Source organism: Natronosalvus amylolyticus (assembly GCF_024298845.1).
GTDB lineage: Archaea > Halobacteriota > Halobacteria > Halobacteriales > Natrialbaceae > Natronosalvus > Natronosalvus amylolyticus.
The window spans coordinates 170327-227997 of sequence record NZ_CP101160.1 but is presented as its reverse complement, the minus strand read 5'-3'; the positions used below and the strand labels follow the sequence as shown (position 1 = coordinate 227997).

34 protein-coding genes and 1 pseudogene (1 of these 35 cut by a window edge) are annotated in these 57671 nt (G+C 60.3%); 13 read left to right on the top strand and 22 right to left on the bottom strand.

Annotated elements, in window-relative coordinates:
* The 8 genes and pseudogenes from NLK60_RS18770 to NLK60_RS18735 form a co-directional block, all read right to left on the bottom strand.
* Positions 1-1655 carry the 5' portion of a type B DNA-directed DNA polymerase gene (locus NLK60_RS18770; RefSeq protein WP_254810807.1) on the bottom strand. It extends 511 nt beyond the left edge of the window, so 1655 of the gene's 2166 nt are visible here — the first part of the coding sequence; it begins with the start codon at positions 1653-1655; the stop codon falls past the left edge of the window.
* A 223-nt stretch (positions 1656-1878) separates the two neighbouring features.
* Positions 1879-2148, bottom strand: a pseudogene (locus NLK60_RS18765) (DUF8156 family protein); the annotation flags it as partial.
* Between the two features lie 2 nt (positions 2149-2150).
* On the bottom strand, positions 2151-3176 hold the full coding sequence (locus NLK60_RS18760) for a hypothetical protein (RefSeq protein WP_254810806.1): 1026 nt from the start codon (positions 3174-3176) through the stop codon (positions 2151-2153).
* 275 nt (positions 3177-3451) lie between these two features.
* On the bottom strand, positions 3452-4183 hold the full coding sequence (locus NLK60_RS18755) for a hypothetical protein (RefSeq protein WP_254810805.1): 732 nt from the start codon (positions 4181-4183) through the stop codon (positions 3452-3454).
* Positions 4180-5730: an outer membrane protein assembly factor BamB family protein gene (locus NLK60_RS18750; RefSeq protein ID WP_254810804.1), complete on the bottom strand. Its 1551-nt coding sequence runs from the start codon at positions 5728-5730 to the stop codon at positions 4180-4182. The genes NLK60_RS18755 and NLK60_RS18750 overlap by 4 nt, the downstream gene beginning before the upstream one ends.
* A gap of 123 nt (positions 5731-5853) precedes the next feature.
* Positions 5854-7911 carry a DUF6517 family protein gene (locus NLK60_RS18745; protein WP_254810803.1) on the bottom strand — a complete coding sequence of 686 codons (2058 nt, stop codon included), beginning with the start codon at positions 7909-7911 and terminating at the stop codon, positions 5854-5856.
* Positions 7912-8174: 263 nt separating this feature from the next.
* On the bottom strand, positions 8175-12050 hold the full coding sequence (locus tag NLK60_RS18740) for a tetratricopeptide repeat protein (protein WP_254810802.1): 3876 nt from the start codon (positions 12048-12050) through the stop codon (positions 8175-8177).
* A gap of 118 nt (positions 12051-12168) precedes the next feature.
* Complete coding sequence (locus NLK60_RS18735; protein WP_254810801.1) at positions 12169-12420, bottom strand: hypothetical protein; 252 nt, start codon at positions 12418-12420, stop codon at positions 12169-12171.
* A 502-nt stretch (positions 12421-12922) separates the two neighbouring features.
* Between NLK60_RS18735 and NLK60_RS18730 the strand changes: the two genes are divergently transcribed.
* Positions 12923-13465, top strand: coding sequence for a hypothetical protein (locus NLK60_RS18730; protein WP_254810800.1), 543 nt, complete (start codon positions 12923-12925; stop codon positions 13463-13465).
* Between the two features lie 8 nt (positions 13466-13473).
* On the opposite strand, the gene NLK60_RS18725 is transcribed toward NLK60_RS18730, so the two are convergent.
* Together NLK60_RS18725 and NLK60_RS18720 are read right to left on the bottom strand one after the other, a co-directional pair.
* Positions 13474-13923: a hypothetical protein gene (locus NLK60_RS18725; protein ID WP_254810799.1), complete on the bottom strand. Its 450-nt coding sequence runs from the start codon at positions 13921-13923 to the stop codon at positions 13474-13476.
* Positions 13913-14557 carry a SatD family protein gene (locus tag NLK60_RS18720; protein WP_254810798.1) on the bottom strand — a complete coding sequence of 215 codons (645 nt, stop codon included), beginning with the start codon at positions 14555-14557 and terminating at the stop codon, positions 13913-13915. Before NLK60_RS18720 ends, NLK60_RS18725 begins: the two co-directional genes overlap by 11 nt.
* Positions 14558-14875: 318 nt before the next feature.
* Between NLK60_RS18720 and NLK60_RS18715 the strand changes: the two genes are divergently transcribed.
* From NLK60_RS18715 to NLK60_RS18705, 3 genes are read left to right on the top strand one after another with little or no spacing between them, the layout of a single operon-like run.
* Positions 14876-16264: an FAD-binding oxidoreductase gene (locus NLK60_RS18715; protein WP_254810797.1), complete on the top strand. Its 1389-nt coding sequence runs from the start codon at positions 14876-14878 to the stop codon at positions 16262-16264.
* The gene (gene ribB / locus NLK60_RS18710) at positions 16261-16962 is read left to right on the top strand and encodes a 3,4-dihydroxy-2-butanone-4-phosphate synthase (RefSeq protein ID WP_425499093.1); all 702 of its coding nucleotides are present in this window, start codon (positions 16261-16263) and stop codon (positions 16960-16962) included. The genes NLK60_RS18715 and ribB overlap by 4 nt, the downstream gene beginning before the upstream one ends.
* Positions 16963-16973: 11 nt before the next feature.
* Entirely contained in the window at positions 16974-18239 is a 1266-nt protein-coding gene (locus tag NLK60_RS18705; RefSeq protein WP_254810795.1) for a sulfite oxidase, read from the top strand.
* 133 nt (positions 18240-18372) lie between these two features.
* Here the strand turns inward: NLK60_RS18705 and NLK60_RS18700 are convergent, their stop codons facing one another.
* Positions 18373-19398, bottom strand: a complete 1026-nt coding sequence (locus tag NLK60_RS18700; protein ID WP_254811108.1) for a Cdc6/Cdc18 family protein — start codon at positions 19396-19398, stop codon at positions 18373-18375.
* A gap of 408 nt (positions 19399-19806) precedes the next feature.
* On the opposite strand from NLK60_RS18700, the gene NLK60_RS18695 reads away from it, so the two are divergent.
* From NLK60_RS18695 to NLK60_RS18685, 3 genes are read left to right on the top strand one after another with little or no spacing between them, the layout of a single operon-like run.
* On the top strand, positions 19807-21267 hold the full coding sequence (locus tag NLK60_RS18695; protein WP_256530405.1) for a sodium-dependent transporter: 1461 nt from the start codon (positions 19807-19809) through the stop codon (positions 21265-21267).
* Positions 21267-21584, top strand: coding sequence for a DUF8026 family protein (locus NLK60_RS18690; RefSeq protein ID WP_254811100.1), 318 nt, complete (start codon positions 21267-21269; stop codon positions 21582-21584). Before NLK60_RS18695 ends, NLK60_RS18690 begins: the two co-directional genes overlap by 1 nt.
* A 29-nt stretch (positions 21585-21613) precedes the next feature.
* Positions 21614-22633 (top strand): proline racemase family protein, encoded by a 1020-nt coding sequence (locus NLK60_RS18685; protein ID WP_254811099.1) that lies wholly within the window; start codon positions 21614-21616, stop codon positions 22631-22633.
* Positions 22634-22749: 116 nt separating this feature from the next.
* Here the strand turns inward: NLK60_RS18685 and NLK60_RS18680 are convergent, their stop codons facing one another.
* The 4 genes from NLK60_RS18680 to NLK60_RS18665 all read right to left on the bottom strand — a co-directional run bounded on the left by NLK60_RS18680 (position 22750) and on the right by NLK60_RS18665 (position 30721).
* The gene (locus NLK60_RS18680) at positions 22750-28950 is read right to left on the bottom strand and encodes an outer membrane protein assembly factor BamB family protein (protein ID WP_254811098.1); all 6201 of its coding nucleotides are present in this window, start codon (positions 28948-28950) and stop codon (positions 22750-22752) included.
* Between the two features lie 95 nt (positions 28951-29045).
* Positions 29046-29420 (bottom strand): hypothetical protein, encoded by a 375-nt coding sequence (locus NLK60_RS18675; protein WP_254811097.1) that lies wholly within the window; start codon positions 29418-29420, stop codon positions 29046-29048.
* Positions 29413-30261, bottom strand: coding sequence for a tail fiber domain-containing protein (locus NLK60_RS18670; RefSeq protein ID WP_254811096.1), 849 nt, complete (start codon positions 30259-30261; stop codon positions 29413-29415). The genes NLK60_RS18675 and NLK60_RS18670 overlap by 8 nt, the downstream gene beginning before the upstream one ends.
* Positions 30262-30274: 13 nt before the next feature.
* On the bottom strand, positions 30275-30721 hold the full coding sequence (locus NLK60_RS18665; RefSeq protein WP_254811095.1) for a phage tail protein: 447 nt from the start codon (positions 30719-30721) through the stop codon (positions 30275-30277).
* Positions 30722-31084: 363 nt separating this feature from the next.
* Between NLK60_RS18665 and NLK60_RS18660 the strand changes: the two genes are divergently transcribed.
* Entirely contained in the window at positions 31085-32422 is a 1338-nt protein-coding gene (locus NLK60_RS18660; protein ID WP_254811094.1) for a hypothetical protein, read from the top strand.
* Positions 32423-32643: 221 nt separating this feature from the next.
* Here the strand turns inward: NLK60_RS18660 and NLK60_RS18655 are convergent, their stop codons facing one another.
* Together NLK60_RS18655 and NLK60_RS18650 are read right to left on the bottom strand one after the other, a co-directional pair.
* Positions 32644-38769, bottom strand: a complete 6126-nt coding sequence (locus NLK60_RS18655; protein WP_254811093.1) for an outer membrane protein assembly factor BamB family protein — start codon at positions 38767-38769, stop codon at positions 32644-32646.
* Between the two features lie 212 nt (positions 38770-38981).
* Positions 38982-45524 (bottom strand): carboxypeptidase regulatory-like domain-containing protein, encoded by a 6543-nt coding sequence (locus NLK60_RS18650; protein WP_254811092.1) that lies wholly within the window; start codon positions 45522-45524, stop codon positions 38982-38984.
* 318 nt (positions 45525-45842) lie between these two features.
* Here NLK60_RS18650 and NLK60_RS18645 point away from each other — a divergent pair, with 318 nt between their 5' ends.
* Entirely contained in the window at positions 45843-47546 is a 1704-nt protein-coding gene (locus NLK60_RS18645; RefSeq protein WP_254811091.1) for a histidine kinase N-terminal 7TM domain-containing protein, read from the top strand.
* Positions 47547-47686: 140 nt separating this feature from the next.
* Positions 47687-49291: a helix-turn-helix domain-containing protein gene (locus NLK60_RS18640; protein WP_254811090.1), complete on the top strand. Its 1605-nt coding sequence runs from the start codon at positions 47687-47689 to the stop codon at positions 49289-49291.
* 286 nt (positions 49292-49577) lie between these two features.
* Here NLK60_RS18640 and NLK60_RS18635 read toward each other — a convergent pair whose 3' ends face one another.
* Together NLK60_RS18635 and NLK60_RS18630 are read right to left on the bottom strand one after the other, a co-directional pair.
* Entirely contained in the window at positions 49578-50777 is a 1200-nt protein-coding gene (locus NLK60_RS18635; RefSeq protein ID WP_254811089.1) for an NAD(P)/FAD-dependent oxidoreductase, read from the bottom strand.
* 67 nt (positions 50778-50844) lie between these two features.
* Positions 50845-52398, bottom strand: a complete 1554-nt coding sequence (locus NLK60_RS18630) for an aldehyde dehydrogenase family protein (RefSeq protein WP_254811088.1) — start codon at positions 52396-52398, stop codon at positions 50845-50847.
* An 88-nt stretch (positions 52399-52486) separates the two neighbouring features.
* Between NLK60_RS18630 and NLK60_RS18625 the strand changes: the two genes are divergently transcribed.
* Positions 52487-53230 (top strand): helix-turn-helix domain-containing protein, encoded by a 744-nt coding sequence (locus tag NLK60_RS18625; RefSeq protein ID WP_254811087.1) that lies wholly within the window; start codon positions 52487-52489, stop codon positions 53228-53230.
* Between the two features lie 90 nt (positions 53231-53320).
* A complete protein-coding gene (locus NLK60_RS18620) occupies positions 53321-54157 on the top strand; it encodes a proline dehydrogenase family protein (protein ID WP_254811086.1) in 837 nt (278 codons plus the stop codon).
* A 400-nt stretch (positions 54158-54557) separates the two neighbouring features.
* Here the strand turns inward: NLK60_RS18620 and arsM are convergent, their stop codons facing one another.
* Together arsM and NLK60_RS18610 are read right to left on the bottom strand one after the other, a co-directional pair.
* Positions 54558-55526: an arsenite methyltransferase gene (gene arsM, locus NLK60_RS18615; RefSeq protein WP_254811085.1), complete on the bottom strand. Its 969-nt coding sequence runs from the start codon at positions 55524-55526 to the stop codon at positions 54558-54560.
* The gene (locus NLK60_RS18610) at positions 55519-55893 is read right to left on the bottom strand and encodes an ArsR/SmtB family transcription factor (RefSeq protein WP_254811084.1); all 375 of its coding nucleotides are present in this window, start codon (positions 55891-55893) and stop codon (positions 55519-55521) included. Before NLK60_RS18610 ends, arsM begins: the two co-directional genes overlap by 8 nt.
* Before the next feature lie 113 nt (positions 55894-56006).
* On the opposite strand from NLK60_RS18610, the gene NLK60_RS18605 reads away from it, so the two are divergent.
* Positions 56007-56879 carry a DMT family transporter gene (locus NLK60_RS18605; protein WP_254811083.1) on the top strand — a complete coding sequence of 291 codons (873 nt, stop codon included), beginning with the start codon at positions 56007-56009 and terminating at the stop codon, positions 56877-56879.
* A gap of 57 nt (positions 56880-56936) precedes the next feature.
* Here the strand turns inward: NLK60_RS18605 and NLK60_RS18600 are convergent, their stop codons facing one another.
* Complete coding sequence (locus NLK60_RS18600) at positions 56937-57584, bottom strand: HalOD1 output domain-containing protein (protein WP_254811082.1); 648 nt, start codon at positions 57582-57584, stop codon at positions 56937-56939.
* Positions 57585-57671: the final 87 nt, after the last annotated feature.

Below are 57671 nucleotides of genomic sequence, written 5' to 3'. Positions count from 1 at the left end.
GCGACCGAGCCAAAATACTTCGTCAACGCCCCGGTTTCACGCCCACGCTGGGGGACGAACGCGACCCAGTCGTAATGTGCCTCGTACTCGAGTCGAATCCCGACGGATTCGGTAATTTCGCTCGCGAGCGTCTCGAGGTCCCGCCGCTCGGGTTCGTCGATATCCGGGTCCGGCGTGACCCAGATGGAGTCGACGATACCGTGGACGACCCGCCAGCCACCGGCCTCGAGGGTCGTCTTTGCCTCGAGTAGAATGTCGCGGGCGAACGCGTTGATTGCCTCGTGACACTCGATGCGACCGAACTTGGCGTTGTTGAACCCCTGATAGCCGAAGCAGGCGACGAGAATCCACTTCAACGCGCTCGAACGCCCCTCGAGTGCGTCGAGACGGTCCCCGTCGGGTTCCTCGCACTCGCGTTCCCGGCCGATTGCAGCCTTGATGTCGTCGCGGGCGTCGATCAGCGGCTGGAGGACGTCGACGAGGTAGCCTCGCTCGTCACAGATGGCATATTCGAGGCCGGGGACATCGCTTCGCTCGCGGTGACAGGTACACCGGATCACGTCGGGGGAGACGTTTCGCGTACAGATGATGTTCGGGTACAGGCTCGAGAAATCGAGTTCGTGGACGTTCTCGTGCAGACCGACCGCCGGAGCGAAGATGAAGCCGCCGCGGTCGGCCTCGTGGAGCGTCGCCATCGACTTCGGCAACTCGTGTCGCCAGGAGTGCCACGGTACCAGAACGTTCCGGTCGTGGGCCTCACGGATCTGAATCGCGGTGAGGACGTTTCCGATTGAGGCCCAGGCGAGTTCCTGTAGGGGCTTTCTCGAGCGCGAAACGAGGTCTAACACGCCCTCGAGGTTCGTCTCGTGGTAAAAGAACGTGTTCGACTCGTCGATTATCGCCCGCCCGGGAACGTTGTACCGCGCCGGTGAGTGCCCGACCTGCCCGTAACTCGCGTACGTCGAGTTGCCGGCGAGTTGTTGATACGCAATCTCTTCACCCCCTTCCGCCGGCCAGCGAGAAAGCGTAAAGGTCTCGAGACCAGCCGCATCGGCCATTCGATACAGCGTCGGGACGATTTCGGCCGTCGAACAGACGAGGACGTCCGGATCGGTCGCCTCGAGCGCGGACTGGACGGCACCCAGTACCCGTTCGGGCGACCCCGATACCGTCTCGTCGTCGACAGTCAGTTCACGATACGCATCGCCGGTCGTCTCCGGCAGCGGAACGGCCAACTCGAGCGTCGACAGCACGTCTCCAGGCGTCGGATCGGTGTCCGTCTCGAGACAGTAGTGAAACTCTCGTGACAAATCGACGTTGAAAAAGGCGAGGTCACCGACCGGCTCGGTGGCAACCTGCTGCGCCTGGCGAGCCACCGAAGTGACCCGGTCGACGTGGACAACGTCTATCGCGAGGACCGATTCCGGCTCCCGGCGAAAGCCGGGCCGACGAGAGACGCGTTCGGTTCCAGCAACGTCGGGATGGTCCGCAAACACGGCCTCGAGTACGTCGAAATCGGGGTTCTCGTCCGGCGTACGCGGGCCGATGTACAGTCGTGGAGTGTATCCCGTCCGCTCGTTCACGACGGGCCCGTCGCTCGTGGCTTCCCACTCGAGGACCCGGCCGTCGTCGAGAAAGTCGATGGTGAATACCATGGGGCTAGTTCCCGAACGCGTCACGGTCCGAGCCGGCCGTCGATTCCGCCCGGGACTCTGCGGTGGCCTCCACCGCTGCCAGCCCCTCGAGCGCCGCCTCGAGGTCGGCGACACGCTCGGCGTAGGCCTCGAGTTGGTCGTCACACCGGTCGAGTTTGTCCCCGCAGGTCTCGAGTCGGTCTTCGTGCGTCTCGAGGCGTTCCTCGTAGGTGTCGAACCGGCGTTCGTGGGCTGTGAGGTCGTGTTCGAACGCCTCGAGCTGGTCACCGAACGTTTCGATTCGGGACTCCTGCTCGAGGTCGATACTGAACAGGGCCGACAACAGCGGGTCGTGGTGATTGAGCAACCCGCCAGCGTCGGCGTGCTCGAAGGCGTAGCTGAACAGCTGATCGAACAGGGGTTGGTCCTGGCCACGGAGCGCCCGTCGAAAGTCCGCCCAGTTCGATTCGATTACCCGCAGTGCGTCGCGATAGGTCGGGTTGGTTCGCCCCATCGTTATCGACCTCCGGCGCCCGCCGCGCCAGTCCACGCATCGAGCATCGGGTTCGCCGTGAACGTCGCCGACCCGCCATCGCTCGTTCGCGCGACGCCGATACCGTCATCGGGCGTCCCAGCGGTCGGCGTCGGTGTCGACGTGCCCGTTCCCACGCCAACGCGGGCCTCGAGCACCTGTCGCCAATAGGCGATGGTCGTCTGGTAGGTCCTGCCGTCGGCGCTGGGGTAGACGAGCGTCTCGAAGTCTTCGCCCACGAATCGCGGCCCCATCCGAGTTTGCTCACAGCGGATCTGGTAGTCGGCCGCGGTCTCGAGTGGAGCCGAGAATTCGTCGTCCGCAGTGCGGGTGAACAAGACGGGCACGTCGTACCCGTTCGCGTAGGCGACCAACTGGGCGAGCGTCCGGGACTGCAAGGTGTGTGCGTCCTCGCCGCGAAGCGAGTCCTCGCTTCGATACCGGCCATCGAGCGCGGGGACGACGATCAGCGACGGCGTGAGTGGCGCCCCCTCGACAGTTTCGGATGGGGAGTCCCCTCGAGTCCCTTTCGAGTCGGTTTTCGTCGTCTTCGATATCGAAACCCCGGACGACCCACTTCGAGCACCCGGCCGCCCGCGTGCCGACGTTCGAATCGTGCGATTGATCGCCCGACGCAGATCACAGATCGCGCCGTAGTGCTGGTAGGCGGTGAATCCACGGGAAACGTGAATTCGCTCGAGGACTCGGGGACTTGGAGCCAGGCGAGCGAGCGACGTCGTCGTCGCGTGTCCGTCGGTGTCGACCCAGAACGCCGGCCCCTCGTTCGAGAGCAGATGATCGAGCGCGAGCGACTGCAGCGCCGGCACCCCGCGGCCGCCGTCGACGTCCAGGAGTGTGAGCCCTGGCTCGAGCGTCGGCAACAACGGGTCGCCCTCACTCGCGTTCGGACCGTCGACGAGGGTTCGGTTTCGGTCGGCACCTCGAGTCGGCCGGTCAGGCGTCAGTTCGCTTCGTGGTGCGTCTCCATTCGAAATGGGTTGTTTCGACATACACACTGATACGTCCAGTTACCTGATAAGCCGTGGCGTGTCGTTTCCGGATTTCATGGAACGGGTATTTCGTGAGTTCGACACGGCGCAGTCGGTTGGTTTCGCGTTCGAAAATAGCGTTTCCGGAAACGTTTCACGAAAGAGAATTCGATCGAGTTACTCAATAGATGAGAGGTTCCATCAAAGCGTGATAGCCAGGTCGTGTGAGCCAGTGGCGAAGCCTGGAAATTTCGGCCATCGTGATTGCTGCCACGCCAATAGTGGCATGCAGCAAGTTACACTTCCTGACAGTTCATATCCGGCGGCGAAATCGGGTCCGTCTCGCCCCACGAGTGGAACGTCGCGACGAACGACGTCGTCTCGAATTGGACGGGATAGCCCGTCTCCGTGCTGACGTGCCAGGTCCCAGCATCCGGCCCTGGAAGTTCGAAAACGTACACCGGCTTTCCCTCGCGCGTCGTAATTTCCGTCGCTTCGACCGAAGGTGCGTCTGCGCTCGGGTCAGCAACGTCGGGGGCCTGTTGTGTGGCCTCCGGTTCCGCTCGAATTACACACTGGCCGGCGGCGACCTCGTATTTCACCCCGTCGACCTCGTACGCTTCCGCCTCCACTCCCACGTTCATGACAATGTGTGAGTCGCCCTCGTGAACCGTCTGCGTCAGTCCACCGGCTTGGTCACCGGTGAATTCGACATCCATGACGTACGACCCTGTCCAGTTGAGTACCTCACGCATGACGGCGTCAGTCGGCTCGCCCTCGGTCGGGTACGTGTCTCCATTCTCCCCATCGGTTGCCGAATCATCCTCACCGTCTGATCCGTCTCCCCCGCCAGACGAGTCATCTCCGCCGGAAGCCGATTCGTCCTCGTCGGAACCCTGTTCGTCGTCATCGGTGCTCGTTTCGCCGCTATCGTCGCTGGACCCCTCGCTCGAGCACCCCGCGAGTCCGACAAGCACGCCCATACCGCCGAGTGCCAGATACTGGCGTCGTGTCGGTGTGACAGTCATTGATCGTCTTCTCCCTCATCAGTCCGTCTGGCGGCCCAGTACGCGACCCCACCGAGACTGGCAAGCGCTCCAACGACACCGGGGCCAGGAAGCCCATCATCGGCGCCACCATCGCTGGAGCCGGTTCCGGTGAGGCCGTCTGTGCTCGAGTCATCGCCACCCGCACCGTCGTCATCGCCTGTCGATCCCTCACCAGCGTCCGACGGCCTGCTTGCGACTGCCGCCGTTTCGGCCCAGGCCTCGTGATGGCCGTTCGTTCCGAGCATGACTCGAGAGTCGACACTCGAGCCGTCGACGCCTGCGTCGATCGCGTGCACATGGCCCTGCATGCCGTCGGACGTCGTCACGTAGAGCACGCCATCGACGACGATAGGGGCCGTCATATTGGGATACAGGTCGTCCTCGAGTTCCGATTCGGCGAAGTGCCACAATTCGTTTCCATCGGTATCCAGCGCGAACAGACCCGCACCCTGGGTACTGACGAAGACGCTTCCACCGGCGACCGTCGGAGACTGCGGCCATTCTTCGGTGTCGAAGCGCCACTCCTCGTCACCGCTCGCACCGTCGACAGCGTACAGCGTCTCGCTGGTGCTCCCGACGTAGACCACGCCGTCGGCGACCGTTGGAGTGGCTGTGACCGCTCCACCTGCATCGAATCGCCACTCCTCGTCGCCCGTCGATGCATCGACTGCATAGAGGTGACCGTCTTCACTCCCGGCGTACACGATTCCGTCGGCCACCGTCGGTGCTGACTCGCTCGTGTCACCGATGTCGAAGACCCACTCTTCGTCGCCCGACTTGGCGTCGAGTGCGACGAGCATACCCCCTCTTCCGGACGCGTACACCATCCCGTCGACGACGACCGGGGCTTCGCCGAGTTCGTACTCGTCGTAGCTCCACAGGACGTCCCCGGTAAAGAGGTCGACGGCGTGGCAGTAGGGCGGGCCGTCGTGATTGGTCGTGTAGACCGTGCCCTGATAGACCGTCGGGGCGCTGACTCGCGTGTTTGCTGTTCCGCCGACGTCGGTTTCCCAGATACGTTGTGAACGTATCTCTTCTTCCTGGTAATCGTAGGCTTTGAGTTCGTGATTGTTCGGCGCGAAGGTGACGATATCGTTGACGACGCTCGGGGCACGATTCGTCGTCGCGTTCGTGTAGATCGTCTGGGCCTGCTCGCCGCTGGCCGAATCGATGACGTGGATGTGTACACAGGTCGTCCCCGCGTACACCCGCCCGTTGACGACCGTCAGCGGTGCCCCGAAGGTCTCCGGCGGTGGGCTACACTCGAGTTCCGTCTCACCGTAGGTCCAGATGACGTCACCAGCGCTCGTTGCGGCGGCGGCGGTGGTTCCCACACTGGCGACCCCGGTCACTGCGATACCTGCCCCGGCGCTCGCTCGAAGCAGTCGGCGCCGACCCATCGTGTCTGTTCGAGTAGACGCTACTCCGTCTCTGCCGTCAGCCCCATCACGATGGAAGTTTTCGTTCGTCGATCGGTGGTTACGTGTCCGTTTCTGTTCGGGCACCGCGTCAGGTCGTCGTCCCATTACAGAACGCGATTGGTGACAGTCACCTCATGTTATGGGTCAGAACACTGTGTCACGTCGTGGGACAGGTGATCCTCGAGGGGGACTGATTCATCCCGCCAGGTCACGCCCCCTGCTCACACATCAGCCGTGCTCGAACGCCTCGAGTGCCGCGAGTGCGTCATCGACGCTATCCTCCAGATCGCTTTTACGCTGGTAGCCGTCGTCGCCGACGTACGAGCGGTCGGTGTCGCTGACTCCCCACCCCTCCACGGATGCCGCGAGGACGACGTCGTCTCCGTTCTCGACGGTGGCCACGTGAGCGTAGACGACGTTCGGATTGTCGCTCGAGCCGGTCACCCCGGCGAACGTTTCACACGAGGTGTCGCTCGAGCCGACGAACGAAAGGGACGCGGTGGAGACGCGCTCGGGTCCTCGAAGCCAGTTGTCGCCGAGTTCCGCGAAGCCGTACTGGCCGAGGAGCGACCGCGTCTCGGTATCGGTCAGCAGTTCCGAGGGTGACTTTCCGGCGACCGGGTTCAGCGACTGGCCCAGGACGCTCGCGGTCGGTGTCGACAGCCCGCCGATCGTTGGCCCGCCACCACCCTCGAGGTCGGCGGCTGACGCCCAGGTTGCGCTCGCGGCGTCGACGGTATCGGCCTCGAGTGAAGGTGTCGCCGGAAATTCCACGACGTGGCTGGGTTCGAACGAGTCGCCGAACAACTGGCGCATTTCGGAATCCGGTTCGGAGAGTTCGAAGGCGGCTGCCGGATGGGTTCCCAGGGTGAGGCTGGCGAACGGTTGTTTGGATGAATGACCGGTTCCCCAGGTCGATCCAGGGATCCAACTCGAGCCCGGAATCCAGCTTGAACCCGGGATCCAAGTAGAGCCCGGTATCCATGTCGAACCAGGTATCCAACTCGAGCCGGGTATCCATGTGGAACCTGGAATCCAGCTTGAACCCGGAATCCAAGTAGAGCCTGGTATCCAGGTCGATCCCGGAATATGCACTTCTCCCGGAAAGTAGAGGCGCGTATTCGCCACCGGAACCGACGAGCCCGCTTCGAACAGTTCGGCTCGAGGGAGTTCGCTCGAGACTTCCGCCGGGTTTTCGGGGAAAAAGATCGCATCTTCGCCCTCCCTCGAGGACGACGAAACCACGACGCCGGGACGGGTCGGCGTGAACGACTCACCCGGCACCCAGGTTCCGCCGGGAATGTACGGCATCGGCTCGACGCCTTCCTCGTCGTCGACGAACAGCGTCACACCGACCGGGGCTTCCTCGAGACGACCGACGTCTGCCTCCTCGATTGGGAGTTCGACATCAGGGTCGGTTATTTCGAGTCTGCGCTCGAAGACGGCGCTCGTCGGCGTCACGATGAGCGGGGCGTCAATCGTGTCTCCGGCAGTAAACCGTTCGCCAGAATCTAATTCGTCGAGGATGTCCTGGCCCCACGTCCCCCCTGGAATGAAGGCGACATCCAGCTCCGAGGGAGTCGACTCGGTCGCTCCGGTGGACCCGCCCCAGAACGCGTCACTGGAGAACACCGCGCCGTCCATACCGGCGACGAGTTGCGTGTCACCGTCCGAATCGCCGGGTATCTCGAGCGTCGATGCACGCCCCGGTAGCGGGATTTCCACCGTCGGTTCTGACGATCGACGCTCCTCGGCCTCGGCCCCCACAGCGAGATCGCCCTCGAGTGCGCTGCGGTGGAACAGCGCCATCGGGGCGGGCGATCTGGTATCGCCGGGCTGGACGAAGGTGCCACGGCCGACCGCTTCATCGGGAACCAACAGCGCCATCTTGCGGGTGTCGAGCGACTGGTCGCCCTGGATGATCGGCGGCGAGTTTCCGGTGACGATACTGGTTCGTACTCCCGGCGGGCCGAGGGCGAATCCGCCCCCGGTTCCAAAGAGTAACTGTGCAACGGATTCTCCCTGATTCCCACCAGCGCCGTAGAGGGACACGTGACTGGTGACGGTCGCACTCACGGTCTGCCCGGCGACGGACTGTTCCCACTCGTTGGTGACGTCGTCCCGGCTCCGTTCCTCCAGGGAAAGCGATGTGGCGGCTGCGGCGGGGATACGGATCGGCTCCGCCTCGAACTCGTGATCGGTCAGCCTCGAGCACCCCGCCAACCCCGTAAGGAGACCCGCGCCACACAATCCCAGTAGCTGCCGTCGCGTTGGACTCCCGGTCATCGCTCACGACCCCTCGTGAGCGACCGACTGACTCGAGTCGTTCGCTGACTCACCATAGACCCGAAACCGAACCCATCGGCGTTCTCACCGGCTTCCGTGTGCGTTCGAGGATTCCCATAACGCACACACGACCCTTGTTCCATGAACGTCATCGGGGCTGACACACACCTCATGTTACGGGTCGAAACACTGTGTCACCTCGTGGGACGACCCGGCGTATCGTCAGCGAAAAGCGTCGAAAGTACCGATTTTGGCGGTAGCGATCACTCGTCGGGAGCCAACGATTCGTACTGCGTCGCAACTGACTCGGGGGCCTCTGAAAGCACCGCTCGAGCACGCTCGAGGCACGCCTCGCGCCCGTCTTCGTCACTGTCGAACGTCTCCAGCAGTATCGCGACGGTTTCTGCGGCTTCGTGGGACGCACCGATTTCTTCGAACGTGTCCAGCGCCGCCTCGAGGCGCTCTCGAGCGCGGGGGAGGTCACCGGTATCGGCGGCGATTCGTCCCTGAATCTGTGCACATCGAGCGATCCAGTGTGGCGCTCCGAGCGCTTCGAATTCCTCGAGTGCCCCCTCGGCGTGCGAACGAGCCGCATCGAAGCGGCCGGCCGACCGGGCGACTCGAGCACGCCTCACTCGTATCTCGGGCTCCAGGGTACTCTCGATGCCCTCGATTGCGACCGCGGCGGCATCGAGACACTCGGTTGCTCGCTCGAATTCGCCCGCCCGACGCGCGAGTTCGGAACGTCCGATCTGCGCGATGGCAATCGTCGTCAGTTCGCCCTCGTCCGTCGCGAGCGAAAGCGCCCGGTCGAAATAGTCGGCTGCGGCCGACAGATCACCTTGTCGAGTAGCCAGCACGCCGAAATTGTTCAGCGTACCGGCCCGTCGTGCATCACCGTCGAACTGATCGTCGGCGACGAGAAAGTCCTCGAGCAACGCTTCCGCTTGCGAAAATCGCCCCTGCAGGATCGCGATTTCCGCGAGATTACAGACCGTTCTGGCCGCACCTCGTTCGTCACCGAATGACTCTTTGAGCGCCAAACTCCGTTCGTACTGTTCCCACGCACGGTCGTACGCTCCTTGGCGTTTGGCAACCATCCCCAGGTTGTTCAGCGCTCTGGCCTCGTCGTGTTTGTCACCGAGTTCCACACTGTGCTCGAGCCATTCTTCCAGTAGCTCTGTGGCGTGCTCGTACGCCCCTTGACGCATCACCGTCAGCCCGAGCGACCCCAGCGCCCTGACCTCAGTTTGGCGATCGCCGACCTCCCGTACGCGTTCGAGACAGCGTTCGATGAGTTCTCGAGCTGTCTCGTACTCGCCCTTTCGTCTGGCGATGATCCCTAGATTGTAGAGAACCTTCCCCTGTCCGTGTCGGTCACCGAGTACGGTAAACAGTTCGAGCGCGCGTTCGTACCGTTCGCGGGCCGCGTCGTTCTCCCCTTGTACCCAGGGAATCGCCCCGAGGGCGTTGACCGCCTCGGCTTCGACCCGCCTGTCACCGACCTCCTGTGCCAGTTCGAGCGCGGTGTCCAGTCGGTCCCGGGCCCGATCGTGCTGGCCCTGCTTCACGGCCATAAATCCGGAACGGTGGAGTGCTCGAGCCATCAGTTTGGGCGTCTCCGCACGGGAGAGCAGGTCGAGTGCAGCCTGGTATTGCTCCTCGGCGTCCGCGTACTGATTGTGTTTATTTAACGCGGCACCGTACTGGAGATGTGAACGTGCCCTGACCACCCGAGAGTCCGTGAGCGACTCGGCCTTCTCCTCGATCAGTGAGAGACAGTCCTCACAGTGGGCGATCGCTTCTTCGTACTCGCCGCGCTCGGTGTGGACCGTCGACAGGCCGAGCAGTTTCTCGACGGCCTGGTCGGGACGATCAGCACCAACCCGGCCGAATGCCCGTTCTGCCTGGTCGTAGTAGCCACCTGCGAGAAACCCCTCCCCGAGCCAGATTATGCGATCCGAAACGACGGCCGGGGAACAGGCCTCCGGAAGGTCGATGGTGTCGTTTTCCCCATCACCGAACAGCGGCACGAGATTGGACTGCTCCATCGGGAGTCGGAAGATTGCCTCGGCCGTCTCGTCGGCCCACTGCTCCGGACTCAATTCGCCAACGAAGTCCGTCTCCTCACCGATCGCGTTCCAGCGTTCGGCGTCATCAGCGACTGCCAGCAATTCCGTGACGACCCGTCCGAACCGTTTCCCCGCCGATTCGGTGCCTTCTGCCTCGAGAACGTGCGTCAGGAACGCGTTCGACCACTCCTCGTGGACCGTCCGGTACTGACCGTCTACATCCGGGAACAGGTATCGCCCCTCGAGTTGCTCGAGGACCGACGCTCTCGCTTCGGGGCTAGCATCAGGCACACCGGCGGCGAGTACCGTCCTGTCGACACCGAGTCCCGTTACGTTCAGCACGTGCGTGAGCACGCTCATCGAGAGCGCCAGTTCGTCGTCGGCAACGGCTTCGTACTCGGTTGCAACCGTCTCCTCGAGCGCCGTTGGACTATCGGCTAGCGGATCGGCGTAGGTTGCCAACCGGTGAATTAATCGTAACATCTCGTTCGGAGCGGCTCCCCCCGTTCCCGAAGGAGCCTCACGAACTGCAGACCAGAGTTGTGCAGCGGGGACGTCGATGGGTTTCCCGAGCGTTCGTTCGAAGTGGGCGACGAGTTGGTCACACGCGGATTCGTCCATAGGCGGAACGTACACGGTCTCGAGTCCCATCACGCCGGGCAACTGCTCCGTCAACGAGTTCCACTCGTGCTCGCGAGCGTCGAGCAGGACACAGACGTCATCACGGTCAGCAAGGCGCTCGAGAGCCTCGAACACGGTATTTGCATTCGGGCGGACGGCGTCTTCGACGACGACGAGTGACTTCCCATCGGCATCTGTCACTGCTGCAACGAGCGATTCTATCGAGGTAAACGGGCGACCGTGGTCACTTCGACGATACACGACGGGTCCACGGTCAGCTTTGTACCACGCACAGGCCACCTGTTTACAGAGCGTGCTCTTTCCCGAACCCGGCGGCCCGAGAACGATCGCATTCGACCCGTTGAGTAGCGTTTCCGTAATATCCGCTTGAAGGGTCCCATCGTCGGTCCCGGTGTCATCGGAGGGGGGCTGCAACTGCCGAGGGATCGCGTACCCCGTATGCACCTCGGCCAGAGAGAGTCCTGCACGCCAGGCCGTTGTCGGCTTTGCAACCGGTTGATTTTGGAAGTACGAAGCATCGAGTTTCCTAAACCCCTCGCGCTCGAGTGAGACCGGAAGCGACTGGCCGATCATCGGGAATCCCTCGCCACCGGCGACCTGAACCCCGCCGTCAGTGTCTGCGATCAGGTCATCCGTCCGCGCTGTCGCCTGTCGGCGAAACTGTTCGTACTGGTCGCTGGCCCAGGACACTGCACCGGCGGTCTCGTTCACCAGCAATCCGTGAACGCCGCCACTCTCGTTGTGCACGGCGAGGTGAACGGCTGTCTTCACCCCTTCGTCTCCACCGGATTCGTGCTCGAACAATCCGAGCGTGTACGACGGGACCGAACCGACGAAAAGAGTGAAGTGATCGGCCGCTGCGAGCAATGTCATTCGGCGGGGAAACTCGCTTTGCAGGGTTCGGAACACCGCCGGCGTGACCACTAACTCTGCCGGGTTCCCTCGAGTAACCACGTGTTCGTACAACACTCTCATCGTTCGTGACTCCTCGAGCGTCGGCAGGAGGAGGCGGATCGCCGATGCCGCCGTCAACGCCTCGTGCATTCGGTCGGCCGGGAGAAACGGTGTCGGTTCCGCGGTGAGTATGGCATTTGCACCGACAACGACGTCGTGGCTGATATCGGTCGTCGTCGCGATCGGTTCGAGAACGGCGTTGGCCTCGAGCACGTCATCGAGCCGCTCGAGATAGGTGCACAGTTGATCGCGAGCCATTCGACCGGTAACCGTGGCCTCGATTCCATCGTCGCCCCGTCGCACGAACCCGAGTTCAGTGAGTTCCGTAACCGCACGGTGGACCGTCGACCGGGATTGGCCGGTCTCGTCCATAATATCTCTGGTGTGGGCAGGTGATTGACAGAGTCGATCGATCAACTCGAGTCGGGTTAAAAGCGTTCTGACGGCTTCGTTCCGATCATCACCTGGCATTTAGTTAAGAGATGTTCGAACGGTGCGTTCTTATATCTGTTGCAGTGCTGAAATATATATTCCAGAATGTAGCGGTAGTGTGACCAGTCAGTACAGATGGTACTAGTTGACAGGCGAATTATGTGTCAAAGGAAGATGGTCCTCGGGCGACTATCCAACGATACACGGAGTAGGTAGTTGCTGTGACCAACGAGATGACGAGCCCGAGTAACCAGCCAAAGGCCGCGTATCCGAGATACACCGATTCGTAGGGTTCGATAACGTCTTGTGGTGGTTCCGTGGCCCACGGACCAAAGTGCGTGACAACGACTGCGAAGAGTATTCCACCGAGCACAATACTCCAGTAGCCCACTCCGACCCTTTCAGTCATTGTCAAGTACACTCCAGCCACAATAATTGGGTAAATCAGCAGCGTGTACGTGAATACGGTGACTTCTGGGATCAGTGGCCATCCAACGTGGTTTCCTCGAACGATATGATCGAGGTGATGACCGATTCCAAAAACCGTTGCTACTCCGATCAAAAAGTAAAGTCGCGTATCGACACCTATTCGAGAGCTACGTTGCTCGTTCGGAGCGGACATATCGATAGAAGTGGCGACCATATGATAAAATTGGCTATGTTGAATTACTAGAAGAAGCTCATTCCAACTGGCAGGGTTTTGTTTTTGTAGTCAGCAGGGTTTCTTCACCAGTGATAGTTGTTGTACTGTTTCGCACTGAAATCGCCGTCTGAGTCAACCACGTATTCTGACAAAGATATGGTAATTCTACCAATCTGTACTGAACCCACAGCGCGAATGTGTTACGGGTTGATGAGGGATCGGTGATAACTCTGCACATACTTTTATACATCCGACAAGAATTGTGTGTATGAATCGGCGGAAGTTCGTACACGTACTCGGCGGACTCACCGCGACGACCGCGCTTGCAGGCTGTTCGACGCTGGACTCGGCATCCACCGATGGCAACGGGAGTGACGATGCGGTGACTGCAACCGTCGACGGAAAGGAACTATGGATGAGCCATAGGCGAGAGGGCCGCGAACCCGGTTCGACTGCAGTAATCTACTTCGATCCGGATGTCGCGTGGATTGACGAACGATTCGAACGTCGCATCGACGCGAACAACGAGGACATCGAACTCGGGGATTCGCTGGCTGACCTCCCGATTCCAGAGATTGGCGCAGAACTGGACGGCATCAGCACATGGGTCGTGTTCATCCTCGACCTTCACACGCCAGATGAGATTAATGGCATCGAAGAAGTTGACGGCAACGGACATTATCGGTATGGCGCACCAACGGCCTTTTTCGACCGCGTGCCCGTGGGATCAGAACACACCTTCAGAGTCACAACACCCGACGATTACTACGTCGGGGCGGGTGACGGCCTACTCATTGACATCGTAGAATAATACCGCTCTCACAACGAGAAGACCAGCCCAATCGCGACCGAATACGTGAAATTGAGCAGCGTCCCGGCGAGATAGTACGTGGTATTGCCACTCGAGATATCCTCCTTCCGAACGAACGACTTGGCGGCGAAGATGATGCTCAGTGCGGTGTATGCTCCCTGCAGAACGAAGGTCAACACCAGGACGTTTTCCATTTTGCCGATGAGCCAGCCCGTATCCTGGTCGACATCGGTGTCGCTCGTCAGCTGCTCGCCAGTAAAAAGCGACAGGCCGCCGTTCACCACGATGGTACTGGTTCCCAGCAGTATTCCGTAGGCGGCGAGTTCCGCCGCTGGAACGGCCCCATCCGGGAACTGCGCAATCGGAACGACGTGGACGCCGAGAAAAATCAGGCCGAGGCCCAGAACCGCTAGATCCGTCTTGATGAACGACCCAGTCGTCGAAAACTCATTCCCCATAGATGACTGGGAGTACATCCAGGAGATGATCTCTTAATCGTTTCGTTTGGAAATAATCGATCTGATGGAGGGATTTCGAAACCGCTTGCTGGCGAACCCCGAGTTCTGACGCGGCCGCCGCTTGCGTTCCGTGGCGTTCGTAGGCACGAACGACGTCCGCCTGTCGTGGTGTCCAACCCGCCCGCTGTAACAACAACAGGTTCATGCTGACCGCGAGCAGGGTGTCGACCGGCCGTCCAGTGTCGACGTAACAGTAGAGGTCGTCGGCTTCGACGGCAGCGAGAAGCCTATCAGCGCGGTGAAACGCCTCCCCATCCAGTTGGTGGATTGCGTTCGACGGTTCGACGTCGATCTGCCCGGCGGCAACGGCGAACCGAACCATCGTCGGGTGACATGCCTCGATAATCGTCGCAATGAGTTCGTACACCCTCGAGAGGTCCGTGAGCACGCCCCCGAACTCGTCGATACCTTTGAGCAACTCGAAATCCGTGTGGATGTCCGCGCTGAACTCGTCGTTCACCCGCTCGAGAGACGCCGAGAGAGCCGTTCGGAACTCGGATCGCTCCTCGATCGCAGACGAGTCGATCACGTCCGCGAGGATGACGTACCGTTCCGTCCCGTTCGAAGTGGCCATACAGTCGTGGTACGTTCTACAACCATATATGGTTGTACTATTCGAATACAACCCTTTTTGGTTGTATTTTCGTGGGACTGCGTCGCGTTAGGTGTGTAAACTCGAGGCCCCAATCGAAAAAGAACCGATCCGTACGAGGGCCACCCGATACCCCCCGTGCAACCCATTGCAGCATCTGCACAGGTGTCACCGGTTGCCGAGAAGTCAGCAGATGGCTATTTCACCCGCAGAGTTGTCGATACGATAACGCTTGGTAACAGGAGGCATAGTTCCGAGCGGCCAGATCCGTTCTTGGAAACGAAAACTGCGAGAAAAACCATGGCAACAACACCAGCAGACACCGACGCGGAGATCGAACAGCTCGAGGGAACGCTCCGAGGCGAACTGATACACGCCGACGAACCGGCGTTTGACGACGCCCGAACGATATACAATGCGATGATCGACAAGCACCCGCAACTAATTGCTCGGTGTGCGAACGTCGCGGACGTCATCGAGGCAGTCACCTTTGGCCGTGAACACGGTCTCGAAACGGCAATCTGCAGTGGTGGCCACAACGGTGCCGGGTTGGGAATGGTCGATGACGGCCTGGTCATCGATCTGTCGGAGATGACCGGCATCCGCGTCGATCCCGACGCGAGGACCGCGACCGTCGAAGCCGGTAGTACCTGGGGCGACGTGGATCACGCGACACATCAGTTCGGGCTCGCGACGGTTAGCGGAGTCATCTCTACGACCGGTGTCGCCGGGCTGACCCTCGGCGGCGGCCACGGTTATCTGACTCGTAAGTACGGACTCTCGATTGACAACTTGTTGGGCGCAGACATCGTCCTGGCTGACGGCCGACTGGTACACGCGAGCGAAGACGAAAACCCCGACCTGTTCTGGGCGCTGCGCGGGGGTGGCGGCAACTTCGGTGTGGTCACTTCCTTCGATTTCCAGTTACATCCAGTGGAGACAGTGGTTGCCGGACCGTTGTTCTGGCCCCTTGACGAACTCGAAACCACGATGCGCTGGTACCGAGACTGGCTGACCGAGGCCCCCGAGGACGTCTACGCCTTCTATCTGATCGCCGAGGTTCCGGGCGACCCGTTCCCACCGGAAATTCACGGCGAAAAGGTCTGTGGACTCATGTGGTGCTATCTCGGCCCGGAAGAGGAGTTCGATAACGTGATCCAACCGGCGCGCGATATCGCCGACCCACTATTCGAACACGTCGACCCCATGCCGTACCCGGCACTGCAGAGTATGTTCGACGACCTCTACCCGTCGGGCGATCAGTGGTACTGGAAGGGCGACCTCGTGGAAACGCTGACCGACGAAGCCATCGCCGAACACGAGCGCTTCGCCGCGGTTCCGACACCAAAATCGACGATGCACCTGTATCCCGTCGACGGAGCCGTCGACCGCGTGGACGACGACGAGACCGCCTGGGCACACCGCGACGCCACCTGGTCGATGGTCATCGCCGGCGTCGACCCAGATCCGTACAAGCGCGACCGTATCACCAACTGGGCCCGTGACTACTGGGAAGCGGTCCACCCGCACACGGTCGGCGGTTCGTACATCAACTTCATGATGGAAGAAGGGGACGAACGGATCCAGGCTTCCTACGGCGACAACTACGAACGGCTACAGGAGGTCAAGGCGACGTACGACCCCGACAACTTCTTCCACGTGAATCAAAACATCGAGCCGGCACCATGAGCTATTTCGGAAACGATCACCCCATCCCCACCGGTGTCAGGAGCCGTCGGCCATCCGTGAACCTTGCTGCCGTGATCACGGCGTTTCGTTCGGGCGATCCCGTGTTGATTCACGACGACGCAGACCGAGAGGGCGAAACGGATCTCGTCTATCCGGCGCGGGAGGTCACCCCAGACAGCGTCAGGCGGCTTCGCAACGACGCCGGTGGTCTGATCTGCGTCGCCCTAGCCGACCGCGTGGCTCGAGCCTGGGACCTCCCCTTTCTCCAGGAGACACTGACCCATCCTGCGACGACGAACCACAGACTCGAGTACGACGAGCGCTCGTCGTTCTCGCTCACCGTGAATCACCGAGATACCTACACGGGGATTACCGACGAGGACCGAGCGCTCACCATCGCCACCATCGGAGCGGCCGCGGAGAGTCCCAAAGCGATCGACTTCTCGACGACGTTTCGCACGCCCGGCCACGTTCACCTGCTGCGTGCAGCGCCGGACTTACTGTCCGACCGGCAGGGACATACCGAACTTGGCATCACGTTGGCAGAGATTGCGGAGCTACCGCCGGCTGTGGTAGTCAGTGAGATGCTCGACGACGAAACGGGGCGAGCGCTTGCGCCGTCAGCCGCGAAGGCGTACGCCGCTCGAAACGATCTCCACTACGTGGACGGCGAGCACCTCATCGAGGGACTCGGCTAACAAGTAGATCCATGGTCACTGAACATCCACGAACGAACCGTCACGACGAGATCGAGACCATCGTGAAAGCGAAGGACGGCGGCGTAACGGAGACGCGAGACGAAGCGGATAAATACACCGTTGTCGGCGCTGCCCAGCGACGTACCTTTGCAAACTGGGTGACACCCATCGAGGAACACTTCGTCTGTCATCGAAACGATATTCCGGCTATCGAGTCCGATGAGTGGACCGTGACCCTCACCGGGCACGCCGAGGAGGACCTCACGATGGCCGACATCAAAACCAAGTATCCGACGGTGGCGGTCGCCCACACGATGGAGTGTGCGGGGAACGGTCGTGGCCAGCACCGACCCGAGACGGGGAGCGTGCAGTGGGGATTCGAAGCCGCGGCTACGGCCGTCTGGACCGGCGTGCCGATCAGTTCGATACTCCGCAAACACAGCATCGACTCGCCCGAGAACAGGTGGCTCACCACAATTGGAGGTGACCCGTCTGACGAAGAGGACGTGTTCGCACGCTCGATTCCGCTGACGAAAGCGCTGGACGACTGTATCCTGGCGTACGAAATGAACGGCGAACCGCTCCCGAGAGAACACGGCTATCCGGTGCGACTGATCGTTCCCGGCTGGTACGGCGTCAACAACGTAAAATGGGTCGAAGAGCTCATGATCACGGATTCGATGGTGACCGAGGGGTCCCTCGACCGCCCCGGCGAACACGCCTACTGGCAACAGGTCGCCTACCGGCTTCACCCCAAAGGGGTCAAACCGGAACCACTCGAGAACATCGACACGGTCGATACGTGGGAGCAACTCGAGGACGCAGTCGAGCATCCGTACACCTTCGACGCGAACGTGATGTCGATAATCGGCGTACCCGATGGGGCGTCGCCCGTCACCCCGCGAACGGATGGCACGCTCGAAGTGCGGGGTGTCGCGTGGGCGGGTGATGATGCCATCGAGCGCGTTGAGATCTCGGTCGACGGTGGCGAGACCTGGGTCGACGCCGAGTTGTTCGGACCCGAGTACGCCGGTGCGTGGCGATTGTTCCGCTACGACTGGGCGCCCGAGGCGGGACAGCACGTCCTACTGTCGCGGGCGACTGACGAACTGAATCGACGGCAGCCGCGGACGATTTCCAATCCGGACGTCTGGCGTGATGCACTCGAGCGCGACGAGTTCCCCTGGAACGAGGGTGGGTACGCCGCGAACGCCGTCGAGCCAAACGCTGTGGAGATCACGGTTCTCGAGAGAGAAGAACCGACCCCATCCGGGTGAATAGTATACGAACGAACTTCGTAGCTACCCTATTGTGCACTCACTATTTAAACCGGTATACGGAAGGCACGTCTCGAGAGAGAGATAATGACTGTCGAAGATCGGGCACGTCGTTTTCCCGGCAGCGGCCTCATCAAAACGGCGACGAATCGTTCGCCTCGAGAACCGAATACACTCGGTCTCGGCTCGTTCCGTCGCTCTCGAGGAGGTTGTACTGCTCCATCTTCGAGAGGTACGTCCGGACCGTCCGGTGCGTTCGTGGGTCCTCGACGTGCTCGGCGTATCGGGCGTGAATGTCGTTCGGGCTCAACGGCCCGTGGTCGCGAACGACGTCGTAGACGGCTCGCTGGTGTGGAGTCAGCGCCTCGAGACTTTTTTGTTTGATCCTTGCGCGAGCGTCGGTCGCCGCCTCGAGCAGGATATCGTCCGTAATCCGCTCGCACTGCTCCCGGTCGGCCTTGCCCGCTGCAGTCCGGAGGATGCCGATCGCCAGACGAGCATCGCCCGCAGCCGCGTCGGCGATCCGGTATACCTGGTCGTCCGTAATAACGTCCGGTTCGAGACCCCACGTTACGCGGGCATCGAGAATGTCGAACAGCTGGTCGTTGTGATAGCGCTCCATGCGTACGTGTTCGCTCGAGCGCAGGCGGCTTACCAGCCGGTCGTCGACGCGACTGAACAGCGTCTCCTCCTCGTTGGCGATGCAGATGAGGGCAAACTGCGAGAGCGTGTGCAGGTCATAGAGGATGCTCGGGTCCTCGAGCTGGTCGACCTCGTCGAGGATGATGACTCGTCGCGCTCCGTCGAACTGCTGGAGTCGATCGACGAGTTCGTCGTGCGGTGTCGACTGGCGATGGACGTCGACGCTCTGGCCGAGGTCGTCGAGAATCTGATACAGCGTCCGAAAGCGGGTGTAGTTGCGCCAGCAGTTGACGTAGGTGGCTTCGACGTCGAGGCGTTCCTCGCGCAGCCGTTCGGTGACGAACTGAGACACACAGGTTTTACCGACGCCACTCGGCCCGGTCACGAGCGCTGTCTCCGCCGGCTCGCCGTCGGTCAACGGCTCGAGGACGGCCGAGAGGTGGTTCACCTCGGCGTCGCGATGCTCGACTTCTCGAGGGACGAACCCGGCACGGAGGACGCGAGCATCGCGGATCATCGAGTTATCGAGACTTTGCGTTGGAATCCCCATAAGCGTGACTGGGTCGTTTCCGGAAAGAATCGACTCGAGAAATGGTTTCGAGGACATGAAGCGGTTTAACCGGCATATTTCGCTGTTTCAGTTGTTTCGTCCACAGACGTTTCCGGAAACGGGTTGTGCAGATTCCACTCGAGATGATGACAATTCCTGCTGACGAGGTGCTCGAGACTATTTATAGGAATTATCGTAGCTGCCTCGAGATAGTTGATCCCCGCCGTGGGCAGTGTGTCCCGATTCTTCATCGGCTACACTCCTACGTTAACTTCTATCACTACCTGCCATTCGACCACTATCACTACCATCACCCGACCATGGACTGTATGCTATATACAGGTACGCAGCATCACTGTTAGACAGAGTCACACAATGGGTACCGCTGATGCGAAAACCTCACGGGCGGAATGGGGAACCCGATTCGGGTTCCTGATGGCAATGATCGGCGCTATGGTCGGCGCAGGAAACATCTGGCGGTTTCCGTACGTCATGGGGGAAAACGGCGGCGGTGCGTTCGTCCTCGCGTTCCTCGTGTTGTTGTTCTTACTGGCAGTCCCGGGGCTCATGGCGGAAGTCGCCCTGGGTCGGTATACGAACAAAGGCGTCATCGGGGCGTTTCGGGACGTGCTCGGGCCTGGCGGCTTCGTCGGTCTCGGTGTCGTCGTCTTGCTCGTCAACATCGCGTTGATGTCCTATTACTCGCCGGTGATCGGATGGACGCTGTACTACGCCGTGCACTCGCTGCTGTTTACGTTCACGTCGACCGGCTTCGAAGCCGGGCCGTTCATGAGCGACCTCTTCGCCAATTCGGCGCTGATGATCGGATTACACACGGTCGTCATGGCATCGATCGCCGGAATCCTCATTCTCGGTATCAGACGCGGTGTCGAGCGAATTGTCATCTTCGCCGTGCCAGCGCTCGTGCTCGCACTGGTCGTGATGATGGTTCGCGGACTGACGCTAGATGGCGCAACCGAGGGAATCGCCTTCGCCTTCGGCGTCGACTGGGAGTACCTCTTCTATAGCGAGACGTGGATCACGGCGCTCGGTCAGGCACTGTTCTCGACCGGGCTCGGCTGGGGTATCGCCCTCACGGTCGGGAGCTATCTCCGCGAGTACGACGACGTCCCACTCGGCGGTGGCGTCTTCACCGCTATCGGCGAGTCGAGTATCGGGATCCTGGCCGCCCTCGCCATCTTCCCTATCGTCTTCGCCGTGGGTGCGGACCCCGATGCCGGTGCCGGACTCGCGTTCATTTCGCTCGCCCAGGTCTTCACGGAGATTCCGCTCGGCGGCCTCGTCGCCATCGTGTTCTTCGTGGGCTTTTTCCTCGCGACGTTCACCTCTGGGCTGTTGATTACCGAAGTGAGCGTCACGACGCTTGCCGAGGAAACCCGATTCGATCGAACGCAGACCGTTCTGGGCGTCTGTGGGCTTATCTGGCTCCTCGGACTGCCGAGTGCGTACTCCGCAGACATCCTCGATTACCTCGACTTCGTCTTCGGGAACTGGGGACTGCCCCTCGCGACACTCGCAATCATCGGAGTCATCGGCTGGGTTGTCGGGCCAGAGCGCATCCGACTGCTCGCCGTCAACAAAAACGCCGGCATCTACGTCGGTAAGTGGTGGGACCCCGTCATCAAGTACGTGATCCCCGCCGTGATGATTTTCATCATGGCCTACTTCGCCTACGAGCAGTGGGGCACCCAGGAGATGATCGGCGGGATGATCGTCCTCGCGACGTTCCCCGTCATCGGCTACGTCATCATGTCCATCGTCGACAACGGCCGGCAACCACCGGAGACAGCAGGCGTCCCCGGAGGTGATGACTGATGGCGCTCACACCTGCTGTCATCGCGATGCTGGTGTTCACCCTCGCAGCGTTCTGGGGCATCGCCACCTGGTCACTCGTCAGAACCCTCCGTCAGGAGGACCGAAAAGCCGCGATGCTCGAGGACCAGGACCGAGTCGACACCTACTCGCCCAAAGCCCTGGCCGACCTTCGAGCGTGGATCGAGGCGAACCCGGACGACCCACTTGTCGATCAAGCCCGTGAGTCGTACAACGAGTGTGTCGAGGTCCTCGAGTCGACCGACCAGCACTTCTACGACTGGAGCGAGTCAGAAATTCGGTCGCTCGAGCGCCTCTAACCGAGGCATTTGTTCCCCCAGCTTTCATCATGCACACTAACACAACAGTCGAAACCATCGATACACACACTGCAGGTGAACCGACTCGAATCATCCTGAGCGGGTACGACGAGACCGACCTGCACGGGCTGTCGGTACCGGCTCAGCGTGATCGATTTGCCGACAGGTACGACTGGCTACGGGAGTTCCTCATGTGTGAACCTCGCGGCCACGACGATATGTTCGGTGCGGTCCCCACCGAGCCCGCCACCCCAGCGGCCGACCTCGGCCTGTTCTTCATGGACAGTCAGGGATATCTGGATATGTGCGGTCACGGGACGATGGGGGCGATCACCGCGCTCATCGAAACCGACCGCCTCGAGGCGGCCGACGAACTCGTGGTCGAAACCCCAGCCGGCTTAGTCCGGACGGCCCCCGCGGTGGCTGACGGGCACGTCGAATCCGTGGCCATCCGAAACGTCGACTCATTTGTCTACGAAACGGTGACCACCACGGTCGAACGTCGGGAAACGACGATTCCCGTCGATCTCGTCTCTGCCGGCAACCTCTTCGGCCTCGTCGACGTCGAGCACGTTGGCCTGTCTGTCGACCCGGAAAACGTCCCCGCATTCGTCGACCTCGGGATGGACCTGCGAGCTGCACTCAACGCCGAACACACGATCACGAATCCGTTTACAGATCGCGCCGAAGATGTGTCGATCATCGAGTTCTACGAGCCCGGGGGCGGTACCGAGGGCGTCGACCGGAACGTCGTCGTCTTCGGTAATGGGCAGGTCGATCGTTCGCCCTGTGGCACGGGCACCTGTGCGAAAATGACGCTGCTCTACGACCGTGGCGAGCTCGCTCTCGAGGAACCGTATCCCTACGAGAGCGTCATCGGAACCCGATTTACCGGTCGACTGCTCGAGACTCGAGAACGTGATGGCTATGCCGTCACGACCCCGGAAGTGACGGGCAGCGCCTACATCACCGGCCGCCACTCGTTCGTCCGCGATGGACGAGATGGACTCGGTCCGTTCTCGTTTGCGAGTCGCTCGAGTGCGGATTGAGCGATAAAACCGAGGTTGGAACCATGTTGCTCCGCCTCGACAACCGGGAGTCGATACGGATCGGGATACCGACTGTACCAGCGACGGCGTACTGGTGGTTTGGGTTGCTCTCTCAGCTACTGTCTAGAGCGCAGGACACCCGCCCCGATTGCGACGAGTGTAGCAACACCGACGAGTACCAGTACCATCGTCCACGAACCTGGTCCTCCAGCGGAGTCGCTGTCCAACCCGCTGACGGTGAAGTAGGAGAAACCAGGTGTTTCGGCTTCGATGACGACGAACTCGTCGTCTCGGTCGACGATTTCGGTTTCGAGAGGCTGCCACTCGCCGTCGACGAAGTGATCGACGCGAAGCGTTTCGGCGTCGACGTCACGTTCTTCGATTCGGTCCATGGATACCCGCATGGTGAGCGTCGCGTTGTTGTTCGCCGCTTCGTCGGGGACGGTGATCCGGGTTGCAGCGACCGTCGTGTCGGGTGACTGGCCAGTGAGTTCGGGCTCGTTGGTGAGTTCAATTACCGTCGCATATCCCTCAGTCGATTCCGCGAACGATATCGAATCGACTGGTGCCTCGTTGCTGAACGTCGCCTGCGAGTTGCCGTCCGAATCAGTGACGATGTTTACCTGCTCGGCGTTGAGAACGTCCACGTCAGCGGGAAGCTCTACAACCGTCGCTGTGGCGTCACCAGTTGTGGCCGTCTGGACTCCATCGACATCGACGAACCCTTTGTGTGCGATCGTGGTTCCGTCCTCGATATCACCGCGGACGGTCGCTTCGAAGACGAGCGTAACGTGCTCCCGATCGCTGTAGGTGGCGACGAGTTCGTCGTCCGCATCCGTAACCCCAGCGACGTTAGCCCCGTCGTCGTCGACGATCTCCACGTCGGTGAACGCGTCGAACGACTCGACGACCGTGAACGTTGCCTGATCCTCGGCTGTGACGTCAATCGAAATAATGAGGGTTTCACCATGGCTGATGACCTGTTGGTCAATCGAACGTACGGAGTCGATTTCGATATCGGCGCTGCTGTCGATCGCATCCGGGCCCGTCGTCGTTCGGTGTGTCCCGTCTTGATCGATGAACCCATCGAACGCAAACGTTCCGTCCCCGGCATCGGGCAGCGTCGCCTCATAGACGAGCGTAACTTGTTCACGGTCGCTGTAGGTGGCGACGAGTTCGTCATTCGCATCCGTAACCCCAGCGAGGTCAGCCCCATCGTCGTCGACGATCTCGACCTCAGCAAAGGCGTCGAACGATTCGACGACCGTGAACGTTGCCTGGTCGTCGGCCGTGACGTCGACCGATATGGTGACCGTTTCGCCGGGCGCAACGGTCTGTTCATCGATCGAACGCACCCCTTTGGATTCGGGCGTTGGCTCGAGTTCGGCTTGGACAGTGACGACCCCCGCAGTAATGCCGTCGACTGCCACGGAGTACTCGCCTGGCTCGCTGAACGCCGGGGAGAAGGCCACCGCCTCGGTTTCGTTCGCCTCGAGCACGAGAGTTCGATCCGCTTCGGACACGCCATCTATCTCGAACGTGACGGTGTGCTCGCCCGAAGCGTTCCCCGTATTCTCGACGGTTGCCACGACTTCGACGGTCTCGTTGACGTCAACGGTCGTCTTCTCGAGCGTCACATCGATCGTCTCGATATCCGGTTCAGGCTCGGGGTCCGGCTCGGGTTCTGGATCAGGTTCGGGCTCTGGTTCGGGTTCTGGATCAGGATCGGGCTCGGGGTCAGGATCGGGTTCTGGATCTGGGTCCGAGTCTTCGGTTGCGAAGATGCCGAACACGCCGGGATTCGTCGTTTCAAATCGGACAATGTTAGCGTCACCGTCGACGCTTGATGATGCGACAGTCGTCCACTCACCGTCATCGAATCGCAAGACGTGAAGGCCCTCATCGTCGAGGTCTTCGAGGTCAGACGATTCATACTGAATCGTCCCGTTGAACGGTCCATCATCGATCGAGACAATCTCGACAAACCGCCCAATGGAAGCGTCATCCGGGGTTGGCGGCGGCGACGAAATTCCGCTCACTTCGAGGTGTGACCCCTCGAAAGAAACTATCGTATCGGGCGCTATCGACGGACCGATATTGAGCGAGTCGAGGGACACGTCGTCCGCTTCGACGGTGACGTCAACGTGATTGTTTCGTGCTACCGTGTCGACGACGTCGACCGCACTCGACTGGATCAACAGCCCGCTACCGTCGTTTTCCTCGATCGTCGAGTTCGAAATAGTCACGTTAGTGGAATCGTCCGTGATTCTGATCCCGTGACCGTCGTTGAGCGTACTCGAGACGGAGACGTTCTCCAGTTCGATCGCCGTCGACGCACCGCGAACGTACACACCGGCCCAGCCGTCGGATTCAGCGTTCGCCTCGGCAGTCACGTTCCGGAGCATTCCGTCGTTTGAGTCGAATAGTTGGACGCCAGGTCGTTCGTTTTTCTCGACTCGAGCCGATTCGATCACGAACCCTTCAACACCGTTCGTTCGGATACCGAACGTGTTGTTCGACGCGGTGACGTCGATTACTCTGACGTCGGCCGCATCCTCGATCATCAGACCGGTACCCAGTTCGTCCCAACCGGTCGTGGTGACGTTGCGAACTGTCACATCGTCTCCGGAGACGACAATGCCGTAGTTCGATCCTCGCCACTCGACGGGCGCACCGGCGACGACGGCGTGCCCGTTGCCGTCGAACGTGACGTCGTCGGCCCGAATGTCGATACAGGTTTCGCCGTCTCCAACCTGATCGGTCGATACGTTTCCGGTCAGTTCGTAAACGCCCGATGAATAGATGACAGTACACTCATCGATCGGTTCGGCCTCGAAATCACCCTGCACGATCACCGAATCCTGATCGAGTAACTCACCTACCGTCGGTGCATCTTCGAGCCGATCAGGCGAGATATCGCTTCCATCATCCGAGTCGTAGATCGCTGCACGGAGTTCGTCACCAGCGTTGATGCCGCCGATATCCCCAACGTCGGCCACGAGGGTGCCGTCGGTTTCGACGGTCTCGAAGAGAATGCCATCATCGACATCGCCATCAGCGTGACCAACGCCGATCAGCGCCTCACCGCCAGTTGTGTTTTCGAAGCTGTACGTGACTTCGACCGCCTCATCATCCGCTGAGACCGGCTTTGTGAGTTCGATCGTCCCGGTTGGTTCGTCGGCCGATGGGGACAACCAGAAGCCACCGGTTTCCATTTCCGCATCTCCATTGTCCGCATCGGCAGTCGCCACGACCATGTAGGGGCCTGCCTGCTCGAACGTACCGACATCGAACTCGAACTGTGCAGTGTCGTTATCGAGTTCGACCTCGTCGATCGTTTCGCTGTACACTTCGATGGATTCCTGGTACCACACCTGGAGGGTGACGGTCAGGTTCTCGGTCTGAACGTCAGCCGTTTCACTGACAGTTATGTTGACGGTGCCGTAGTCGTCGCCTGCTTCGCCGTCTGGGAACTCGTTTGCGAAGTCATCAATCTTTAGCACCGAAGCCAGTTCCTCGACGATTTTAACGTCGTAAGTCGTGTTAACCGAGTCGTTTGCCTGTGCCCAGACCTCCAGATCAGAATATTCGCCGACTTCGACGTCGGTCTCGATCGGGACGGCCTGAGTCGCCTCGCCATCCTTGAACGAGATGGGATATAACTGATTGTCACCGTCGGGTTGTTCGAACTGCAGGTCGACGGTGCCAGTGAACGGTTCGCCATCGTGATCGACAGCATCGGTGACCGTCACGTCGAGTGGCTCGCCCTGTTTGATCGGGTCCTCGACGGCCGCGATCTCGAAGTCGGCGAGTGCTATCGCGGACGGATCGATGTGGACCGCATCGTCGTCCAGCAGCATTTCTCGATCGGCCGTTTCGTACAGATCCACCCGGATCGTGTCTCCCTCACTAATCCCCCCGAAAGCGTCCGTCTCGATGGATTCGGTTCCCGATTGCGTGAGGACGGTACTGTACGTCTCGCCGGTGGCTTCGTTTTCGACGACGAGATGCGCGGACGCACTTTCCGTCGCGTCGAACGTGACGTCGACAGCGATCAGTTCCTGATCGGTGGTGATCGGCCCGTCGATGCTGACCGTCCCGGTGGGTTCGGCTGGGAGTCTGGCGTCGAAAGAATGCACACTACCCGCGCGCGTGCTGATGTAAACCATGCCCTCGGCAACGGTCAGCGCATTCGTCCGGCCCAGCACCCCGAATACGTCCTGGCGTTCCCCGGACGCGGCGTCGAGTTTGAAGACGAATCCGTTGGTGTCACCGACGAAGACCGACGAGTCGGCGACCGCAGGGATAGATGGACCGTCGAATTCGGCGGACCACGCCACGTCGCCATCCGCCAGCGTGAGCGCGACGAGGGCGTCACCGCTAACCACGTAGACCAGATCGTCACCGACCGTCGCTCCGTAGACGCTCTCGCTCATGGAAGTCGACCAGCGCGGCGACTCGGTTTCCGTGTCGATCGCATACACCGTCTGGTCACCGGTGGTGTAGAGGGATCCGTCGACGACGCCTATGTTCGATGTAACACTCCCATCGGCCTCGAATGCCCACTCCTCGCTACCGTCGTCGGCGTCGATTGCGTAGAGGTGATCGTCTGCGCTGCCCGCATACACCGTCCCGTCGTCGATCACGACGGTGCGTATTTCGTCCGACGCTCCGTCGAACGACCACGTTTCCTCACCGGTGTCTCGATCGACGGCGTAGACGGCCGTGTCCCAACCACCGAAGTAGATGGTTTCGTCGTCGACCGCAGGATGTGAGCGAATGCGGCCCTCAGTTTCGAACGTCCACACTGGTTCGCCATCGGTGGCGTCGAGTGCAGTGACGTTTCCTGCGTCGTCTGGAACGTACACCATGCCTCCCGCGACGGTCAGACCCGGACTGAATTCTCCAATCGCCGGATTTTCGGTCACCCACTCGGCTTCGCCCGTCGAGACGTTGACTGCGTGAACGTGCTCAATCGCGGTGAAATACACGGTGTCGCCGTCGTGAACGACCTCTGAGGGGCTCCCGTCCAGTGCCAGGTACCACCAGGCTTCGTGCTCGGCGTGCATCCGGGAGATGTCGTATTCGAAGGTGGTGTGAGTCAGTGCCGTCTCGAGATCCGTCGACGGCTCGTCGTTCAGCCCCACGATGAGCTCGTACGGACTGCCGAACGGACCATCGGTATGCTCCGGATTGTCCACCGCCCCGATGGTGATCTGGTGGGTACCCCCGACCGGTACATCTCGCGGTTCGTCGAGTTCGATCCCCAGCGTCGTGTCTCCCTGCTCGGTGTGGAGCGTCGCGCCCACCGCCTGGCCATCGATCGAGACCCCGACGTGCTCGTCGGTGACGTTCTCGGTCGACAACCCGTCCGTATTTGCGTCGGAGAAGTCGACGGTAATCGACTCGAGGCCAGCCATTGGCGCTTCGACGCCGAAATCAATCGCGTACTCGACGTCCGTCGCTTTCGACGTGTTGTCGGAGAGGTCGACGCTGGTGAGTTCGATTTGTCCGTGGAGGAGAACGTCGTCTACCTCACTAATCCCTCGCAGAAATTCTGTCGTCGTTGCGGTTCCGTAGCCATTACGCTCGAACACGAGCGTTTCTCGATACCCATCGTGTTCGAGGGCGTAGTTACCGTTCGTGTCGGTCGTCGTCGAGACTCCATCCGATTCGACGGTCACCGTCACGTCTTTGAGGGGGACACCGTTGACGTCGGTGACCGTACCGACAAAGCCCTCACCGATCGGAAACTCTACGATTCCAGGAGTGGTTTCGACCTCGTCAGCGAAGACCTGAATGGACGCCTCGTAGTAGCCAATCTCGTCAGGGTTCGTGAAAATCGGAGCCGAAGCAACCTCGAGTTCGGCATCGGCACTGACCGTCGCTTCGTCGAGGTGAATTGTCAGCAGATCATCCTCGAGGGCGACATCCTCGATTGCTACGGACTCACCGTCGACCGCAACGTCGAACGCTTCCATCCCTGGATCCGGCTCGATTCCGACGTCTGAGGCACTGTAGTCGAGTTCGATTCGGTCGACGGACTCACGCTCGAAGCCGTCGAACTGGACGGTCCAGGTGTGTTCGACGTCCGCGGCCCCCGGATCGTCATCCGAGAGTTCGATTTCATAGGTATGGTCGGTCGCGCCCACTACGGCAATGCTCGAGAGGAGCACGAGTGAAAGTACGACTGCGGCTACAAGCCAGCGCCGTGCGTGAACCGACTGTTGTGCAGATTGTATCAAATTCGATGACGGCCGTTCATCGATATCGTCACTGTCCTCCTCGAGTGTGGATACGCTCGAGCGTCCCGTCATGGACGATCACCAGCGAGTGCACGCGTTCGAGCACAGCCATACCCAGTTCGGACCCTGTCGTACCGCTCCCGCTGTGATTGTGCCGTCATTCTGGTTCACTCCACCTGCTCCCCACTTTGCCATGCGTTGATCACGTCGAGCAATAGCGGCGTGTCGATCTTTCCTGCCTGCCAGTCCTCGAGCGCGCTCGACGCGCTAACTCCGGTGACCGTACCACTATCATCTGCGTAGTAGTCGACAGTACGACCGGCCGCGACTCCTGTGCCACCCTCGCCAAAACCGCCGACGCCGAACCCACCCTCGCCGTAGCCCGGTAGCTCCTCGTCGCTCGCACTGACCGTACCGGCGCCGCTTGCAATCCCAACCAGACCGAGAAACGTCCGCCTCGAGGCAGCCAACCGACTCGCACTCGGTTCCGTCGCCGAGTCTGTATCCTGATAGGTTGGCTTATCGCTGTCTGATTTAGTCATCGGCCTTCGTCGAAGGTTTGTGGCGTCCTTCCAGACTAGCGAGTCGCTCCTCGAGCGACGTCAATCGGTCTCGCAACGTCTGGTTCTCGGCTTCGAGCGCCTCGATACGGTCCTCCTCTGCTGCCTGCTGGTCACGGTGGTCCTCGACTCTCGCCGCCAGTCCCTGAATCGCCGCGAACGCCACGCCGTCGGCGTCCACTGTCGCAATCGAACCGTCGTCACCGTCCAGATCGAAGGATTCCTGGAAGTCCTCGGCCATCGGACCGATATGTCGACCCGTATCGGCGTTTTTGAACGTCCAGGAGTTGATCTCGAGGGACTCGACGCCCGCGAGAGCGGATTCCGGATCGACCGGTTCGATCGCCGTTTTGGCCGCTCGAGCGCTCGTCGTGTTGAACGCCGGTGCGTAGATCGGCATCTGCGAGCGAACTTCGTCGGGACCTTTCGACAGGAACTTGGTGTTCGTGGAATCGGCGAAGACGACTGCACCGTGATGGATCGCACGTGCACCGTTGCCCACCGACCGCGTCATGTCGTCAGTGTCGAAAGTGACCGAAGTGATGTTGACGGCTCCCTCGAACCCATCTAGCTGTAGGGTTCCGTCCTCGTCGAAAGTTCCCATCGCGAGGATGGGATTCCAGGAACTGCCGTCACCCTCGTATACGATCCCGGTGTCCGTTTCGAGGAACTTCGCCCCGTCTTTCGGCTCGTATGACTCCCGCTCCTCGGCAACGTCCCGAAGCTCCACGTCGACGTCAAGCTGGTCGAAGTTGTCGTTCAGCGGGACGTGCCAGTCCTGGGCGCCCTGTTCCGGGGTGTTGTAGTCGTGATTGTTTGCCATCGTTCACACCCCACTATTGTTCGATTCGCACCATCTTGTCGAAGGCCACCGTAATCGACTCCGTCGCGACGTCACCATCCGCAGCGGCGTCGAGTGCCGGGGGATCGTACACTTTGATCCAGGCGCCCTGGAACTCCCACCTAATCTGTGGCGCACCCTCTTCGTCCATCATGACGACGGCAACTTCTTTTCGCCCCTCGTCGACGTCGCCCATTCGTACTTCTTCGGCCCAATCGAAAATTCGCGTATCTCCCGGCTGAACCCCTCGTTCCATCTCCAGGTCTGCAAAGTGAGTCTGTCCCCAGATGTTCTTCTCCCAGTCAGGGTCGTCACCCTCCCGATACTCACCCTCCTCTGTCCACCGCGTCGGAATGTCTACCGATTGCCATCCCGGCACTTCGATGTCGTCGATCTCTACTTTGAATCGCCCCGTCCGCATTGGTCCGTGTCTGTCTGGCATGATATCCCCTCTGATTGCATCGGTCAGGTATCGGTTCCTGTGCAGCAGTGATACCTTCTTGAGTTCGTAACTGAGCTAAATTCATTTAACTCTGTGCTAACTACAGGGTAAGTTACCTACTTACTGTGGAGTAACCGCTCAGCGACGCGAACGGTTCGGAAGCCCATGGGTATTTTTAACGGACATACAGTTTTATATTGGATTAGACATGACACCAAGCAACAATCCACAGCTATGAAACGTAGAACGTTTATATCGGCGGCCACCGCTGGGACGGCCGTTTTAGCGGGGTGCTCCAGCAGTAATGGAGATGAGCACGAAAACTCGAGAAGCGAGAATTCAGACGACGACACCGACCTGAACGTGGCCGATTCCGATGGCGATTCAGACGGAGAGAGTTCCGATACTGATTCCGAGGATGTCGGGTCCGATAGCGGCCCTGAGGACGTCCTGAACCAGATGTTAGCGCATCTGAACGAAGCAAACGTTAGCCTCGCTAACGACCTCCTTCACGAAGAGTCACCCCGATCGTTCGGTCCCGAAGCACTTCCAGTGGATGCGTACGTTGTCGAGGATATAGAGCCAGTCGAAGCCGAACTCGAGGGTAAACGGCTGCGTTTAGTGCTCAGTGACGCCGGTGAAACGGCGACGTTCGAATATACCCTTCGCCAAGAGGGGGCGCAGTGGACAATATTCGATTGGGAGCTTCGAAGCGAGTGGCAAGACGAATCCAGTAGCGAAGACGGGAGCGAGCCCGACACCGACCCAGAGGAGGTGCTACAACAGCTCGTTGCACATTTGAACGACGGAGACACCACTCTCGCCAACGACCTCCTCCATCCCGATTCCTCTCGATCATTCGGGGCGGGAGCGCTCCCGATAGACGTGTACCTGATCGATGAGATAGCATCGATCGAAAGCGGAACCGCGCGTGCCATCGTACGGATCGTACTCAGTGACGATGGCGAATCGGCGACGTTCGAGTACACACTTCAGCAGGATGATGGGGGACAGTGGGGTATCTTAGACTGGGACCTTCGTCGCGGGTGGAGCGAAGACGAACGCGATTCCCACGCCGATCCCGAAGACGTGCTGGGTCAGATGATCGACCATCTGAACGGCGAAAATATCAGCCTCGCGAACGACCTTCTCCATATAGAGTCGCCCCGTTCGTTCACCCAGGATTCACTTCCGCAGGATGTGTACGTCATCGAGGAGATAGAACCGGTCGAATCTGGAAGCGAACGCGTCGTCGTACGGATGGGGCTCAGCGACGCCGGGGAATCGGCGACGTTCGAGTACACGCTCGAGCAGAGTGAAACGGGACGGTGGGACATCTTCGACTGGAATCTCCGAAGTGGGTGGGGTCAAGAAGCGGATGGCACCGAGGAACGAATCTCCTATGAGGACCCTGAGACAGTCCTGCGTCAGATGGTTACCTCCCTGAACGACGGAAATCTCAGACTGGCCAACGATTTGCTCCACGTAGACTCGTCACGGTCGTTCACGCAAGCCTCCCTCCCGCTGGATGCGTATGCTATCGACGAGATGGAATCGATCGAATCTGGAAGCGAACGTGTCGTCGTTCGGTTGGTGCTCAGCGACGCCGGGGAATCAGCGACGTTCGAGTACACGCTTCGACAGGCAGGATCTGCACGATGGGCCGTCTTCGACTGGGAGGTCGTCCAACACTGGAAGTGATGCGTGAAGTGGATTGCACTGAGTGGTATTCCAAACCTGCAGTTGTGAGTGAAATCGAACCGCATTGCGTGATTTCACTCACCGGTCGACGTTTGGGAGGGTACTGAGGACGAACGATCGGCCTCGAGCCGGTGAATCACCCCGAGGTCAAGCCTCGGGGTATTCTCCTGTACCGCTGATAAAATCGCTTGCAAGCTACTCCCGGAAGCACCCAACGTGGTTCAAGGACGCCGACCCAAAGCCACCGCAACAGCTAACAAGACGAAGAGGGCAGCCAGATGGCCGAAACCGGGCGTGCTATCGTCAGCCATATCGTCGTCGGTGTCGAGCGACGCATCGTCTTCATCACCGGTTTCTATGCCATCATCGTCAGGTTCGTCTTCGGTTGCAGTTTGCGTCCCGTCCTCATCGTCGGCCTCGTCTCCGGAGCCGGCCTGCGTTCCGTCATCGTCCGCTCCATCGTCGTCATCTCCCACATCGGTAGTGTCGTCGGCATCGTCCGTCTCATCTACGTCCGACTCGTCGTTATCTTCCTCGTCCGCGACAGCACTCACGTCGATGACCGCCGACTCGAGGGTTCCATCAACGTCTAGCTGGATCTCGTGGCTCCCATCTTCGAATTCGTCGGCATCGATTTCGTAGCTCAGTTGGGTCGATTCCCCGGCCTCGAGGTCCACCGAAGAAGTTTCGTACACGACGCCGTCGATCAGCAACTCGACAATGGCCGTTCCGGATTCCTCCCCGACGTTTTCGATGGTTACCGTGGCGGTAACAGGTTCGGTTTCGTCAATCGTCGTCGGAACGTCGAAGGATTCAATGGAGAACGAAGCGGGGTCCGGAGCGGGTGCCGGCATCGTTGGCGGCGGAGAACCACCTTCACCGTCGTCGCTATCGTCTTCGTCCTCGTCGTCGCTGTCCTCGTCATCACTGTCGTCATCGCCCCCTTCAATTGGCTCGAGCACCGTGTCGAGCGTCTGTTCGCCGGTGTCGATAGTCAAATCGTCAACAGTCGTGTTCTCGAATCCAGGCGCTTCGAACCGGACCTCGTACGTCCCCGGCTCGAGCAGTGGATGTTCGTAGACGCCCGTGGTTTCGTCGGTCATCGTTGGGTACTCTTCGCCCGCAGGGCCGAGCAGCCCATCAACGTCGACGAGAACGACCGTCGCGGCCACCGCCTCGCCATCGGACGCGTTCGTCACCTCACCAGTGAGCGTGCCGGTGGTTGCTGCCGCCTCGAGGTCGACGTTCTGGGTGGTTTCCTCGTCTTCGTTCACAACTAGGTTGCTCACCGTGAGTGGCTCGTACTCGTCGGCGTCGACCGCGAGGTCGTACGTTCCCGGATCGACGGTGAGTTCGTAGGTTCCGTCCCCGTCGGTGGTCGTCTCGGCAACGACATCGCTCCCGTCGACTACCGCGACATCGGCCCCGTCGATCGGGGCTCCGTCATCCGCATCAGTTACCATCCCCGCGATGGTGCCGGGTTCCTCGACGGGCTCCGCTGGCGGTTCCCCGAGGAACGGATCGAATCGAACGTTTTCGACCGGGTCACCGCTGAGGACCCAGGGCGCGATCGAATCGCCGTCGCCGTCAGCAACGGCTCCTGTATGCGGATCCTCGAGGCCGCCGCTCGGCCCGGTTGCATCGCCCCACCCGTTGTCGGTCAGGTCCAGTTGACCGGACTGGGACTCGTATTTCGCCCCATCGTCGTTCCGGACGAACTCGTTGAGCGATACCTCCACGTCGGTAGCAGTACTCCCGACCAGGAAACCGATTCCTTGCGTGTGTTCGATCGTGTTGTTGGTGACGCTGACGTTTACGAGATCACCAGTGCCTGCACCGAGTTCGATACCGACGTCACCGTTCTGATCGAGGGCGTTCTCGGAGACGACGACGCCGTCATCGTCCATGTTCGAACCCCACTCGAGGACGATTCCGCGGTCGTTGGTCGTGACGGAGTTGTTGTGAACCTCGAGCGCCGTACTCTCCTCGATCCAGATCCCGTCGCCATCGCCGTCGGTGATATCGTTGTTCGACACCACGAGTCCGTCGACATCGTGGGGACTCGAGCCGCGGATACCGACGGTTGAAGCGTCGATAATGGTGTTGTCATCGACGGTCACGTCGATCGACGCTCGAAGTCGAACGGCGGTGCCATCCACCGATTCGATCGAATTCGCCTCGATGTCGGATCGGTCGCTATGGAAAACGTCGACACCAACGTTCACGTTCGTGAGGTCGTTCCCGTGCACGTGCGTTTCGTCGCTGAAGTGTACTCCAACACCGGTTCCGTCCGCGTCGGTGATGGAGTTCTCGCCAATCTCGGCGTTAGGTGCGTCGTTCAGCAAGATCCCCGATGCCCCCACCGATGAGATGTCGGAGTTCGTTACGGTGGCATCGGTCTCGTTCCAGAGGGCGATTGCACCCCACTCGTCGGTGTCGGTCGATCGAACGTCCGGACCACCCGAAATCGTGACGTCAGTCACCGAGAGGCCAGTCCCCCCGATGCTCTGGATCGGCGCGACCACGTCGTCGAACTCGTGGCCGGAGATGTCCGCGTCCGTGGCGTTGAGCAGGACGATCTGTCCGGCGTCGTCGGGGATCTGCGGCGCGGTTTCGTCCTGACCGTAGACGAGCGGATCACCACCGACGGTGTTGTCGGTGATGTCGTGTGGGAAATCGGGCAGAAAGTCGATTGCGGCCACATCAATGTCCTCGAACACGAGGCCGTTGTCGAACGTGTTCTCGGTGATCGTCATATCGATCGCGTTCTCGATCACCAGGTTCGCCCCGTCGCTGGAGACGGAGTTGTTCCTGACGGTCGTTTCCTGAAGAACGTACGAGTTATCCGAGACATCGATTCCAACGCCGGTCACACCGCTAACAGTGTTGTCCTCGACGACGGAGTCGCCACCCGTCGTAATCGCCCACATCACGTCGACGTCAGTGACTGTGTTGTTGCGGATAGTGCTCTCGTCGTTCGTCGATATCGGGGCAGTGCCGCCCGTGATGACGTTGTCCTCGACGAGTGCGCCCGACCAGGTGACGATACCACCGCTGTTGTCGGTCATGGTGTTGTTCACGAAGGAGGAGTCACCCGATGTGGAAATTGCTCCGTCGTTCGAGGTGAAGTCGTTGTCCAGGATCGAGTGGCCACTCGAACTGAGCGCAATCACGTCGTTGGAGATCGTTCCGGAAGGGATGTCGACGACGGTGTTGTCGGAAATCGTGTTTCCGCTGATCAGTACGCCACCAGTACTACTTTGGCTCGGATGACCGATCGCTGAGACGTTGTTCTGTGTGAATGTACTGTCGACGATTTCGACATCGTCGCTCGAATCAATTCTGGCGCCGAAGTTTTGTGTTGTAGTGGATCCAGGAGTTGTATTCGAGATAGTAGTGTTCTCAATGCGTAGCCCATCAGCATCCCAGAGGTAGAACGCGTTCCCCTCACTGCCAGTAACCGAGCCGTTGACGAATTCGACGCCAGTGTGTCCCTCGACGTGTACACCCGCGCCATCTGAGTTACCATCCGCTGTGTAGTTCCGGATCTCGAAGCCGTCGATGGTGACGCCATCGGCCTGGACGTCGAATGCAGTCGCCAGCGACCCGTCCTCCCCGTCGAGAACGGGCCTCTCACCGTCGAACCCGACGATCTCGAGTCCTTCCTTGTCGATAACCACTGACTCGGCGTAGGTGCCGCCCGCGACCGCGATCACGTCACCCGGGCTGGCGGCGTTGACAGCTTCCTGGATCGTGCCGTTTTCGGGGACGAAGTAGTCGGATTCGCCGACGAATACCGTTTCGGTGTGGCCGTCTACATCGGTTTTCTCGTCGGAAACGGTGAGATCGTACACCCCCCACTCGTCGAAGCCATCGATCTCGATTCGGATGGTCTCGGTCTCGTAGGCCTCGAGTTCGATCGTCTCGACAACCTCATCGCCATCTCTGTCGACCGTTACGTCCTGGCTCACCGCTTCGCTCTTGACGTTCTCGTAAATGAGTTCGAGTTCGATCGACTCGCCAGGGTTGACTGACTCGTTGACCAGCCGTGCGTCCCTGAACTGGAGTGGATCTCCGAGCACCTGGACCGTCCCGATGTCGAGTAGTTCCTCGTCCCCCTCTGCAGTCTCTTCACTGAGGGTGACTGTGTAGATCCCAACTTCGTCAACTTCGTTGGGCGGCACGGCCAGTGAATCCTCGAGTTCCCCGTTCGCCGGAATCGTGCTGGTTCCGACAGTAGTGGGCTCCAGGTCCTCTCCCAGGACCGGGATGAACTGCACCGTCGTCTGGTGAGTGTCTTCCTCGTCCCCGATGTTTCGAACTGTCACGTCGAATGGGAGGCTTTCGTCCACGAGAATGCGGTTCTGGGTAAGTTCACCGTCGGTGATGAACGTCGCTTCCTCGCGTACGTCGATCGTGCCCACAGAGCGGTTGTCGACGCCGACGCTCCCGTCTTCGCCGTCGATCGTGACGTCGTACGTGCCCGCCTCATCGATGCTCGTCTCGAAGGTAACCGACGCCACCCCGTTGCCGTCGATGTCGAACGTCTTCGTGTCGTGTTCGACCCCGTCGACCAGCATCGACACGTCGTAGTCTCCGCCAGATCCGCCGAGGTTCTCGAACGTCGCTTCGACGACGACCTCCTCGCCGGCCAGAACCGGATCGGACTCGAACTCGGCATCGGCCATGTACACCGTATCGACCTGTGGAAGCACCAACAGCGAGTCGACGAACTCCCCGTCGACGCTCACGTCGTACTCGCCGGGCTCCTCGATTGCCGATTCCAGCGTCACGTCGCGTTCACCATAGGCGGGGACCTCGACCGGTGTCTCGAGGACATCGGTTTCCTCGCCGTCGACCTCGAGTGTCGCCGCGTGGGTGACCGTCTCGCTGCCTGTGTTTCTGAGCGTGACGTCGACGCTGAAGGTATCGGGGTCTGGGTCACCAAAATCTTCGACGATAGCTTCCTCTCGCAACTCGGCCTCGACAACGACGATCGGTTCGTCGGGTTCGGTACCCGTCCAGGCGTCGGTGTGCCCGTTCGTTCCCTGAACTGCCTGCGTGTCCTGACTCGAGACGCCCACGCCCGCGTCGATGGCGCGGTAGGTGGTCAAATCACTGACGCCCGCTCGAGTCGGAACGAACACTGATCCGTCAGAAACGATCGGGGAAGCGAGAACGCTTTCGTCACCGAAAAACCACTGCTCGTCGCCGGTGTCCGTATCGAACGCGTAGATGCCGGCTGCGTCATTGAACCCGCGAGTGGTCGTGAGAAATACGGTTTCGTCCGCAACGGTGGGTGTCCCCGTGAGAAGTCCCTCGTCGACTTCGTACTCCTGGTCGAGGGTACCATCAGAGGCGTCGACTGCGTACGCCGTCTGTCTCGCCGAAGCGAAATAGACCACATCCGTCGACCCACCGACGACGGTCGGGCTGGTCACGCCGGTTGTGGTCTCAACTCCGTCGCTAAACGTCCACTCTTCGGTCCCATCGCTGGCATCGAGCGCGTGCAGCGTGTGTGTATAAGTCGGTAATTCGCGAGGGTAACAGGCCCCCATACAGCCGGAACTCTCCAGAGAACTCGAGGTGACATAAACGGTGCCGTCTACGTAGGTTGGCGTCGATCTGACTCGCGTATCGAGCGCTTTCTCCCACAGCTCATCGCCTGTTTCGGCGTCGAGCGCCAGCAGATCGCCACTCTCGATTGGAACGAATACGGACCCGTCAGCCGTAACTGGAGATACATCAGTTGCCCAGCTAGGCCCGTCGTCGACGCTCCAGTCTTCAGTGCCGTTTTCCTGGTGATAGGCCGTGATCGTGTCGGTCCCGGTCCCCACGTAAACGCGATCGTCGTAAACGACAGGGGAGGACCTGACCGTGTCACCCGTCGGCTCGCTCCAGCGTTCATCCCCGTTCGCGGCATCGAGCGCGTACAGATGATTATCTTCGTTGAACGATGCCGTACCGACGTACACCTCGCCGTCGACGACCGATGGAGCCGTCTGAACTGCTGCACCGAGTTCTTTCGTCCACAATTCCTCGCCCGTATCCGCATCGAGCGCCAGAACCTCACCGTCGTCGGTGCCGACGTAGACGACACCGTCGACAACCGTCGCTTCAGTTGCGTCGGTGCCCTCTCCAAGCGCTTCACCCCACACTTCCTCGCCGGCCGATGTCGAATCGACCGCAGTAGTTGTGACCGCGTCCGATGTCGAACCCGAGACCCCCACGGCGGCAGTCACGCCGCCACCAACGATCACGATTGCAAGAAACACCGCACACAGTACCAGTAATCGACGATATCCCGTCGAACGTACATCAGTTCCAGGACGTTGCCCGGATTCCATGTTCTTCATCTTCTTTCAAATAGCGTGAAAGTCACCTCATGTTACGGGTTGAAACACTGTTTCACGTCGTGGGACAGGCCGCACTCGAGCGTGTCAGAACACCTTCAAATCCCATCGGATCCACAAAATGAGGCCCTACAGTATCACCCCCTCAGTAGGGAACCAACCGTGACAGCGAATACGAACCGATAGTCGAAAATATGGCAGCTACGTTAGACGTTACGACTCCGCCAGCGATCGGAAACGAGTGCCGCGACGAGCAACACGAACAGGGTGAGAACGACCCCGAAACCTGCCAGCCCATCGGAAGCAGCCGACTCACCATCCTCGTTCCCAGTTTCGTCCGCAACGCCGGCGTCGGCGTCGCCCGGTTTATCCTCGCTATCAGCCCCACCCACATCGCTCGTTTCGTCCTCACCAGCAACCCCATCCTCATCGCCACTGTCGTCATCCGCGTCAGCCTCGCCTTCCCTAACCGTTACCGAACCAGAGAGACTGTCATCATCCGAGGAGAGTTCCACCGTATAGACGCCGGCAGTATCCACCGAAACGTTTTCGAGCGCCATCCGCACCGATTCATTCCCCTCGAGCGTGAGTAACGTGGTTTCCTCGAGGTCGACCTCATCGACCGACACAACTAGCCGTTGCTCTCCAACGCGGTCACCGGTGTTCGTGACGACGACGCTCACGTCGAAGGTCTCGCCGACTTCGACGGCAGGTGGGACCTCGGGATCGGTAAGTTCGAAAATCGCAGGATTGGATTTCTCGAGTACCACCGTGTGAGTCGTCGCCGTCTCGTCTTCCGACCTGACGATCAGCGAGCCCTCACCGGCGTCTCCGATGGTCGTATCCCAGCTCAGCGAGATCGACGTCTCTTCGCCACGACTGAGTGAGATCTCGGTCGTATCGACCACTTCATCCGCAAAGTTGGACAGCGTAACCTGTTGTGTGCCCCAGCGTTCACCACTGTTTTTGATTGTTGCGTTTACCGTGATCGGCTCGCCCTCAGTCACGGTGTCGGTAACTGCGTCAATTGTCGCGTCGAACGACGCGGAGCGCCGGGGAGGTTCCGCTTCTACCACGATCGTCTCCGTGACCGCACTCTCGTTGTCGGTTGTGACCGTCAGTTTTCCAGCGCCAACGTCACTCGAGTCGGTCTGCCAGACGAGCGTAGCGGAGCTGTTTTCGCCAGCAGTCAGCGTAACCGATTGGCTATCGACCTCGTTACCGTCGAAGTCGGACAGCCTCACGTTCTGGGTTCCCTCGAGGTCGCCGACGTTGGTGATCATCACCTCGACGTTTACGGAGTCGCCTTCGACCACGCCAGTAGGGTAACCGTCGATGGAGATGCTGAAATTCGACGGCGCCTGCACGGTCACGTTCGTCTGCGGCGACGTCACGCTGTCGACGGTTGCTGTCACCGCGTACGTCCCCGGCGTCGTGTTCTCGAACACGCCAGCGATAGTCGCGTTCGTCCACGTGAATGCAGCGTTCGAATCTTCGACGAGGTTATTGTAAGCGTCGTACGCGCTCGCGTTGAATTCGATCGTTTCTTCGGCTGTGACTGTCTGGTCGGCTCCCGGGTCGAGTTCGACCGTCTCGACGGCCGCGGGTTCGACGGTAACCGTCGTCGCCTCAGACGTCACGTCGTCGATCGTCCCGGTCACACTGTAGGTTCCCGCGATGGTCTGTTCGAACGTCCCGTCAGTGGCGTTCGTCCACGTGAATTCGGCGTTCGAATTCTCGACGATATTGTCGTAGGCGTCGAAGGCCGTCGCGTCGAACGCAACCTCTTCGCCCGCTTCGATCGGCTGTTCAGCGTCGGGAGTGATTTCGACCGTCTCAACTGCCGCCGGGTCGACGGTGACCGTCATCACCTCGGACGACACGTCCTCGAGCATCGCAGTCACGTCGTACGACCCAGCGGTCGTTTCCTCGAACGCACCAGCAGTGGCGTTCTGCCAGGTAAACTCGGCGTTCTCGTCCGTGACCAGGTTGTCATAGGCGTCGAGCGCGGTCGCCGAGAAATCGAGTTCATTGCCAGCAGTGATCGTCTGGTCGTCCGCAGCGTCGATCTCGACAGTATCGACGACTGCTGCTTCGACAGTGACGGTCACGGGCTCGGAAACAACGTCGTCGAGTGTGGCGGTCACGTTGTAGTTATCCGCGGCCGTTTCATCGAAGGTACCGTCGGCAGCGTTTTCCCATCCGAATGCGGTGTCGTCGTCTTCGACGAGGTTATCGAACTCGTCGTAGGCAGTGGCCGAGAATTCGACCGTCTCGCCCGCCTCGATCGTTTGGGTCTCGGCGGGCTCGAGTTGGATCGAATCGACGGTAGCGGGCTCGACCATGACAGTAACTGTCTCCGAACTCACACCCTCCAGTGTGGCGGTCACCTTGTAGCTGCCGGCCACCGTCTCGTCGACCGCACCGTTGGTGGCGTTCCGCCACGTGAAGGCCGTCGTATCGTCCTCGACGAGGTTGTCGTACGCGTCGAACGCGCTCGCGTCGAATTCGACCGTTCCGCCGGCTGTGACCGTCTGCCCGTCTGCCGGATAGAGTTCGACTGCCACGGTGTCCGTCGGGAGGACCTCGAGGTCGACGCTATCGGTTATTCCGCTATCAGTGGAGACCGTCAGCGTGTGTTTTCCATCGGCTGTCGTCACTCCTCCCTCGGCGATAGAGAGGGGTGCCTGCCCGCTGTCGTCGAGTGCAAGCGAGACGACACTGAACACCTCGTCATCGTGCTCGGAAGCCACGGTGACGCCGCTGAGTTGCTGTCCTGACGCCGGATTTTCGTACTGGTCGGTCACGTCGATCACCAGGTCGACCGAGTCGCCTGCAGTCATCGTATCGGGCGTGTCGAGAATCTCGAGTGTATCCGCATCGCCTGCACCGACGTCGATGTCTGCGGTGTCCCCGTTGACGTCGGCGGCCGTCGCAGTCAGCGTGTGATCGATAGCGGCGCTGGTTATTCCGTCCGCGGCGATCGTCACCGTCGCGTTCCCGTCGCCGTCGGGGGTGAGCGACTCGTCGCTGAACATCTCGCCGTCGTGCTCGGAAACGACCTCGAAATCAGCGAGGGTCTGGTCTGCTATCGGATTGTCGAATCTGTCGACCACCTGGATCGTGAGCGTAACTGACCCGCCAGCGGTGATCGAATCCGGTGCGTCCACGATCGACAGCGAGTCCGCGTCGGCGGTCTCGATGTCGAAGGTGTCTGTCTCGATCGCGTCGTTCGTAACGACGTTCTCCTCGGCGGCATCGATGGAGAACTCGAGTCGATATCCCTCACCCGCGACTTCGATTTCTATGTCGTCGAACGTCGCGATGCCGTTCTCATCGGTCGCAACGGTCAACCCACCACCAGTGAGTTCCCCGTTTCCGTCTTTTGCTTCGGCTGCAACGGTAACGCCCTCGACGGTGTTTCCGAAGTCGTCGGTGGCGGTCACTGCGGGCGGCCCGGCGATGGACTCGCCCGCGATCGACTGCGCTGGCTGTGTCTCGACAGTAATCGACGCAGCGTCGGCCGATTCGACCGTGACGGTTGCAGAATCGGTGAGCGCGGGATCGGCCTCCCAGGCAAACTCGAGGTCGTAATCGTCGGCACTCGTTTCGTTGAACGCGAACGTCGCGTTCCCGTTCGCATCGGTGACCGAAGTGGTCCCGGCTGGGGGTCCCTCGAGGCTACCGTTGTCGCCGAGTGTAACCGTGACACCCGCACCGGTGTTCGTTCCGCCCTCGTTGGCAGTGACGGTGATCTGTGTCTCGGTTCCGGCGATTGCTGTCGTGTCGTGAGCCTCGAGGCTGTCGACGGTCAGCGGATCGACCGATTCCCACTCGAGTCGCGGGTAGCCCCCGGAGAGTGTCCACGTCTCGGGGCTCTCGAAGGAGAGCGCGTCCATGGTGACCAGTGGGGCGAATCGCTGCATCTCCGGAGCGGGGTCGGTGTCGCTCGTGTCGCCAAAGCCAGTAGTCCCACCAGCGCCCCCATCACCGATTGCCTCGTCCTGGTTTGTCGTTCCGCTGTCCCAGTATGCGTTTTCGACATCACCATCGTTGAAGCCGACGAGTCCGCCGACATAGTCCGTACCGTCGACCGTGCCGGTGGCGTATGACTCGCTGACTGTTCCCTCGAAGTTTTCGCCTACCAGCCCACCGACATTTTCATTTCCTTCGACAGCACTGATGGCGTACGACTCGCTGACTGTACCCCGGTAATTGTAGCCGACCAGCCCGCCGACAAATCTGTTTCCGTCGACAGTACCGCTGACGTACGACTCACTGACTGTCGCTCCGGCGCCGAGGAAGCCGACCAGTCCACCAACTTGATTGTCTCCGTGGATGTCGACATCTACGAGTCCAACGTTCTCGACGATCGAATCTCCGTCTGTTACTCCAAACAAGCCTACGTTGGTTTTCTCACTACGGTTGATTGTGAGATTCGAAACCGTGTGACTATTTCCATTGATCGTTCCCTCGAACCGTTCGCTGTTGGTCCCGATCGGATCGAAGCCCGCACTATTGTCGGCTGTTTCGCTTGCGACTTCGTCGTAGCCGTCGGTGCTCTCGTTGAGGTCGTTATTCAGTACGAACTCGCTGTCCAGATTCTTACGCACGTTGTGGAGATGATACCAGGTCTCGATCTGATAGGGGTCGTCTTCGATACCGTTGCCGCCCGCGTACATCGATTCTATCGTCACCGACGCGTCGACGCTCTCGTTTGCAGTTGCCACGCTCACCGCACCCTCGCCGACATAGTTCTCGGCGATTTGCCACTCGAGGGTGACGATCTCGGATTCGCCAGGCTCGAGTGTCAATTTGCGGTCGTCCCGCTGTTGGTCGTCGAAACCGGTGTCATTGAGCGTTACCGTCTGTGTGTCACTCTCGCCTCGATTCGTAACGGTCGCGTTCACCGCGAGCGTCCTGCCGACCGGTACCGGCGAGTTCGTCTCAGTGATCTCAACGGCGAATAACGACTCGGCCAGCAATGTCCCGTCGACTTCGGCTGTGGCACCGTCACCGACAGTTACGGCGAAGCTCGAGTTTGCGTTGTAGCCGTCCGCCTCGAATGTCAGGTCGTAGTCGTGGCCGCCGGGAACGTTCTCGATGGTGAAGGCTCCCGCTCCGTTCGTCTCCGCAGTGTAGGCTCCCGCTCCGTTCTGTGCGGTGACGGTCGCCTCCTCGATACCCACTCCCGTTACCTCGTCGGTGACCGTGCCGGTGATCTCGGCGTTGCCTCCTAACACATAGTTTGCCGACAATGTGTCACCAGGGTTAAACGATCGGAATGGGATATCTACTTTCTCGTATCCCGGTTGCGAGAACGTGTAGCTGTATGAGAGGTCACCCGGAACCACAATCTCCATCTTGCCATCCTCATCGGCCACGAATGCGTTCTCGACAATACCCAATGTGTCCTCTTCGATCCTCACGGTCGTCCCCTCGAGCGGTTCGTCCGTTACCCCATCTCTGAGCGTAATGGAATCACGCGCATCACCGGTGAGTTCGAGGTCGACGCCGGTCGCGTCCCCACCGTCGACGGTCAGAGTCGTGGAGTTCTCGTCCCATCCCTCGAGGTTGGCGCTCACTATGTACGCCTCACTCGTCTCGGGGACGTCGACGCTGTAGGAACCGTCTTCAGCGGTCTCGCTGGTGAACGTCCCCTCACTGTTCTCCACCGTGACCTCGACGCCGGAGACGCCGGTCTCGAAGGTCGTGTCCTCGACGAGGCCCGCTATCGTGCGGTATTGCACTACTTCGATCGTCACCGAGGCGTCGTCGTGCCCGGCGTCGTTTTCGAGCCGGTAGTTGAACGTATAGGTTCCCGCTTCTGTGGGCTCGACGAATTCGATCGCTCCGTTAGCTTCGACGGTCAGGCTCCCACCTGCCATCGAGACGGTCTCTCCAGCGTCGTTCCCGGTCACGTCGCCACCGATGTCGCCACCACCGAAGCTTCCGAGCTCTGCCTCGTCACCGAAGTCGTCCGAGTCCTCGGCGTAGTCGTCGTCGAACAACGTCCACTCGGGAGCGAGCGTTTGCCCGGTTCCCATCTCGACACCGGAGACATCGAACGCAGTCGGTGCAACGGTGAACTCCTGCAGTCGGACGTCGTCCGCCCAGAGTAGCGGCCTATCGAGACCGAAGTCCCCGCCGTTCACCAGTTTAATTCGAACGATCGCTTCGTCAGCGTTCTCTGGGGCGACCCTTGTCTCGACGTACTGGTCGGGTTCTGAGGGATCTTCGGGTTGAAACTCGCCGCTGTCTATCATTCCGTCACCAATGAGCGTACCGTCGTCGAGAAACTGCACCTCGAACTGTGCGTAGTCGTCGGTCACGTCGTCCGACCCGACCCACACGCTGAACTGATACTCCGAACCGCCCGTTACCGGAACAGTCTGCGTGGCGATAGAAACGTCTGTTGTGGGTTCTAGATCCTCCCAGTCGATGAAAACATAGTCCCCTTCAATCGGGTCCGGCATAAAATCGGGCTCGGGTTCGTTACATTCGAGTTCTCCCTGTTCGATCGTCCAGTGCAATGGCTCGCCTTGCTCTTGTCCAGCAATCGCGCATGCGGGATTTTCCAGTAGATTGAGAGATAAATCTGCGTCCGCTGCGTTTGAGGTCGTCAGAGACGAGGTTGCTTGAACGGTTCGTTCGGATATCTCATCAGCAGTCAACTCGGCACCACTGACACCGCCGAAGACACCCACCGCCACCACCACGAGAATCGCGGCAAGCCGAAGGCCCCTCATCGTGCCTCCTGGGTCGATACTGCACTGGTTCGGCGTGCCCCGTCAATCGACGTCCGCAGAGCTCCTGGTCGACAAACGGGCCCCCTCGAGTCCCAGTCAGGCTGCGACTGGTGTCCACCGAATTCCACCCATGAATTAGATCGCATTGCGTGACAGTCAGTATTACTGGAACTGTCTTAACCGAGATACCAGTGGATAGTGGTATGCCAGTGAGTCGCGTACTGCGGCGTCACCTGTCGGCCATCTCCGAGATACCCCACCACAGTGATCAAAATCGACAGAGTGGTACTGTCTGCCGCTCGAGAGAGTCACAGATTCATGTACGTTTCCGGGCTGATCGCGTATTCGGGGTCGGCAGTCATCGGCGGATTGCTCGCCGTCTCGCTGTTGGCCAAATACGACCGTCGACAGCCCGCCTTCACGTTCGGACTGTTTCTCCTGGTGATCGGCTTCTGGGCGGCCACCTACGTCGGCTATCTCGTCGCCTCGACCGAAGCGTGGCTGCTGTTTTTCATCCAACTGTCCTATCTCTCCGTCGTCACTGCCCCAATCGTCTGGGTCGTCTTCGCCCTCCAGTACACCGACCGTGGGGCGTGGCTCTCACGGCGGCGGCTCGTGCTCCTGTCGGTCGTCCCCGCCGGCGTTCTCGCGCTCGTCTGGACCGCCTCGTATCACACGTGGTTCTATGCGGAAATGTTCGTCCGAACGGTCGACGGCGTCGCCCTGCTCGAGACCCCGCCCGCGATCGGTCACCGGATCAATATCGTCTACTCATACGGCCTGCTCCTGATCGGGACGGGCCTCATCGTCGGCGAGACCGTCACGAACAACCGACTGTACAGACGCCAGTCGCTGGTCCTGTTTGCCTGTCTGAGCGCGCCGTGGTTCGCCAACGGCGTGTTTCATCTCGGCTTCCAGCCGATTCCGACGGCGGATCTCACACCCGTCGTCTTCGTCATCGTCGGCATCCCGTTGGCGGTGATCGTCCAACGCGCCGAACTCACGGGGTTCGTCCCGATCGCCCACGAACGAGTGTTTCACACCCTCGACGATCCCGTGTTCGTCGTCACCACGTCGAACCGAGTGCTGGATGCCAACCGAGCCGCACGACGATTGGTGGATGCCGACGGCGACCGGATCGAGGGGAGCGATCTCAACACGATTCTCCCAGAACCGCTGCTCGAAGACGGCGATCTCCATCCGGGACTCCGTGAGAGCATTGAGTGTGTGATCGAGGTCGACGGCACCCCGCACCAATTTATCGCACGGCTTCGAGGCACCGAGCGGACCACCCAGGCCGACCCCCGTGGCCGTATCCTCTCACTGACCGACATCACGGTCCAGAAGCGCCAACAGGAGAGCCTCGAGGCCAAAAACGAACAGCTCGAGCGCCTCGCGGGCGTCGTCTCCCACGATCTGGCGACGCCGTTGGCGACCGGCGAAGGCCTCCTCCATCTCGTTCGGGCGGACCTCGAGTCACCCTCGGCCGAGATCGACCAGTCGTTGGCGGATCTCGAAGCCGTCCACCGTCGCCTCCGGGCCTTTGCGGAGGGGCTCCCCGCGCTCGCCCGCGAAAGCACCGACGTGGAGACGCCGACCGACTGCGATCTCGAAACGGTCGCCAGAGGGGCGTGGGAGGTGGTCGACACTGGCGATCTGTACCTGTTGATCGACTCGAGCGACACGCTGCGTGCGGACGCGAGTCGGCTTCAGCAGGCGTTTGAGAACCTGTTTTCGAACGTCGCCGAGCATGCGGTCGACGGGCAGAGGGGAGCGACAACTGTCCGAATCGGGCGACTGTCCACCACTTCGGGGTTTTATATCGAGGACGACGGCCCAGGAATTCCGGCGGGTCGACGCGAGGATCTCCTGGCGTTTGGGGTATCGACCGGGAGTGGAGCCGGCTACGGACTGGCGATCGTTCGGACGATTGTCGAGGCGCACGGCTGGTCACTATCGGTCACCGATGGCGCTGATGGTGGTGCACGCTTCGAAATCGAGACGGTCCCACACGCTCGATGAACCGGTCGCACCCGGCGAGACACCACCATAGGGTGGCATACGTTTTAATACGCTCTCACGAGAATATCTCCTATAATGGATTGTGTCCGACGTGATGAGGTCGGCTTCGGTCGCACTCGAGGAATACGTGGAGCGTGTCCGTGACCGATACGGCAGACGCAGTTTCGCCAGCCACTTCTCCCAGACCGATTTCGGTGCTCCTGATCGACGACGACGAGACGTGGGCTCGGACGCAGCGTCGACTGCTCGAGCGCTCCAACGAGCGACTCAGTGTATCGACGGCGACCAGTTTCGAGGCGGCCCGAGATGCACTCGCAGCCACCGAACCGGACTGTGTCGTCTGTGACTACCAGCTCGGTGACGGTACCGGTGTCGAACTGTTGGCCGAGGTTCGTGCCACCGAACCGGATCTGCCGTTTATCCTGGTAACCGGAGAGGGTGACGAGACGGTTGCCAGCGATGCGATCGGCGAGCGGGTTACCGACTACGTCCGAAAGCTGGATCTCGGCCAGCAACCCACCGGGTTGGTCCGCCGGATCGAAACGGCTGTGGAGGCTGACCGGAGCCGCCGAGCGTTGGCCCGCGAGCGTCGCCAGAAGGAGTCCCTCCTCGAGACCGTAACCGCCTCAGCCACCCGTTCGGAGCTCGGCAGGAACATCTGCGAGCAGCTGGTCGACAGCGGCTACGCCTGTGCGTGGATTGCTGTTCTCGACGATGACCACGGGGTTGTCCCGCTGGCGACGGCTGGTGACACCGACTATCTCGAAGCCGTAATCACGCCCGGAACGCAGCCTGCCGACTGCACCGAACCCGCGTTCCGCGCACTCGAGAAAACCGAACCGGTCGTCCACGCGGTGACAGATACCGAGGGAACGACAAACGAGTCGACCGACTGGGAGCGAGTTGCCGTCGACCATGGGTTTAGCGTAGTGGCTGCGATCCCGATCAGTCACAACGGAGTCTATTTCGGTGTACTAACGGTCTATAGCCGGATGCCACAGATCGACGACCGTGAACAGGCGTTGCTCACCGAGTACGCCGAAACGGTCGGTTACGCCTTTCAGACGACCGCGTGGAAACGAACACTTCTCTCATCTGCCACCACGACCGTCGATTTCATACTCAGCGAGGGGTGCCACCCGCTCCTCGAACTTGCGACAGCACTCCCCGAGGGAGTGACGCTCCGCGTCGCAACGGTTATCCCCCGAAACGATGACGAGGTACTCTACGTGACGACCGTTCGGGAAGTCACACGAGCCGACCTCTCGGCCGGAGTCGACTCGACCGAAACTGTCCTCTCGGTCGACTATTATCGCACCGACGACGCCATCACGTGTGGACTCGTCGTCGAATCGTCGGCTCCCGAAACACGGCTCGTCGACGCCGGGGTTTCGCTATCGAAAACCGTTGTCAATAGCAGACAAGCACGGATTTCGGTCGGCCTCGGTGGTGACAGTACCGTCAGCACGTGTGTCGACGCCCTCACAGACCGCTACGGAGAGGGTTCGGTGAAAACGCTCTGGACCGCAGACGAGTCTACTACCTCGAGGGCCGAACTGATCGACGACCTGACCGACCGCCAGCGACAGGTTCTCGAACTCGCCGTCGAGGCGGGCTACTTCGAGCGACCGCGCCACAACAACACGGGAGAACTCGCCGACGCCCTCGACATTTCGCGGGCGACCTTCACGCAGCACCTGCGGGCTGCCCAACGGAAGTTGTTCGCAGCGGAGATTCACCGCTGACGAACTTGCAGTTCCGATAGTATTTCGTGGAGGACTATACACGCATTTATCAAAAACGTCGTGCTCTTGGTCACCTCCAAAACGTCGATCAGTGCGTGAAACCGGACAACAGTCATCGCTTTCACGCAACCGATCGGGGTTGGGAAGCCACCGAGTGGTTCATCACGCCTGAACGCGAACGCCGAACCGATAGTACAAAGAATCGTTAACGCTGCATTTTTAATAGTTATACGATATCGAATTGAGAGTTTAGTTGAATCAAACGACCAGACGGTCAAAACCGTTCTCAGATATTGTCCATCGGTAACCCGTGTCCGTCCGGGTCGTCGGCAAACCGCTCGAGCGAGAAGTACTCGAGGTCGACCATATCGCTCCCGCCCTCGAGCACCAGGTCGGCGGTCAGTTTGCCTACCGCGGGGCCGTGTTTGAAGCCGTGGCCGGAAAAGCCACAGCAGAGATAACAGCCCTCGGGGCCGGCCTGATCGATGATGAAATCGTGGTCAGGGGTCGTCGAGTAGACGCCACAGTACTGGCCTTTGAGTCCAGCATCCCGTAGTTCCGGGACGTGATTGGCGAACTCGTCGACGAGTTCCAGGATGGTTTCCTCGTCGGGCGTGTTATCGTAGGCGTCCGGGTCCGTCTCCTCAGTGTGTCGGTGGGTCGCGACCAGAATGCCGTCGCCGAAATCCGGCCGAATGTACCACTCGCCGCCGGGGAAACTCGTCGTCGGCGTCAAAGACGGAAACGCCTCGGCGTAGTCGGCCGGCGGGTCGAGCAAGACGATCTGTTCGCGCACGGGTGTGATCGGCACGTCCACACCGACCGTCTCAGCGAGGCGAGGCGTCCAGGGGCCGGCAGCCACGATGGCCGTCTCGCAGGCGATTGTGCCCTGATCGGTCTGGGCGCCGGTTATTTTTCCACTCTCAGCCTCGAGGATCTGCACCTCGACGCCCGTGACGATGCCTGCACCGGCGTCTCGAGCCCCGCGAGCGAAGCCAAGCGCGGCATCGGTCCCGTCGGAGTAGGCGGCACTGTCGTCGCTGACGGCGAGGTCGTAGCGCTCGTCCACGTCGAACATCGGATACTGTTCGGTGATTTCCTCGCCCGTGTACGCCGATACCGGAATGTCGCGTTCGCGAAGGGCCTCGTAGCCCGCTCGAGCGTAGTCGCCGCCGGTCGTCCCCTCGTCGGCGAAGCGAACCAGGGGCGATTCTTCGTACGAAAGCGCTGCATCCAGTTTCTCGTCGAAGGCGCGGAAGAACTGATGGCTCCACCAGGCCATTTCGGTGTAGATGTCCTCGTCGCCGTAGTGATGGCGCAAGATGGCCGAGGAGTCGCCAGTCGAACCGGACGCGAGTTGAGACTTCTCGAGGAGCGTCACCGAGCGGTCGGTCATCGTCGCGAGGAAGTAGGCGGTACTCGTGCCCATCACGCCCCCGCCGATGACGAGGATGTCAGTCTGCGTTGGAATGTCGTCGTCTGTCATCGTGTATAGAGTGCTATCGACGGTCGTCGGTATGAAGTCTGTGCGTCCTGCGATCAAGACGAAGCCCCTACTCGAGGGTCGGGTCGGTATCGTCCTGGGTCGTGATATCAGCCGAGAGCCCCTGTGCCATCTCGATATCGCTCGAGTTGTTGAGGGTAAAGGCCGTGCGTTCGGTGACCGCTTCGATAACTTCTCTCGCGCTCGGATAGCCGTTGCCGGACTTTTTCACGCCGCCAAAGGGCAGGTGGACCTCCGCGCCGATACACGGCAGGTTCGCGTAGGCGAGGCCGATTTCTGCCTCATCGCGGAAGCGATGGATCTTGCGGTAGTCTTCGGAGATGATTGCTCCCGCCAATCCGTAATGGGTGTCGTTGTGAATCTCGAGGGCGCGGTCCATCCCGCCGCTGTACTCGATGAGAGCGACGTGTGGACCGAAACACTCCTCCTGGAGACAGCGAAGGTCGGAATCGTACTCGATTTCGTAGACGAACGGGCCGACCCAGTTGCCGTTAGCGTGCCCGTCCGGAATCTCGCCTTCGTTGAGGTCAGCACGGTCGACCAGCACCTCGGCACCTTCCTTTTTCGCGAGTTCGTTGTGTTTGTGGATCTTTTCGACGTGCTCGGGTTCGATGGCCGGCCCCATGAACGTGTTTTCGTCGAGCGGGTCGCCCACGGCGACGTTCTCGGCGGCCTCGACGTAGCGGGCTTTGAACTCGTCGTAGACGTCCTCGTGAACGATCAGGCGCTCGCTCGAGACACAGCGCTGGCCGGTGGTTTTGAAGCTCGACATGACGGCCGAGTGGACGGCGATATCGAGGTCGGCGTCTTCGGCGACGATAATGCCGTTTTTGCCACCCATCTCACAGGCCGCGAGTTTGCCGGGTTCGCCGCCGACCTTGCCGGCAATTTCGTGGCCAACTTCGGCTGAGCCGGTGAAGAGGACGGTATCGACGCGCGAGTCGTCGACGATAGATGCGCCAGCGTCGCCAAAGCCCTGCACCATGTTGAACACGCCGTCGGGAACGCCAGCATCGTCCATCATTTCGGCGATGATCTGTCCACACCACGGTGTCTGTTCGGCTGGCTTCCAGACGACGGTATTCCCTTCGACGAGTGCAATCGCCATGTGCCAGAACGGGATCGCGACCGGGAAGTTCCAGGGCGTGACACAGCCGATCACACCGCGTGGTTTCCGGCGCATGTAGGCGTCTTTCGAGGGAATCTCGCTCGGGATGACGTCGCCGTGTGGATGGCGGGCGTTCGCGGCCGCCCACTCGACCATGTGGTAGGCCTCGATAACGTCCGCGCGACCCTCGGAGATTTCCTTGCCACACTCTCTCGAAACGATTTCACCTAGTTCGTCCGTGCGATCGCGCAGTTCGTGATAGATGTCCCAGAGGTACTCGGCACGGTCGATGTAGGACAACGAGCGCCACTCCTCGAAGGCGTCGTCAGCGGCCTCGAGGGCTGTATCGACATCGGCTTCGGTTCCGCGCTCGAACGTTGCGAGCAGGTCTCCAGTCGCCGGATTTTTGCTTTCGAAGGTTTCGCCGCCAGTACCGTCAGTCCACGCACCGTCGATGTAGTGTTGGTATCGGTCAGTTGCTGCGTCTCGGCTCATAGTGGTGACTGGGAAAGAATTACCCTGTATTCGAACCCTCCCATGGTCGGGTGTGAACTTTGAATACATACCCCCGTGTACACTGTACATGGAAACGCTCGATGAACAGGGGTCGAAAAGTGCCCGCCTGACGCTCGAGATCTGGCATCCTGACTGCTGGACTCTCGAGGTGACCGAAGGCGAGGACACGGGATTGATCGCCCACACCGTCTCGAACGGGACTGACGGGCGGGTAAAGGGGCATTTTACCGCATATGGAGAATCAGCAGCAGCCGTCGAATCACTCGTCGAAGCTACGCGGCAGTCTCCACTGACCTCCTCGGTCTCGGAGATGCAACGACGATACGAGTTCGAACATCACGGCCTGACCTCGGGCTATACGACGAAAGAATTGTTCGTCGAATACGACCCGAGCAATACGATCAGCGACGGGCTGCTCGGCCAGGGATTCATTCAGGATGCACCCGTTCGCGTCCGGGATGGCCTCGAGTACTGGTCTGTGTTCGTCGAACAGGCAAACAGAGACGAACTCCACGACAGACTCAACGTCATCCGCGAGGAGTACGACGCCGACATCTCCGTGACAAAGATTTACTCACACGAAACCCGCACACAGGACGTGCCACGCCGTGTCGATGCGCTCTCAGAGCGCCAACGCGAAATCTACGAACTCGCCTGCGAGCAGGGCTATTATACCTGGCCTCGAGAATGCACGACTCGGGAACTTGCCGATGCAGCGGGCATCGCGAAGACGACGCTGCTCGAGCACCTGCGAAAAGCCGAAGCCAAACTTCTCAACCCCGAACCCGTCGACTCACCTCGCTCGTTGTGAGAATGACGCATTTATTCCTCCGAAATTACCGCCACAAGTTTTGGTCGGGGTAGCGTTTATACGGGTTCTCTACCGCTACTTACGTAGCCAATGATACCGCCGGTCGCCAGTAACTTCGTCGCAGGTGAATCAGCTACCGAGGCCCTCGCACACGTCGAACGGCTCAACGGGAAAGGCGTCGCCGGCATCTGTAACCTGCTCGGTGAACACTACGACGACCCTGCCGAGGCAGCCGAGGACACGGCCGAATACCTCGAGTTGATCGAATACATCGACGAGCGTGACCTCGAGGCGTGCGTCTCGGTCAAACCGTCACAGGTCGGCCTCGACGTGGGCGATGACGTCTTCAAGAAAAATCTCGAGGAGATCGCCCAGACCGGTGCGGACAACGACGTCTTCGTCTGGGTCGATATGGAAGATTACACGACAACGGACGTAACCCTCGATGCTTACGAATCGCTCGTCCGTTCCCACGAGGGTGGGATGGGGTTGTGCCTGCAGGTGAACCTCAACCGAACCCGTGCGGACCTCGAGCGACTGGCCGACGCCCCGGGAAAAATCCGACTCGTCAAAGGGGCGTACAACGAGCCGAAGGACGTCTCAATTCGAGAAAAATCACGGATCGACGATCGGTATCGGGAGTTACTCGAGTACATGTTCGAGCACTTCGATGACGGCATCGCCGTCGGCAGTCACGATCCGGCGATGATCGCCCACGCACGACGATTGCACGAGGAGTACGGCACGCCGTACGAGGTACAGATGCTAATGGGCGTCCGAGACGAGCGCCAGTACGAACTCGCTGCCGAAGGCGTGACCGTCTATCAGTACATTCCGTACGGGAACAAGTGGCTATCCTACTTTTACAGACGACTTCGCGAACGCAAAGGGAACGTCCTGTTCGCCCTTCGGGCGGTATTCAGCTAACGCGTGTTACACGAAGTCGAGGAGAAAGCCCACGACTTCAGTCGTGCGGATGAATCCGACGAGTTCCTTCAAACCCACAACGCTTAGGTCAGACAAGGTCGTCCGAGAGTACAACTCGCTCGGGAAAATTGGAGTTGGATTGGGGTCTCCACTATCAAAAAGCAACCCTGCCCAAGTGAGACTCGGACGCAAGTCCGAGTCGGGCCGATGGCACGGCCCGCAGGGTGTTAGCAGGGTAGCCTGTATGGGCTGGCGTCACCACACGCCCACCGCCCCTGACGCACTGTCTGCAAACCGAGACCGTCCACCGAGGATGGGAAGTTGTCTCCGTTGGCGTCGGAACGCCCGACCCCAAGCGCGGGGAATCCCACGACTTCAGTCGTGCGGAGGATGTCAAGATTCACTGCTCCGGTTTCCGAGCTTCGATCCGCGCCGAAACGATGTACTCGCTAACGTCCCGTTCGTCGTCCCACTCGCGGATAAACGACTCACTCTCTGCTTTGGGTTCGAGTGAAATCGCCTCGAACCCGGCGGCGTCAAGCATCGACTCGAGCGTGGATATCCGTTCTGCCCCAGCAATACAGCCAGCGATGGCGGCCGAATCGAGTCGAACGCTCTCGGGGAACTCGGCGGTCCGGACGACATCGGCAATAGCAAGCCGGCCACCCGGTCGAAGCACGCGAAACGCTTCGCGAAACACCTGTGGCTTGTCTGGCGAGAGGTTTACCACGCAGTTCGAGATAATCACGTCGACGGTCCCGTCGGCAACCGGCAGGTGTTCGATTTCGCCGAGTCGAAACGACGTGTTCTCGGCTTCGTTTTTCACGGCGTTCTCGCGAGCTTTCTCGACCATTGCCGGCGTCATATCGACGCCGATGACACGCCCATCGTCGCCGACTTCCCGAGCCGCGAGGAAACAGTCGAAACCAGCTCCGGAACCGAGATCAAGAACGGTTTCTCCCGCCTCGAGGCTCGCGATTGCCGTCGGGTTGCCACAGCCGAGACCGAGATTAGCCCCGGGTTCGACGGCCTCTAGCGCCGCCTCGGAGTATCCCATCTTTAGAGCTGTGGCATCGAACGCGTTCGTACTGCCATCAGCACCGCTACAGCAGGAATCGTCCGCCGACGACCCAGAGTCGGTATTGCCGGCAGACGACGCCGTGTTGCTGTTCCTCGCAGACGCGCCAGAATCGGTGTCTCCGGCAGACGCGTCAGTATCGGAGCTGCTACAACAGGACGTAACGGTATCGCCGGCATCAGCACTCGAGTCGGTCGCGACGCTGGCGTACCGTTCTCTGACGACTCGTCGCTGTTCCGTCGCCTCGAGGTCGTCGTCTACCGCCGCTCGAGAGCCTTCGTCGTCACTCATCGTCGACCTCTCTGGTGTCATCGAGCACATCGAGTAACCGTTCGGCTCGAGGCGTCACGCTGTAGTATCGCCATCGACCTTCCTTGCGGCGGGTGACCAGACCAGCGCCGTACAGTCGCGAGAGGGCCTGGCTGATAGCTCCTTGCGTCACACCGAGTGCTGGCTCGAGTTCACAGACACAGACGCCGTTTTCAGCCGCGGCCACAATTCGAAGGGCTTCGTACCGGGTATCGTTGCCTATTGCGGACAGCGCCCGAACGTCGGTAGCCAGCTCCCGTTCGGAAAGTGGCGACGAGACTGGCGTACAACACGACGCCTCCTCGATGTCGGATTGGGTATCGATTCCGTTCGATTGACGAGTATTCATTTTAGCAGTTTCTAATATTAGAGTTCGCTAATATAAGTCTGGTGGATAGACCGCGAACCGCCCTGGGCCGGTAATCGAACCACTCTTGAACCGCATTCCCCTCGGCTCGAGTAATGGACCCCGGATTCGGTTTCGCGATTACGGCAGCGTTTATCTGGGGATTTTACATCTACCTGTTGAAACGCTCGTTTTCGGGCTATCCACCAGCAGCGCTGACCGTCCTGATCAACACGTTCGCGCTCACGTGGTACCTGCCAGTCGCGCTCACCAGAACCGACTTCTCGAGCGGGCTGCTGGCGGAGTTTGGACTCGGTGAACTGGGAATCGTCACGTTGACGTCGGTAATGACCGCCGCTGCGTTCGTCCTGTTCCTGTGGGCCATCGCTGAGGGCGACGTCTCCTACGTCACCCCGATCAACAAGATCGTTCCCATGTTCGTGCTGCCGCTCGAGATTCTATTGCTTGGCCAGATATTGACCCCACTCGAGGTACTGGGCGTCGTCGTCGCCACGTTCGCCGTCTACGTCGCCAATTACGATCCGGGCGGGTTGTTTCGGCCGTTCGTCAAGGCCGCCCGATCACGCCCGGCCCAGTTCGCCCTGCTGAGTGCCATGTGTTACGCCGTGAGCGACCTCGGGAAGCGAATCGCACTCCAGGAACTCGCGATTCCCGAAACCCTCTGGGTTCCCCTCTTGTTGTTCGGCGTGACACTCGTGTTGTTGCCGAGTGCGATACGTAATCCACCGTCGATCACTCGAGCCGACCTGCCGAAATTCGCCCTGGCTGGCGGGATCGTCGCCGCCGGCGAACACGTCACGACGCTCGCCTTCGCGGTCTTGCCCGCAAGCATCGCCTCACCGATCATCAACACGCAGGCGATCATCGCCGTCATCCTCGGCGGGGTCTTGCTGGGTGAACGCTACTTCCGAATCCGACTCGTCGCCGCAGTCCTTGCGGTAGTCGGCGTCACGCTAATCGCGATTTGAAACGTATTGAACGGGCCCAAATCCCACCGCCACGAACGCAAGCCGGGAGGGGTCTCGCTATCGAAGTTGATCGAGATCGATCGCGCCACCACTGTCGACGGTCACGGTGTAGCCGTCGTATTCGAACGCCAGGTGTCCGGTCGTGTCCTGAAACACCGAATCCAGTGCTTCCGGGTCGAGACTGTAATACAACGGCGTCGACAACTCGAGCGGATCTACCCCATTACGATCGGCAACCGCCTGTATCACCCGCATACTGAGCGAAGGTTCGGCGGACGATTGTCCGCTCGAGATCCGATCAGTCCTCGAACGTCGATTGCTCGTCGCGGAGTCTCGGGCTTCCGACCGCGGGTATAGGCTCGGGATGGGGAACGAACTCGAGGTGGTCACGTCATCATCAGCTACCCGGGATTCCGCCGGCCGTGGCGTCGCGAAGATACTGCCTCCTCGTTCGACCGTGATAACGTAGGCGTCACACCTGAACGAAAGCGTACGTGCTGCTCGAGTCGGTTGTGCCCCAAAGAGGGTATCCAATGCTTCCGGATCGATAGCGTCGTAGAGCATCGGAGGCCGTGTATCACGATACAACACAGAGAGCAGTCGACTCACGGCACCACTCGGCGACTCGTCGTATCGTGTTCGATAGCCATCGGTCACATGCCCGGCAGTATCTAGCTCACTATGGTCGGGGAGGTCATGATCCATGAATATCACCTGGAGGGGTACCTAATCAAAACAGACACACTCACAAAGAAATCATCACTATCTACGTGCATAGTCGCTCGGAATCGA

Excerpts from the sequence above, each read along its gene's own strand:
- NLK60_RS18760 (WP_254810806.1), bottom strand. The coding sequence starts at position 3,176 with ATGTCGAAACAACCCATTTCGAATGGAGACGCACCACGAAGCGAACTG.
- NLK60_RS18755 (WP_254810805.1), bottom strand. The coding sequence starts at position 4,183 with ATGACTGTCACACCGACACGACGCCAGTATCTGGCACTCGGCGGTATG.
- NLK60_RS18750 (WP_254810804.1), bottom strand. The coding sequence starts at position 5,730 with ATGGGACGACGACCTGACGCGGTGCCCGAACAGAAACGGACACGTAAC.
- NLK60_RS18745 (WP_254810803.1), bottom strand. The coding sequence starts at position 7,911 with ATGACCGGGAGTCCAACGCGACGGCAGCTACTGGGATTGTGTGGCGCG.
- NLK60_RS18740 (WP_254810802.1), bottom strand. The coding sequence starts at position 12,050 with ATGCCAGGTGATGATCGGAACGAAGCCGTCAGAACGCTTTTAACCCGA.
- NLK60_RS18735 (WP_254810801.1), bottom strand. The coding sequence starts at position 12,420 with ATGACTGAAAGGGTCGGAGTGGGCTACTGGAGTATTGTGCTCGGTGGA.
- NLK60_RS18730 (WP_254810800.1), top strand. The coding sequence starts at position 12,923 with ATGAATCGGCGGAAGTTCGTACACGTACTCGGCGGACTCACCGCGACG.
- NLK60_RS18725 (WP_254810799.1), bottom strand. The coding sequence starts at position 13,923 with ATGGGGAATGAGTTTTCGACGACTGGGTCGTTCATCAAGACGGATCTA.
- NLK60_RS18720 (WP_254810798.1), bottom strand. The coding sequence starts at position 14,557 with ATGGCCACTTCGAACGGGACGGAACGGTACGTCATCCTCGCGGACGTG.
- NLK60_RS18715 (WP_254810797.1), top strand. The coding sequence starts at position 14,876 with ATGGCAACAACACCAGCAGACACCGACGCGGAGATCGAACAGCTCGAG.
- ribB (WP_425499093.1), top strand. The coding sequence starts at position 16,261 with ATGAGCTATTTCGGAAACGATCACCCCATCCCCACCGGTGTCAGGAGC.
- NLK60_RS18705 (WP_254810795.1), top strand. The coding sequence starts at position 16,974 with ATGGTCACTGAACATCCACGAACGAACCGTCACGACGAGATCGAGACC.
- NLK60_RS18700 (WP_254811108.1), bottom strand. The coding sequence starts at position 19,398 with ATGATCCGCGATGCTCGCGTCCTCCGTGCCGGGTTCGTCCCTCGAGAA.
- NLK60_RS18695 (WP_256530405.1), top strand. The coding sequence starts at position 19,807 with ATGGGTACCGCTGATGCGAAAACCTCACGGGCGGAATGGGGAACCCGA.
- NLK60_RS18690 (WP_254811100.1), top strand. The coding sequence starts at position 21,267 with ATGGCGCTCACACCTGCTGTCATCGCGATGCTGGTGTTCACCCTCGCA.
- NLK60_RS18685 (WP_254811099.1), top strand. The coding sequence starts at position 21,614 with ATGCACACTAACACAACAGTCGAAACCATCGATACACACACTGCAGGT.
- NLK60_RS18680 (WP_254811098.1), bottom strand. The coding sequence starts at position 28,950 with ATGACGGGACGCTCGAGCGTATCCACACTCGAGGAGGACAGTGACGAT.
- NLK60_RS18675 (WP_254811097.1), bottom strand. The coding sequence starts at position 29,420 with ATGACTAAATCAGACAGCGATAAGCCAACCTATCAGGATACAGACTCG.
- NLK60_RS18670 (WP_254811096.1), bottom strand. The coding sequence starts at position 30,261 with ATGGCAAACAATCACGACTACAACACCCCGGAACAGGGCGCCCAGGAC.
- NLK60_RS18665 (WP_254811095.1), bottom strand. The coding sequence starts at position 30,721 with ATGCCAGACAGACACGGACCAATGCGGACGGGGCGATTCAAAGTAGAG.
- NLK60_RS18655 (WP_254811093.1), bottom strand. The coding sequence starts at position 38,769 with ATGGAATCCGGGCAACGTCCTGGAACTGATGTACGTTCGACGGGATAT.
- NLK60_RS18650 (WP_254811092.1), bottom strand. The coding sequence starts at position 45,524 with ATGAGGGGCCTTCGGCTTGCCGCGATTCTCGTGGTGGTGGCGGTGGGT.
- NLK60_RS18645 (WP_254811091.1), top strand. The coding sequence starts at position 45,843 with ATGTACGTTTCCGGGCTGATCGCGTATTCGGGGTCGGCAGTCATCGGC.
- NLK60_RS18635 (WP_254811089.1), bottom strand. The coding sequence starts at position 50,777 with ATGACAGACGACGACATTCCAACGCAGACTGACATCCTCGTCATCGGC.
- NLK60_RS18630 (WP_254811088.1), bottom strand. The coding sequence starts at position 52,398 with ATGAGCCGAGACGCAGCAACTGACCGATACCAACACTACATCGACGGT.
- NLK60_RS18625 (WP_254811087.1), top strand. The coding sequence starts at position 52,487 with ATGGAAACGCTCGATGAACAGGGGTCGAAAAGTGCCCGCCTGACGCTC.
- NLK60_RS18620 (WP_254811086.1), top strand. The coding sequence starts at position 53,321 with ATGATACCGCCGGTCGCCAGTAACTTCGTCGCAGGTGAATCAGCTACC.
- arsM (WP_254811085.1), bottom strand. The coding sequence starts at position 55,526 with ATGAGTGACGACGAAGGCTCTCGAGCGGCGGTAGACGACGACCTCGAG.
- NLK60_RS18610 (WP_254811084.1), bottom strand. The coding sequence starts at position 55,893 with ATGAATACTCGTCAATCGAACGGAATCGATACCCAATCCGACATCGAG.
- NLK60_RS18605 (WP_254811083.1), top strand. The coding sequence starts at position 56,007 with ATGGACCCCGGATTCGGTTTCGCGATTACGGCAGCGTTTATCTGGGGA.
- NLK60_RS18600 (WP_254811082.1), bottom strand. The coding sequence starts at position 57,584 with ATGGATCATGACCTCCCCGACCATAGTGAGCTAGATACTGCCGGGCAT.